53 protein-coding genes (1 of these 53 running past the window's edge) are annotated in these 56,354 nt (G+C 68.7%); 35 read left to right on the forward strand and 18 right to left on the reverse strand.

Annotated features, from left to right (window positions below):
• Positions 1 to 156: 156 nt before the first annotated feature.
• Positions 157 to 1,617, reverse strand: coding sequence for an IS1380 family transposase (locus tag ACOJUJ_RS25835; protein WP_420129812.1), 1,461 nt, complete (start codon positions 1,615 to 1,617; stop codon positions 157 to 159).
• A 293-nt stretch (positions 1,618 to 1,910) separates the two neighbouring features.
• On the opposite strand from ACOJUJ_RS25835, the gene ACOJUJ_RS25840 reads away from it, so the two are divergent.
• The 4 genes from ACOJUJ_RS25840 to ACOJUJ_RS25855 all read left to right on the forward strand — a co-directional run bounded on the left by ACOJUJ_RS25840 (position 1,911) and on the right by ACOJUJ_RS25855 (position 6,680).
• Positions 1,911 to 4,271, forward strand: a complete 2,361-nt coding sequence (locus ACOJUJ_RS25840) for an FdhF/YdeP family oxidoreductase (protein WP_420129813.1) — start codon at positions 1,911 to 1,913, stop codon at positions 4,269 to 4,271.
• Between the two features lie 3 nt (positions 4,272 to 4,274).
• A complete protein-coding gene (gene fdhD / locus ACOJUJ_RS25845) occupies positions 4,275 to 5,159 on the forward strand; it encodes a formate dehydrogenase accessory sulfurtransferase FdhD (protein WP_420129814.1) in 885 nt (294 codons plus the stop codon).
• Entirely contained in the window at positions 5,156 to 5,884 is a 729-nt protein-coding gene (locus tag ACOJUJ_RS25850; protein WP_420129815.1) for an AMIN-like domain-containing (lipo)protein, read from the forward strand. Before fdhD ends, ACOJUJ_RS25850 begins: the two co-directional genes overlap by 4 nt.
• Before the next feature lie 418 nt (positions 5,885 to 6,302).
• Positions 6,303 to 6,680, forward strand: coding sequence for a hypothetical protein (locus tag ACOJUJ_RS25855; RefSeq protein WP_420129816.1), 378 nt, complete (start codon positions 6,303 to 6,305; stop codon positions 6,678 to 6,680).
• 204 nt (positions 6,681 to 6,884) lie between these two features.
• Here the strand turns inward: ACOJUJ_RS25855 and ACOJUJ_RS25860 are convergent, their stop codons facing one another.
• From ACOJUJ_RS25860 to ACOJUJ_RS25880, 5 genes are all read right to left on the reverse strand, one after another.
• Complete coding sequence (locus tag ACOJUJ_RS25860) at positions 6,885 to 7,451, reverse strand: hypothetical protein (protein WP_420129817.1); 567 nt, start codon at positions 7,449 to 7,451, stop codon at positions 6,885 to 6,887.
• A complete protein-coding gene (locus tag ACOJUJ_RS25865) occupies positions 7,445 to 7,750 on the reverse strand; it encodes a helix-hairpin-helix domain-containing protein (protein WP_420129818.1) in 306 nt (101 codons plus the stop codon). Before ACOJUJ_RS25865 ends, ACOJUJ_RS25860 begins: the two co-directional genes overlap by 7 nt.
• Positions 7,751 to 8,084: 334 nt before the next feature.
• Positions 8,085 to 9,455 carry a Na+/H+ antiporter NhaA gene (gene nhaA / locus ACOJUJ_RS25870; protein WP_420129819.1) on the reverse strand — a complete coding sequence of 457 codons (1,371 nt, stop codon included), beginning with the start codon at positions 9,453 to 9,455 and terminating at the stop codon, positions 8,085 to 8,087.
• Positions 9,456 to 9,655: 200 nt separating this feature from the next.
• Complete coding sequence (locus tag ACOJUJ_RS25875) at positions 9,656 to 10,348, reverse strand: M23 family metallopeptidase (RefSeq protein ID WP_420129820.1); 693 nt, start codon at positions 10,346 to 10,348, stop codon at positions 9,656 to 9,658.
• Positions 10,349 to 10,976: 628 nt separating this feature from the next.
• Positions 10,977 to 11,639, reverse strand: coding sequence for a hypothetical protein (locus ACOJUJ_RS25880; RefSeq protein WP_420129821.1), 663 nt, complete (start codon positions 11,637 to 11,639; stop codon positions 10,977 to 10,979).
• Between the two features lie 200 nt (positions 11,640 to 11,839).
• On the opposite strand from ACOJUJ_RS25880, the gene ACOJUJ_RS25885 reads away from it, so the two are divergent.
• The 14 genes from ACOJUJ_RS25885 to ACOJUJ_RS25950 all read left to right on the forward strand — a co-directional run bounded on the left by ACOJUJ_RS25885 (position 11,840) and on the right by ACOJUJ_RS25950 (position 28,281).
• Positions 11,840 to 12,313, forward strand: a complete 474-nt coding sequence (locus ACOJUJ_RS25885; protein ID WP_420129822.1) for a hotdog fold domain-containing protein — start codon at positions 11,840 to 11,842, stop codon at positions 12,311 to 12,313.
• A 244-nt stretch (positions 12,314 to 12,557) separates the two neighbouring features.
• A complete protein-coding gene (locus ACOJUJ_RS25890; RefSeq protein WP_420129823.1) occupies positions 12,558 to 12,785 on the forward strand; it encodes a DUF2188 domain-containing protein in 228 nt (75 codons plus the stop codon).
• A gap of 3 nt (positions 12,786 to 12,788) precedes the next feature.
• Positions 12,789 to 13,445 carry a hypothetical protein gene (locus ACOJUJ_RS25895; protein ID WP_420129824.1) on the forward strand — a complete coding sequence of 219 codons (657 nt, stop codon included), beginning with the start codon at positions 12,789 to 12,791 and terminating at the stop codon, positions 13,443 to 13,445.
• Between the two features lie 167 nt (positions 13,446 to 13,612).
• Positions 13,613 to 16,141, forward strand: coding sequence for a ligase-associated DNA damage response DEXH box helicase (locus tag ACOJUJ_RS25900; protein ID WP_420129825.1), 2,529 nt, complete (start codon positions 13,613 to 13,615; stop codon positions 16,139 to 16,141).
• 106 nt (positions 16,142 to 16,247) lie between these two features.
• A complete protein-coding gene (locus ACOJUJ_RS25905; RefSeq protein ID WP_420129826.1) occupies positions 16,248 to 16,481 on the forward strand; it encodes a hypothetical protein in 234 nt (77 codons plus the stop codon).
• Between the two features lie 277 nt (positions 16,482 to 16,758).
• Positions 16,759 to 17,619 carry an SLATT domain-containing protein gene (locus ACOJUJ_RS25910; RefSeq protein WP_420129827.1) on the forward strand — a complete coding sequence of 287 codons (861 nt, stop codon included), beginning with the start codon at positions 16,759 to 16,761 and terminating at the stop codon, positions 17,617 to 17,619.
• Positions 17,620 to 17,732: 113 nt separating this feature from the next.
• The gene (gene pdeM, locus ACOJUJ_RS25915) at positions 17,733 to 18,416 is read left to right on the forward strand and encodes a ligase-associated DNA damage response endonuclease PdeM (protein ID WP_420129828.1); all 684 of its coding nucleotides are present in this window, start codon (positions 17,733 to 17,735) and stop codon (positions 18,414 to 18,416) included.
• Positions 18,417 to 18,482: 66 nt separating this feature from the next.
• Positions 18,483 to 19,484 carry a hypothetical protein gene (locus ACOJUJ_RS25920; protein WP_420129829.1) on the forward strand — a complete coding sequence of 334 codons (1,002 nt, stop codon included), beginning with the start codon at positions 18,483 to 18,485 and terminating at the stop codon, positions 19,482 to 19,484.
• Between the two features lie 411 nt (positions 19,485 to 19,895).
• Positions 19,896 to 21,230 (forward strand): TRAFs-binding domain-containing protein, encoded by a 1,335-nt coding sequence (locus ACOJUJ_RS25925; protein WP_420129830.1) that lies wholly within the window; start codon positions 19,896 to 19,898, stop codon positions 21,228 to 21,230.
• A gap of 38 nt (positions 21,231 to 21,268) precedes the next feature.
• Positions 21,269 to 22,921: a TIR domain-containing protein gene (locus ACOJUJ_RS25930; protein WP_420129831.1), complete on the forward strand. Its 1,653-nt coding sequence runs from the start codon at positions 21,269 to 21,271 to the stop codon at positions 22,919 to 22,921.
• Between the two features lie 100 nt (positions 22,922 to 23,021).
• Positions 23,022 to 24,263 (forward strand): acetate/propionate family kinase, encoded by a 1,242-nt coding sequence (locus ACOJUJ_RS25935; RefSeq protein WP_420129832.1) that lies wholly within the window; start codon positions 23,022 to 23,024, stop codon positions 24,261 to 24,263.
• Between the two features lie 333 nt (positions 24,264 to 24,596).
• Positions 24,597 to 25,580, forward strand: a complete 984-nt coding sequence (gluQRS, locus tag ACOJUJ_RS25940) for a tRNA glutamyl-Q(34) synthetase GluQRS (protein ID WP_420129833.1) — start codon at positions 24,597 to 24,599, stop codon at positions 25,578 to 25,580.
• Between the two features lie 155 nt (positions 25,581 to 25,735).
• A complete protein-coding gene (locus ACOJUJ_RS25945) occupies positions 25,736 to 26,503 on the forward strand; it encodes a hypothetical protein (protein WP_420129834.1) in 768 nt (255 codons plus the stop codon).
• Between the two features lie 650 nt (positions 26,504 to 27,153).
• On the forward strand, positions 27,154 to 28,281 hold the full coding sequence (locus tag ACOJUJ_RS25950; RefSeq protein WP_420129835.1) for a multicopper oxidase family protein: 1,128 nt from the start codon (positions 27,154 to 27,156) through the stop codon (positions 28,279 to 28,281).
• Positions 28,282 to 28,749: 468 nt separating this feature from the next.
• Here the strand turns inward: ACOJUJ_RS25950 and ACOJUJ_RS25955 are convergent, their stop codons facing one another.
• The 5 genes from ACOJUJ_RS25955 to ACOJUJ_RS25975 form a co-directional block, all read right to left on the reverse strand.
• Positions 28,750 to 29,211: a hypothetical protein gene (locus tag ACOJUJ_RS25955; RefSeq protein WP_420129836.1), complete on the reverse strand. Its 462-nt coding sequence runs from the start codon at positions 29,209 to 29,211 to the stop codon at positions 28,750 to 28,752.
• 691 nt (positions 29,212 to 29,902) lie between these two features.
• A complete protein-coding gene (locus ACOJUJ_RS25960) occupies positions 29,903 to 30,391 on the reverse strand; it encodes a GNAT family N-acetyltransferase (protein WP_420129837.1) in 489 nt (162 codons plus the stop codon).
• Between the two features lie 105 nt (positions 30,392 to 30,496).
• Positions 30,497 to 31,054, reverse strand: a complete 558-nt coding sequence (locus ACOJUJ_RS25965; protein ID WP_420129838.1) for an RsmD family RNA methyltransferase — start codon at positions 31,052 to 31,054, stop codon at positions 30,497 to 30,499.
• Positions 31,055 to 31,076: 22 nt separating this feature from the next.
• A complete protein-coding gene (locus tag ACOJUJ_RS25970) occupies positions 31,077 to 31,430 on the reverse strand; it encodes an arsenate reductase family protein (RefSeq protein WP_420129839.1) in 354 nt (117 codons plus the stop codon).
• A gap of 389 nt (positions 31,431 to 31,819) precedes the next feature.
• On the reverse strand, positions 31,820 to 33,121 hold the full coding sequence (locus ACOJUJ_RS25975; protein ID WP_420129840.1) for a DUF4105 domain-containing protein: 1,302 nt from the start codon (positions 33,119 to 33,121) through the stop codon (positions 31,820 to 31,822).
• Positions 33,122 to 33,279: 158 nt separating this feature from the next.
• On the opposite strand from ACOJUJ_RS25975, the gene ACOJUJ_RS25980 reads away from it, so the two are divergent.
• From ACOJUJ_RS25980 to ACOJUJ_RS26010, 7 genes are all read left to right on the forward strand, one after another.
• Positions 33,280 to 34,125, forward strand: coding sequence for an SDR family oxidoreductase (locus ACOJUJ_RS25980; RefSeq protein WP_420129841.1), 846 nt, complete (start codon positions 33,280 to 33,282; stop codon positions 34,123 to 34,125).
• Between the two features lie 265 nt (positions 34,126 to 34,390).
• Complete coding sequence (locus tag ACOJUJ_RS25985) at positions 34,391 to 35,290, forward strand: XAC2610-related protein (protein WP_420129842.1); 900 nt, start codon at positions 34,391 to 34,393, stop codon at positions 35,288 to 35,290.
• A gap of 32 nt (positions 35,291 to 35,322) precedes the next feature.
• On the forward strand, positions 35,323 to 36,150 hold the full coding sequence (locus tag ACOJUJ_RS25990) for an XAC2610-related protein (RefSeq protein WP_420129843.1): 828 nt from the start codon (positions 35,323 to 35,325) through the stop codon (positions 36,148 to 36,150).
• A 56-nt stretch (positions 36,151 to 36,206) separates the two neighbouring features.
• The gene (locus ACOJUJ_RS25995; RefSeq protein ID WP_420129844.1) at positions 36,207 to 37,460 is read left to right on the forward strand and encodes a competence/damage-inducible protein A; all 1,254 of its coding nucleotides are present in this window, start codon (positions 36,207 to 36,209) and stop codon (positions 37,458 to 37,460) included.
• A gap of 517 nt (positions 37,461 to 37,977) precedes the next feature.
• Positions 37,978 to 38,571 (forward strand): hypothetical protein, encoded by a 594-nt coding sequence (locus tag ACOJUJ_RS26000; protein ID WP_420129845.1) that lies wholly within the window; start codon positions 37,978 to 37,980, stop codon positions 38,569 to 38,571.
• 141 nt (positions 38,572 to 38,712) lie between these two features.
• A complete protein-coding gene (locus ACOJUJ_RS26005) occupies positions 38,713 to 39,480 on the forward strand; it encodes an SDR family oxidoreductase (RefSeq protein ID WP_420129846.1) in 768 nt (255 codons plus the stop codon).
• Between the two features lie 265 nt (positions 39,481 to 39,745).
• Positions 39,746 to 40,096, forward strand: coding sequence for a hypothetical protein (locus ACOJUJ_RS26010; protein ID WP_420129847.1), 351 nt, complete (start codon positions 39,746 to 39,748; stop codon positions 40,094 to 40,096).
• Positions 40,097 to 40,731: 635 nt separating this feature from the next.
• Here the strand turns inward: ACOJUJ_RS26010 and ACOJUJ_RS26015 are convergent.
• The 3 genes from ACOJUJ_RS26015 to arfB are packed head-to-tail and all read right to left on the reverse strand — an operon-like array spanning position 40,732 to position 41,767.
• Complete coding sequence (locus ACOJUJ_RS26015; protein ID WP_420129848.1) at positions 40,732 to 41,028, reverse strand: type II toxin-antitoxin system RelE/ParE family toxin; 297 nt, start codon at positions 41,026 to 41,028, stop codon at positions 40,732 to 40,734.
• Entirely contained in the window at positions 41,013 to 41,318 is a 306-nt protein-coding gene (locus ACOJUJ_RS26020; protein WP_420129849.1) for a hypothetical protein, read from the reverse strand. The genes ACOJUJ_RS26015 and ACOJUJ_RS26020 overlap by 16 nt, the downstream gene beginning before the upstream one ends.
• A gap of 11 nt (positions 41,319 to 41,329) precedes the next feature.
• Positions 41,330 to 41,767, reverse strand: a complete 438-nt coding sequence (gene arfB, locus ACOJUJ_RS26025) for an alternative ribosome rescue aminoacyl-tRNA hydrolase ArfB (RefSeq protein ID WP_420129850.1) — start codon at positions 41,765 to 41,767, stop codon at positions 41,330 to 41,332.
• Between the two features lie 157 nt (positions 41,768 to 41,924).
• On the opposite strand from arfB, the gene mpl reads away from it, so the two are divergent.
• A complete protein-coding gene (gene mpl / locus ACOJUJ_RS26030; RefSeq protein ID WP_420129851.1) occupies positions 41,925 to 43,391 on the forward strand; it encodes a UDP-N-acetylmuramate:L-alanyl-gamma-D-glutamyl-meso-diaminopimelate ligase in 1,467 nt (488 codons plus the stop codon).
• 423 nt (positions 43,392 to 43,814) lie between these two features.
• Here the strand turns inward: mpl and ACOJUJ_RS26035 are convergent, their stop codons facing one another.
• On the reverse strand, positions 43,815 to 44,876 hold the full coding sequence (locus ACOJUJ_RS26035; protein ID WP_420129852.1) for a porin: 1,062 nt from the start codon (positions 44,874 to 44,876) through the stop codon (positions 43,815 to 43,817).
• A gap of 9 nt (positions 44,877 to 44,885) precedes the next feature.
• Between ACOJUJ_RS26035 and ACOJUJ_RS26040 the strand changes: the two genes are divergently transcribed.
• Complete coding sequence (locus ACOJUJ_RS26040; RefSeq protein WP_420129853.1) at positions 44,886 to 45,308, forward strand: hypothetical protein; 423 nt, start codon at positions 44,886 to 44,888, stop codon at positions 45,306 to 45,308.
• An 84-nt stretch (positions 45,309 to 45,392) separates the two neighbouring features.
• Here the strand turns inward: ACOJUJ_RS26040 and ACOJUJ_RS26045 are convergent, their stop codons facing one another.
• Positions 45,393 to 46,370, reverse strand: a complete 978-nt coding sequence (locus tag ACOJUJ_RS26045) for a hypothetical protein (RefSeq protein WP_420129854.1) — start codon at positions 46,368 to 46,370, stop codon at positions 45,393 to 45,395.
• Between the two features lie 382 nt (positions 46,371 to 46,752).
• Here ACOJUJ_RS26045 and ACOJUJ_RS26050 point away from each other — a divergent pair, with 382 nt between their 5' ends.
• The 8 genes from ACOJUJ_RS26050 (at position 46,753) to ACOJUJ_RS26085 (ending at position 55,402) form a co-directional block, all read left to right on the forward strand.
• Positions 46,753 to 47,967, forward strand: coding sequence for an SDR family oxidoreductase (locus tag ACOJUJ_RS26050; protein WP_420129855.1), 1,215 nt, complete (start codon positions 46,753 to 46,755; stop codon positions 47,965 to 47,967).
• A 489-nt stretch (positions 47,968 to 48,456) separates the two neighbouring features.
• On the forward strand, positions 48,457 to 49,386 hold the full coding sequence (locus tag ACOJUJ_RS26055) for a sigma-70 family RNA polymerase sigma factor (protein WP_420129856.1): 930 nt from the start codon (positions 48,457 to 48,459) through the stop codon (positions 49,384 to 49,386).
• Positions 49,387 to 49,486: 100 nt separating this feature from the next.
• Positions 49,487 to 50,398, forward strand: a complete 912-nt coding sequence (gene rsgA / locus ACOJUJ_RS26060) for a ribosome small subunit-dependent GTPase A (protein ID WP_420129857.1) — start codon at positions 49,487 to 49,489, stop codon at positions 50,396 to 50,398.
• Positions 50,399 to 50,692: 294 nt separating this feature from the next.
• The gene (locus ACOJUJ_RS26065; protein WP_420129858.1) at positions 50,693 to 51,826 is read left to right on the forward strand and encodes a CgeB family protein; all 1,134 of its coding nucleotides are present in this window, start codon (positions 50,693 to 50,695) and stop codon (positions 51,824 to 51,826) included.
• Positions 51,827 to 51,830: 4 nt separating this feature from the next.
• Positions 51,831 to 52,643 (forward strand): nucleotidyltransferase family protein, encoded by an 813-nt coding sequence (locus ACOJUJ_RS26070; protein ID WP_420129859.1) that lies wholly within the window; start codon positions 51,831 to 51,833, stop codon positions 52,641 to 52,643.
• Between the two features lie 38 nt (positions 52,644 to 52,681).
• A complete protein-coding gene (locus ACOJUJ_RS26075) occupies positions 52,682 to 53,476 on the forward strand; it encodes a TIGR04290 family methyltransferase (RefSeq protein WP_420129860.1) in 795 nt (264 codons plus the stop codon).
• Entirely contained in the window at positions 53,473 to 54,360 is an 888-nt protein-coding gene (locus ACOJUJ_RS26080) for a glycosyl hydrolase (protein ID WP_420129861.1), read from the forward strand. The genes ACOJUJ_RS26075 and ACOJUJ_RS26080 overlap by 4 nt, the downstream gene beginning before the upstream one ends.
• 472 nt (positions 54,361 to 54,832) lie before the next feature.
• A complete protein-coding gene (locus tag ACOJUJ_RS26085) occupies positions 54,833 to 55,402 on the forward strand; it encodes an outer membrane beta-barrel protein (protein ID WP_420129862.1) in 570 nt (189 codons plus the stop codon).
• Positions 55,403 to 55,483: 81 nt separating this feature from the next.
• On the opposite strand, the gene ACOJUJ_RS26090 is transcribed toward ACOJUJ_RS26085, so the two are convergent.
• Together ACOJUJ_RS26090 and ACOJUJ_RS26095 are read right to left on the reverse strand one after the other, a co-directional pair.
• Entirely contained in the window at positions 55,484 to 55,849 is a 366-nt protein-coding gene (locus ACOJUJ_RS26090) for a hypothetical protein (protein WP_420129863.1), read from the reverse strand.
• 370 nt (positions 55,850 to 56,219) lie between these two features.
• Positions 56,220 to 56,354: the final stretch of a sugar nucleotide-binding protein gene (locus ACOJUJ_RS26095; RefSeq protein WP_420129864.1), read on the reverse strand. The gene runs 2,115 nt beyond the window's last position; the window shows 135 of its 2,250 coding nt (coding positions 2,116–2,250); its start codon lies off the right edge, out of view — the gene reads right to left on this strand; it ends in the stop codon at positions 56,220 to 56,222.

The following is a 56,354-nucleotide window of genomic DNA, read 5'->3' on the forward strand; positions in this document are numbered from 1 at the left end:
CCTCGGTTATTCACGTAGCTCCAGGTATGCCGTCGCGGAGCTTTGCGGCTACGCGCGGCGAGGTGCACAGCTGGTCGATGGCTCTCGCGGGCACGTGGCCCCTTTCCCCACAGGTATCCGGGAGGAATCGTGGCGTCTCGCATTCCCCACCCGGTACTACGCTGGCGTGGGCAGGGCCTGGTGAGCGGGCGAGCCGCGCGAGGGGTAGAGGCGGTTCAGCTCCCGTGCGCAACGCCGCCATAGTTCGGCGCGTGAGGATTCGATCACGAAGGTGACCCGGCGCGCACTCAGGACCACGCGTGCGGCGGTCTTCAGCACAAGCTGGCGGAAGCGCTCGCGGCTCGGGCGTGCGGCCTCTCCGCGCTCGAGCAGCCCCGAGGCGGCGTGCATCAGGTTCGCCGCGATCAGGCTCAGCAGCAGCCGCGCCTCGTTGGCGGCGAAGCTGTCCGGCTCGCTGTAGGGTGTCTGCACCTCACGGCCTCGGTAATGGTCCTTCGGCCGCGGCGAGGACGAGAGTGAGACGTCCAGCGCCTGCTTCCACTCGCCGAAGTCCTTCTCGGCGGTGCCCCGCTTCCTGTACCGCTCCAGCAGCGCGTCTGCAGCGACTTCCGAGACCGGCACGTTGGTCAGCAGGAAGAAGTAGTCGAGGAAGAGCTCCCCCTGCGCTTTCGTCCGCTCCAGCACCACGAGCACTACCCGGCGCGGGTGCGCCCACCTGGCCGCGCGGTAGATGAGCTCATGCGTTCGGACCTGCCCCTCTGGCGGTGGCTCCGTCACGTACGGGGCGGCCATGCGCTTGAGCACCGGGTTGCCGTTCAGCCGCGCCACGTAGAGGAAACCCTCCTCCTCCAGGCGGTCCAGCGTCTTTCCCTCGGGAAACCCTGCGTCGATCCGCAACCACACCTGCTCCGCCCAGGTGCGCGCCCGGCGCAGGATCGGCAGTGCGAACTGCAAGCCTCCGTCGGCGGTGTGCACGTTGCCGGGGCGGAGCTTGGCGCCCAGGTAGTCGCCGTGCTCAGAGCGCAGCAGCAACGGATGATAGCAGCGCACCCGGTAGTGGCCGTTCCGGGCGCTGCCCGGCTGATGCCCATGGACCTCGTACGGCAGCGAATCCAGGTCGAGCGTGGTCTCGGCCAGCCGCGTCTGCCCCTGCGACTCCATCCGCCGCTCTGCCCCGTCCAGCAGCATGCGACGCAGCCCGGCGCGGTTCTCACGCGTGCCGAGATCCTGATGCAGCCGGCTGAGCGTGGGTTGCGAACACAGGCCCTCCGGCTCGCGGCCCGCTGCCTCGCGCAGCGGCCTCTGCCCCCGCCGGCAGGAAATCGCCGTCTTCAGCGCGGGATCCGCCCGCAGCAGCGCCACGTCGGACTGTCCGCTCCATCCTTGCGCCAGCAGCAGGAGCGCGGTCCGGACCAGTTCGACGTGCGGGTGGATCACCTGTCCCGGCACCCGCAGGTCGGTCAAGTGCTTCCCGATCAGCTCCGAATACCCCAGCCGTTCCATGACCTCGCGCATGAGCAATGCGCCCGCATCCGACGTCAGCTTCTCGGGACGCGCCTCCACCCGGACCGCCTGGTTGTATTCCGGGGAAAAGAGTGTACCTTGTTCTTCACCCATGTCGTGTATTCGAGGGTACGCGGACGGATGGTTGCTTCGACACCACCCATCCTACCGCTGCTCAAGAACATGCGACATGGGTTCTTTCTTTGTATGACCCTGAGGTCTGGTTTCTGGTGAATAACCGAGGGTGAGACCAATCTTTTCCATGATCCGGGATCGGGTGGACAGTGAACAGCGGGATTCGGTATCAGGCAACCGATCCGCCACTGCCGGCCCGCCCCTTGCCCCGCATCCCCGGCCCGCACACCTTGCATCGCAAGCGTTTACGCATTCCCCGAGTGGTACCAAGCATGTCCAGCAAGCCCGGCCCGCAGCCGCACACCGACCCCGGCGACAAGCCAGCCGGCGGGATGGCCGCCATCCTGAACACCGCAAAGCAGCTCACCCGCGAGAAAGCCGTGGTGAGCGGCGTCAACGCGCTGCGCGTGCTCAATCAGGACCAGGGCGTCGACTGCCCCGGCTGCGCCTGGCCCGAGAGCGCGCCGGGGGAGCGGTCGCACTTCGAGTTCTGCGAGAACGGCGCAAAGGCCGTCGCGGCCGAGGCCACGGGCAAGCGTGTCACGGCGGAGTTCTTCGCGCGGCACAGCGTGGACGAGCTGGCCGCGCAGAGCGACTACTGGCTGGAGCAGCAGGGCCGCGTGGCACAGCCCGTCATCCTGCGCCAGGGCAAGCGCCACTTCGAGCCCATCGCCTGGGACGAGGCGTTCGCCAAGGCGGGCGGCTTTCTCCGCGACCTGCCCAGCCCCAACGACGCGGCGTTCTACACGTCGGGACGTACATCCAACGAGGCCGCCTTTCTGTACCAGCTGTTCGGGCGGATGTACGGCACCAACAACTTTCCGGACTGCTCCAACCTGTGCCACGAATCCAGCGGGGTGGGACTCAAGCAGACGATGGGCATCGGCAAGGGCGCGGTGCAGCTGGATGATTTCACCAAAGCCGACGCCATCTTCATCATCGGGCAGAATCCGGGCACCAATCACCCGCGGATGATGACGGTGCTGCAGGAGGCGCGGCGGCGCGGGGCGGAGATCGTCGTCATCAACCCGCTGCGCGAGCGGGCGCTGGTCAGCTTTACCCATCCCCAGGAAGTTGTCCCCACGCTGCTGAACCAGGGGACCGAGATCGCCACGGTCTACCTGCAGGCAAAGCCGGGGAGCGACGTGGCGGTGCTCAAGGGGATCATGAAGCAGCTGCTGGAGGCCGAGCGGCGCGACCGCGGACGGGTGATCGACCACGGCTTCATCCGCGCGCACTGCACGGGCTACGAGGAGCTGGTCGAAGACCTGGACGCCACACCGTGGACGCAGATCACGGAGCAGAGCGGACTTACGCAGAACGAGATCCGCGCCGCGTCGGAGGTCTACATCAAGTCCCGCGCGACCATCCTGTGCTGGGCGATGGGGCTTACGCAGCACGAGAACGCGGTGGACAACATCATCGCGTGCAGCAACCTGCTGCTGCTGCGCGGCAACGTGGGCCGCCCCGGCGCGGGCCCCTGCCCCGTGCGCGGCCACAGCAACGTGCAGGGCGACCGCACCGTGGGCATCGATTTTCGCCCGCCAGCGTGGACGGACCGGCTGGAGGCGGAGTTCGGCTTCACCGCGCCGCGCGAGGCGGGGCTGGACGTGGTGCACGCCATCGAGGCGATGGCGGAGGGGCGCGTCCGCTTCTTCATGTCCATCGGCGGCAACTTTCTAAGCGCGTCGCCCGACACGGCCATGGTGGCGGATGGATTGAAGTCGGTCGACCTGGCCGTCCACGTGACCACCAAGCTCAACCGCACGCACGTCACCAGCGGGCGCGAGGTGATGATCTGGCCCTGCCTGGGACGCACGGAGATCGACCGGCAGGCCAGCGGCCCGCAGTTCGTGACGGTGGAGGACTCCATGTCCGTGGTCCACGTCTCCGAAGGACGCAACAAGCCGGCGTCGCCGCGGCTGATGAGCGAGGTCGCCATCGTCTGCGGGCTGGCGAAGGCGACGCTGCCGGCGGGTTCCGTCGATTGGGACGCGCTGGCGGCGGACTACGGCCGCATCCGCGACCGCATCGAGCGCGTGGTGCCGGGGTTCGACGCGTACAACCAGCGCGTGCGCGAGCCGGGCGGCTTTGTGCTGCGCAACGCGGCCGCGCACCGCGAGTGGAACACACAGAACGGCCGCGCCAACTTTGTCGTGGTGCCCACGCCGGACATCCGGCTGGGCGAGGGGCAGCTGCGCCTGTTCACCATCCGCTCGCACGACCAGTTCAACACCACCATCTACGGCCTGGACGATCGCTACCGCGGCATCAAACAGGCGCGCCGCGTGGTGCTGATGCACCCGGACGACATCGCCGAGCGGGGCCTTACGCCCGGCGACTGGATCGACGTGCGCAGCCACGGGGCGGACGGCCGCGAGCGCATGGCTCCCCGCTTTCGCGCCGTGGCGTACGACGTTCCGCGCGGGTGCTGCGCCGCATACTTTCCCGAGGCCAACGTGCTGGTCCCCGTCGGCAGCCGGGCCAGGGGAAGCAACACGCCGTCGTCGAAGATGATCCCGGTGACGGTGGAGCGCGCGACCAGCCCGGTGGACGTCGTCGGCGCGGACGAGCGGCTGGTCTACCGCGACGCGCAGGCGCAGGCCGAACACCTCTCCGGCGCCGCGGTCTAGCCCGTGCGCCGGGGAAGCACGTCGCGCCGCCCGGTCGAGCGCGTTACCGTCGGCCCCGACGGCGCCGCGCGTCGCACCCGCGACGACCAGCTGGCCGTCGAGGAGCCGCGGGAAATCCGCATCATCCGCGCGGAAGATGCGGATAGGCCGGCCGACGAAGCGGCGCACCGCGTGTCGGTGACAATGCGAACGCCGGGGGCGGACTTCGAGCTGGCGGCGGGCTTTCTCTACGGCGAGGGGTTGATCGGCGGCGCGGCGGCGATCGCATCCATCCGCTACTGCACGGACGCCGAGCAGCAGTACAACGTGGTGAACGTGCGGCTGGCCCCCGGTGCGCCGTTCGATCCCGCCGCCCTGTCGCGCAACTTTTACGCGACCAGCAGCTGCGGCGTGTGCGGCAAGGCGTCCATCGAGGCGGTGATGGGCCCGGCGTGCGCCCGCATCGACAGCGCGATGGACGTGGATCCCGCCGTCCTTGTCGCCCTGCCGGAGAAACTGCGGCAGGCGCAACGCGTATTTGAGCGGACGGGTGGATTGCACGCGGCGGCGCAGTTTACCGCCGGCGGCGCGCTGGTGAGCATTCGCGAGGACGTGGGCCGCCACAACGCCATGGACAAGCTGGTGGGGGCGGCGCTGCTGGCGGGGGAGGTGCCGCTGGCGGAATCGATCGTGCTGGTGAGCGGGCGCACCAGCTTCGAACTGGTGCAAAAGGCGGCGCGGGCGGGGGTGCCGGTGCTGGCCGGCGTGTCGGCGCCCAGCAGCCTGGCCGTGGAGCTGGCGGAGCAGGCGGGGATGACGCTCGCGGGATTTGTCCGCGATCCGGGGTTCAACGTGTACGCGGGGGGCGCGCGACTCGCCCGCCGCTTGCCACAGGGAGTGGGTGGATGAAGACGCAGAGCCGCTGGTTGGGTGGGATGATGGTGCTGGCCGCGCTGGCGGCCTGCGGTGAGCAGGGCGGCGAGCTTCGCGACGCCACCGAACGCCGCCGCGCCCAGGGCGTGGAGGGCGATTCCGCCGCGGGCGACACCACCGCGTCGGGCGAGCCCGCGGGTCGAGTTCCCGCGTTCGTGCTGGCCGATTCCGCCGCGCCCGCGACACCCGCGGCGGTCACCACTCCCGCCGCGGCGGCCGACAGCGCGCAGCCAGCGACCCAGCCGGCCGCGGATCCCGCGGCGCAGCAGCAGTGGACGGCCGGCGTGCGCGACCAGGTGCGCACCGTGCCGCGCCCCGTGACCCTGCGCGACGTGCGCGTGGGGGTGAACCAGGGCTTCGACCGCGTGGTGCTGGAGTTTCTGGGAAGCGGCGTGCCCGGCTACCGCGTGGAGTACGTGGACCGCCCCGTCCACGCGTGCGGCAGCGGCGATCCCGTCCCCGTGACCGGCGACGCGTGGCTGGCCATCACCCTGCGCGGCACGCAGGCGCACAACGACCAGGGCCAGGCCACCGTGCAGCAGCGCGAGCGCCGCCTGCAGATGCCCATCATCAAGGAGCTGGAGTTCACCTGCGACTTCGAGGGCGTGGTGGAGCTGGTGCTGGGCGTCTCGCGTCCCAACCGCTACCGCATCACCGAGCTCCAGAACCCCACGCGCCTCATCATCGACATCCAGCAGTAGACCCGATCTCGCTGCGCCCGACGGGACGGCGATCTCACGCGGAGACGTGGAGGGCGCGGGAGGCGCGGAGAACTGCGGGAGAGAAAAGAGGAGGCACGGGGGAAGCGATCCGCCGTGCCTCTGTTCTTTTTCTCTTGTGATGTAATACCAGATCTGACGAAACCTGTCATTCTGAGGGAGGCGTCGCGCGGTGCCCTCCGTTCGCCCAGGAGCGTGGCGCCGACCGAAGAATCTGCATGCTGAGACGGGAAGTTCTCTCCGTCACGAGGGTGTTCCCAAGCGTCCACCCGGAACGGAGAGCGGGATCGTTGCCCAGAACGGCGTTCGTGTGCAGATTTACGCTCGACGGTGAAACCCGCGCAGCAACCTCCCCGTACGACCGCCTCGTCCGAGGAACGCCGACCGCTGGAGAAGCCTGATGCCGAGCCGAATCCCTGAAGGTACGCCCCCGCGGGTGCTGATCCGCGACTTTCTGATCTTCCAGGCCAAGACCTTCATCGATGGTCTCAAGGACGTGGTGGTGATTCCGTTCGCGACCATCCTGTTCGCCCTGGACCTGATTTTTGGCAAGGGCGACAAGCGCGGCCGGACCTTCTATGCGCTGATGGGCGCCTGCGAGTCGTTTGACCGGTGGATGAACCTGTACCGCCCCGCCAGCCAGGCCGGCGGCAGCGCCGAGGGCCTGTTTGCGGGCAGCGAGCCCGGCGATGGCACCATGATGGGCGACATCGAGGGCCTGATGCGGCGCAACGAGCCCGCCCGGTCCGCGCAGCCCAGCGTCCCCGCCGCGTTCTGAACAGCCTCACGCGGAGACGCGGAGAATCAAAAGAGCGGAGGAGCAGAGAACCGGCCGGGTTCGTCTGCTCCTCCGCTTTTTGTGCCTGAGCAAGATCGGACAAAGACCTGATCTCACACAGAGTTAACAGAGTCAACAGAGTTCGTTCTGCGCGAGAGACAAACTCTGTTGACTCTGTTAACTCTGTGTGAGGCCCCCCTCTTTTCAGTCGCCGGACGATGACTCCGCGGCGCGGCGTATGGCGCGCAGGGCTTCCATGCGGATCAGCCCGCTGAACGGCCGCACCACGCGCCAGTAGCGGCGGAACGAGCGGCGCGCCGCGTCGTCGGTGCAGCGCACGCGCGTTTCCGTGGCCACCAGCGAGCCCTCGTCCGTAGGGAGCACGGTGAAGTTCCACGCGGCCACCGCCATCCCCGGCCGGTCGAACCCCGCATACTCCGCCGGCTGCAGCCGCTCGATCCCGCCCGCCGGCGTCCAGAACCGCCCCGCCAGCCCCAGCACGAACTCGTGCGGCGCGCGCTCGTCCAGCAGCACGAAGCCGTTGTCCAGCAGCCGGTCCATCGTGGTTCCCAGGCCCCGCTGCTCCGGCCCGACGCGCTTTCCGGCGAGCAGGGCGGGGAGCGAGCGCAGGCCAAAGAGCACGCGCACCAGCGGCGATCCGCCCAAATCCAGCCGGCGCGCGGCGGCGTACGCGCGCTCGGGCGGGGCGTGCATCCGCAGCGCGTGGCGCTCCGCGAACTCCGCGTGCGGCAGGTGATTGTCGATCAGCACGGGCGCGTCCCGTCGTAGGCCGGCCCGCCATCCTTCCACGCCCACCACTGCAGCAGCCGCGGATCGTGCGGAAACTCCGACGCGTAGTATACGGCGCAGCGAAACACGTACAGCATGCAGCGGTCGACGTGCATCCCCTGGTATTCGCACAGCTGGTCGTACAGCGCCTGCGGATCGCGCCCGCGAAGCTGCTCCACCCGTTCAATCCCCAGGTTGCGCAGGTCCTGCGCGATGGTCGCCCCCACGCCGGGGATGGCGCGCAGCTCGTCCTTGGGCGCTTTCGTGCGAGGTGGACTCATGGCGTTTGCAACCTTTCGCGGGCGGCACGCATCGGATGGGGTGTACGCGCGGGGACGGTGAAACTTCTCCCCGGGCACGCGCGTAGAGTTTGGTGCGAGGCAGGGTTCATGTTCTTCTAATCCTCCGCGCGCAACACCGCCAGGGTTTCGGCGGTAGAACACACGGTACGAAACGCTGGACCGTTCGAGAAAGCCGACCTGACCCCCACCTCATGCTCCCAAGGCGTCCTCCGGGTGGGCACGGATGAGAACGAGAAGGCAGCAGTACCTGTAGCGAGTAGCCGCTTGCGACGACGAAGCCCGCCGGATCACGATCCGACGGGCTTCGTCGCGTTTAGCCCTTTGCCGGGCGCGCCGTCTCGTCCACCGGCCGCAGCCTGCGCAGCATCAGGAACCCCGCGATCCCCGCGATCAGCGACGCGGCAAAGATGCCGATCTTGGCGTCCTCGTTCAGCTGCGGCGAGCCGGGAAACGCCAGCCCCGCGATGAACAGCGACATGGTGAAGCCGATGCCGCCCAGCAGGCTTACTCCGCGGATGGAGTTCCACGTCATCCCCGGGGGCAGCGCGGCCAGCTTCGTCTTGACCGCCAGCCAGGCGAACAGGGTGATGCCGATCGGCTTGCCCACCACCAGCCCCAGGATGATGCCCAGCGCCACCGGGTTGGTGAACGCCTCTCCCAGGTTGCCCCCCAGGTGCACCCCCGCGTTGGCCAGGGCAAAGAGGGGGATGATGATGAACGCCACCGGCCCGTGCAGCTCGTGCTCGATGCGCTGCAGCGGTGCCTGCGCGGCTTCGCAGGCGTTCTCCATCTCCTGGATGGCGGCCTGCTGGTCGCGGTTGGTCAGGACGTCCGTCCCCTCGCGCCCCGCCGCGTCAAAGTAGTCCAGGATGCGGCGCCCGCGGGCCAGGAACTCCGTGGTGTCGATACGCGTCCGCGCCGGGATGGTCATCGCCAGCAGCACGCCGGCCACGGTGGCGTGTACGCCGCTCTTGAGAAACGCCACCCAGAGAACCACGCCCAGCACCACGTAGACGATGGGCGCCCGCGCCTGCAGCCGCGCCGCTACGATCAGCGCCGCCAGCACCACCATCCCCACCCCCAGCGCCATCCACGAGATCTGGTCGGTGTAGAAGATGGCGATCACCAGCACCGCACCCAGGTCGTCCACGATGGCCAGCGCGGCCAGGAACACCTTGAGCGACAGGGGAATGCGCGGCCCCAGCAGCGCCAGCACGCCCAGCGCGAACGCGATGTCCGTCGCCATGGGCGTTCCCCATCCACGCTCCCCCGGCCCGCCCGCGTTCAGCAGCGCGTACAGGATGGCGGGAACCACCATCCCCCCCAGCGCCGCGGCGATCGGCAGTGCGGCGCGGCGCACGGAAGCCAGCTCGCCCACCAGAAACTCGCGCTTGATCTCCAGCCCGACCAGAAAGAAGAACACGGCCATCAGGCCGTCGTTGATCCAGTAGTGCAGGGGATACGAGAGCGCGTACCGGCCGGCACCGATGGTGACCGTGGTCTCCCACAGATGGTGGTAGCTTTCGCTCCACGGCGAGTTGGCCCAGAGGATGGCGACCAGCGTCGCCGCGATCAGCACGATGCCGCCCGCCGATTCCGTGCGGGTGAACCGCGCGAAAGGCGAAAGGATCCGCTGAAACGGGGTGAGCGGGGGAGGGGGAATTACACCGGTATGCGTGGCCATTCGTCCTTGTCCGTCGGGCTCCGAAAACGTTGTCCGGCCCGGAAGGTAGCGAAGGCCGCCGGACAATCCAACCCTGCTGGATTCAGCAGAACAGAAGGTTTGTCCGGGTTTCCAGGGTCGATCAGCCGTGGAATGTGAACGACGACAAAGCGCCCCGCCGCCATCAGGTGGCGGCGGGGCGATAGGCTCGGTGATGCGGGTCAGCGGTCGCGGGACGCGGAGGCGGCGCGGGCGTACTCGCCGGCCAGCAGCGGATACGGGTTCACGTTCTCACTGTCCCAGTAGCGCTGCGGGTCCGGCAGCCGGCCGACCGAAAAGTGCAGGTGGTAGTTGCCGGCGCCCGCGTTGCCCGTGTCGCCCACGTAGGCGATTACCTGGCCGCGGCGCACGGGCAGACCGTCGCGAATGCCGGCGGCGTAGCGCTGCAGGTGGGCGTAGTAGTACATCGTGCGCCCGTCCGTGCCGATCTGATAGATGGTCACGCCGCCCAGTCCGCCCGTGCGCAGCCGGTGGATGGTGCCGTCGGCCGCGGCCAGCACGGGTGTTCCCCCCGGCGCCATGATGTCGATGGCGTTGTGCACCCGCCCGCCGCTGCGCGCGTCCGCGTACGAATCGCGCAGCTGGTCGGGGCGAATGCCGCGTACCGGGATCAGCAGCGACGCGCCCGGCGCCAGCACGCCCGGCTCGATCACCGCCTCGTGCGATTCCTCCGCCGCAGGACGGTTGGCGCGGATGACGATCTCGTCGCGCGGGCGCTCGCGGCGCGGCCGCTGCGACGACGCGGTGTGCTCCGGCGGCGCGCCGATGGCGATGGCGCAGCCGGAAAGCGACAGCGACAGGGCCAGCGACATCGCGCCCCAGCGACGGGCGTGGTGCATGGAAAGAGCGGTCATGGCACCGTTCCGCGAATCAGGCCTTTGCGGCAGACACCCATGGGAAGACGGGCGGCCGTACAGGGTTGGAAATGCGTATGGACGAAAATGCGTCGGTTAGCGGTGCCTATATTGCACCCATTGCGTCCCCGCCGCAAGAACTTCGTGCGATGGGGCTGGTCCGGTGATACGGGCGCGTCGTATCCACATCGCCCGTAATTCCGTATTGCGGTACTGATTCATGCCGCCGCGATGCTCGGAATGCGCCGTCCAATCCCGGACGGCGAGGCGCTGGCTCCCCCATGGATCGTCATACGCAAGACGAATCTACGTAGTGGTTTACGTGCGCGCGTACGACATTGCGTTGCCTGTCGCTCAGGGTGGATCCGAGGTGAGCCGTTGGCTTCCTGAGGGAGCGCCAGACCGAACCTGAGTCCACGCCGCCGCTTGCGCGCGACCGAAGGATCTCGGCTGCCCCACGCAGGGCTGAGATCCGGGCATGGAATCCAGCCCCACGGTTCTGCCGGCGAGATCCTTCGGTCGGGACGCTGGCTCAATCGTGAGAGCAGGATCAGCGCGGCGCCTTCCTCAGGAATCAAGGTTGAAGGCGTTGAAGTAATGTTCGAGAGAATCAACCGAATCAACCTTCTCAGAAGTAGATCTGCATGGAGAGCGCGGACGTGAAGCTGCGGAAGCCGGCCGAGCGGGTTTCGGACTCCCGGTGGTCGTCGGCCATGTCCGTTTCGGTTTCGTAGCGGCCGCTCTGCACCATGAACCCCGTCTGGCCCGACAGGCTGAACCGCCGCGTGGGAAACCACTCCACGCCCACCCCACCCAGGACGCTGCTGTTCATTCCGCGCGTGGTCTCCTCGTAGTCCTGCGGCCCGTCGCGCCGCTCGAACCGGCCGCCGATGGAGGCGCCGGCGATCAGAAACGGCGTCACGTCACGCGGCGTCATCAGGTACCGCTTTACGTTCACGCCCACGCCTACATCCGTGCTGGCCGTGGTCGCTTCACCACCGCCGCTGGCTTCCGAATCGGTGCCGTAGACGGAGACCGCCAGCACCAGACCCAGGTTGGTGCGCTCCCCCACCATCTCCCATGCGCCAAACTCCGCGCGCTCGCCGCTGCCGCCACTGTAGCCGGGAGGCGTGAAGGAAAGCGACCAGTTGCCCTTTTGCAGCGACGTGCGCGGCAGCGTGTCGGCGGCCACGGCGAGCGTCGTATTGGCGGGCACGGCGGTCTGCGCGGCGGCGGGAAGGGCAAGCGAAAGCAGCGCGGCGGCAGCCGCGGCACAGGCACGAAAAGGCATTGTGGATCAATGTCGGAAAGGAGGGCGGCGCGGCGTCCGGCGACGGTGAGAGCGCCATCTGTTTCTACGCGGGCGGGCAAGATACGCGGTCGCCGGATGCCGCGCCACATGCGGCGGCGCTGGACTTTGCGCGGGTGATCGGCTTATATCCGCGCAGCGACGTTGACGTCCGGCCCCATCCACCGCGCACAGACCGACCGATGGCGAGCAGCCCCGAGCAAGTGATCCGGCAGCAGTGGGAAAAGTGGAGCGGCCGTCCCGGCGGCAAGGCGATGTTCAGCTTTCTGCTGGGCCGGCTGGTGCCGTACTCCGGCACCATCGGCGCGCGCATCGAGGAACTGCGCCCGGGCTACGCGCGCGTGACGCTGCAGGACCGGCGCAGGGTGCGTAACCACCTGCGCAGCATTCACGCGATCGCGCTGATGAACCTGGCCGAGCTTTCCACCGGGCTGGCGCTGAACTACGCCATGCGGCCCGACGCGCGGTCCATCCTCAAGGGCCTGTCCATCGACTACACCAAGAAAGCCCGCGGCACACTGACCGCTGAGGCCGATGCGCCGGTGCTGGAGAGCAACGACGAGCGCGAGATCACCGTCACCACCGACATCCGCGACGCCGCGGGCGACGTGGTGGCCACCGCGCAGGCCCGCTGGCTGGTGGGGCCCCGCAAGTAGCCGCCGCCGCGCCTCGCGAGGGGAGCGCGGCGCTGGACGACACGACGTAGCGCGACTGTACCTGCCAGGCTGATCGCGCGGCTGCGAGAAGTTCTGGGCATGCGTTGGCGTGTGAGCGAAAGACTCTGCACCTCACAATGCCGGATGGCATCCGGCATTGAAGAGAAGCACCAGTATAACTATCATAGAAGGAAGAGAGCGTGACTGTGCCCAGGGTGGCCCAGTCGTGACAACGGGAGGTAAGATGGCCAGGAATACGCAGCACGTTATCCCAAATCCGAATGGCGGGTGGAGCGTCAAGAAGGGCGGCGCGTCGCGGGCGACGAAAGTGTTCGATACCCAGGAGCATGCCATCACCTTCGCTCGTGAGGTCAGCCGCAATCAAGGCTCGGAATTGTACGTTCACAGACGCGATGGTACCGTTCGAAGCAAGGATTCGTACGGCAACGATCCGTTTCCTCCGAAGGGGTAGCCAGTGGGGCCAGTGGACGGAGCCGGGCCGGCAGAGGGGTTTGAATCAAACGTCTTCATTAACTGTCCGTTCGACAGAGAGTACTATTCTCTCCTGCGGCCCTTGCTCTTTACGATCGTCTGTCTTGGGTTCACCCCTCGGATCGCGACCGAACGATCCGATTCGGGTGAAAACCGGCTCGACAAGATCAGGGAACTCATCCGGGATTCGAAGTACAGCCTCCACGACCTGTCGCGCCTGAAGTCGAAAAAAGCAAACGAGTTCTACCGGTTGAACATGCCGTTCGAACTCGGGCTGGAGTACGGGGCTCGCGGATTTGGTGCGGCTTACATGAACGGCAAGCGCTTCCTCATCCTCGAGCAGAACCTTCACGACTTCGGGAAAGCGCTGTCCGACCTGTCTGGCGTCGACATCAAGCCTCACCGCAACGAGCCGGACGAGGTGGTTCGGGCGGTTCGTGACTGGTTCGTCGAGACTGTGGGGTTGCGGGGGGTGGAAACCGCCACCGTGATCTGGTACAGGTTCGGTGATTTCACCACCGCGTTCTTCGAGCAGATGCTGGCCCTGGGCAGCCCAGAGAGGGACATCGAGGAGATGCCGGTCGCGGAGTACGTCGACCACATCCGCGATTGGGTAAGGGAGTATCGAGAAGCGGCGTAGAACACTGGCAGCAGCAACAACTCAGATCAGGACGCCGAGGGGACTCGCCTCTCTGCGTCCTCTTCTTTTTGGCCCGGATACTCCCACGCTCAGGCCGTTGCGCTCCTTCGGCCCATAGACTGCACAGGGTGCGCAACGTGAACCATCACGCGCACCAGAGCATCCGCATGATCCGCATCGCCGCGCCGCCCGCCGCCGATCCGCTTGCCCCCGCCGAGGCGTGGTTCGCCGCGCGCGGGTGGGAGCCGTTCGGCTTTCAGCGGGAGGTGTGGCGGGCGTACATGGCGGGGGAAAGCGGGTTGATCCACGCGGCCACGGGGACGGGCAAGACGTACGCGGCGTGGCTGGGCGCGGTGCTGGACTGGATGGCGGAGCAGCCGCACACCCCCGAGCCCGTCGTCCCGATGCGGCGCGGCAAGAAGCCGGGCGTTGTGGCGCCGCCGCTGCGGGTGCTGTGGATCACCCCGTTGCGCGCGCTGGCGGCGGACACGGAAGAGGCGCTGCGGCAGCCGCTGACCGACATGGGGATTCCCTGGACGCTGGAGTCGCGCACGGGCGACACCTCCGCGGCCACGCGCAGCCGCCAGCGCAAACAGCTTCCCACGGCGCTGGTCACCACGCCCGAGAGCCTGGCGCTGCTGCTGTCCCGCGACGACGCGCGGCAACTGTTCAGCGACCTGCAGGCGGTGGTGATCGACGAATGGCACGAGCTGATGGGGAGCAAGCGCGGCGTGCAGACGGAGTTGGCGCTCGCGCGGCTGCGCGGCTGGCGTCCGGGTCTGCGCACCTGGGGGCTTTCCGCCACCATCGGCAACCTGCAGGACGCGCTGGACGCACTGCTGGGCACGGCGCCGGACCGGCCGGCGGGGCGCACCGTCCGCGGCCACGTGCCCAAGGAAGTGGTGGTGGATGCACTCATCCCGCCCACCATTCAGCGCTTTCCCTGGGCGGGCCACCTGGGGACGCAGATGCTGCCGCAGGTGGTGGAGGCGGTGGAAGAGGGTGACAGCGCCATCGTATTTACGAACACACGTTCACAAACGGAAATCTGGTACCAGGCGCTGCTGGAGGCGCGGCCGGAGTGGGCGGGGCAGATCGCCCTCCATCACGGATCACTGGACCGCGCGCGGCGCGAATGGGTGGAGAACGGCCTGCGCACCGGGGTGCTGCGCTGCGTGGTCGCCACGTCCAGCCTGGACCTGGGCGTCGACTTTTCGCCCGTCGACCGGGTGCTGCAGATCGGCAGCCCCAAGGGGGTCGCGCGGCTGCTGCAGCGCGCGGGACGCAGCGGCCACCGCCCCGGCGCCGTGAGCCGCGTGACCTGCGTGCCGACCAACGTGCTGGAGCTGATCGAGGTGGCCGCCGCGCGCGACGGGATGCGCGCCAACGCCGTCGAGTCGCGGCTTCCCGTGGAGCGCCCGCTGGACCTGCTGGCGCAGCACGTGGTGACGGTGGCGCTGGGCGGCGGCTTCTATCCGGACGAGCTCAAGGCCGAGGTGCGGACCACGCGCGCCTACGCCGGGCTGCTGGACGACGAGTGGCAGTGGGTGCTGGATTTTGTGACCCGCGGCGGGGACGCGCTGCGTGCGTACCCCGAGTTCAGCCGCGTGCTGGTGAGCGAGGACGGCACCTACCACGTGGGCGACAAGCAGATCGCGCGGCGGCACCGCATGTCCATCGGCACCATCGTGAGCGACGCGTCGGTCACGGTAAAGTACGTGGGCGGCGGCGCGCTGGGGTCGGTGGAGGAAAGCTTTATCGCGCGGCTCAACCCCGGCGACAAGTTCATCTTCGCGGGCAAGCCGCTGGAGTTCGTGCGCGTGCGCGACATGGTGGCGTGGGTGCGCCGCGCCAAGAACTCAAAAGGCGCCATCCCCCGGTGGATGGGGGCGCGGATGCCGCTTTCCACCGAGCTGGCGGCGTCGTTGCGGGGGCGGCTGGAAGAGGCGTCGCGCGGCATCTGGCGCGACCCGGAGATGGAGGCCATCCGCCCGATCCTGGAGATCCAGGCGCGGTGGTCCCGCATCCCCGCCGCGGACGAGCTGCTGATCGAGCGGGTAAAGACGCGCGAGGGGTATCACCTGTTCTTTTTTCCCTTCGAAGGGCGTCTGGTGCACGAGGGGCTGGCGGCGCTGTTCGCGTACCGCATCTCGCGCCTCAAGCCCATCAGCTTCACCTTTTCGATGAACGACTACGGGTTCGAGCTGCTTTCGCCCGACCCCGCGCCCATCGAGGAGGCGCTGGCGGCGGGGCTTCTGGCGCCGCACAACCTGCTGGACGACGTACCCGCGTCGCTGAACGCCACCGAGATGGCGCGCCGGCAGTTCCGCGAGATCGCGCGCGTCGCCGGGCTGGTGTTCCAGGGCTTTCCGTACGCGGGCAAGAGCGCGCGGCAGCTGCAGGCCAGCAGCGGGCTTTTCTTTGACGTGTTTACGCGCTACGACCCCGGCAACCTGCTGGTGAGCCAGGCGCACCGCGAGGTGCTGGAGCGCCAGCTGGAAAGCAGCCGGTTGGGCCGCACGCTGGACCGCCTGGCCGCCGGCCGCGTGGCGCTCACCGAGCCCAGACGCACGCCGCCTCTGGCGTTTCCGCTGCTGGTGGACCGCACGCGCGAGGCCGTCAGCAGCGAGTCGATGGCCGACCGTGTGCGCCGCATGCAGGTGGCGCTGGAGAAGTACGCGGATACGGGAAAGTGAGCGGGCTTCGCGGTGGGGCAGCGTTTCAGGGATTTGCCTCACACGGAGTCAACGGAGTACAGGCTTCGATGCGCGGGTGGGGGCGTGTGCGCGAGGAGGGAACCCGATGAGCGCGGCGGCGTGGAAGATCGCGCTCACGATTGTGCTTGGAGTCGCCGTGCTGATCCTGAACGTGTGGCTATACGAGCACCGCCTGGACCCGCCCGAAACCGACCGGCGGGCGAAGTTCAATGAGATGCACCGCTACGATGCCACGGGCAGGCGCCTGCTGCCGCTGGCCTTGCTCGCCGACGTGCTGTTCATCGCGACGTTCCTCTGGATGACGTTCGAGTTCCGGTAGCCCCGCGAACGAACGGCGCTTTGATCTGGACGGCTGACCTGCTCGACGCACATTCTGCCACGTACGGCATCGCACGCCGCGCCTGCTCATTCCACGCTGCCGCCCGGTGCCGCGGGAAGACCCTTACGGACTGTCAGAAAACGATTTAGATTGGATCATCCTCGCGCATCTGCCCGCGCCTCCCCGTGCGGCGAGGGGGGAAACCCGCGAGTCCCGCCCATCCGTAAGCAGGCGCTATCCATTCCGCCGTCCTCCACCGCAGCACGAAGGACCATCCATGTCGCAGAACCTTTCCGCCATCCAGCTCGAAACGATCTCCTGGGAAGACGGCAACCGGGCCGCGTCGCTGACCAGCGTCTACACCAGGGTCACGGACGCCGCGCGCAGCGCCAGCGCCTGGTACCAGATAAACAAGAAGCCCAAGAAGGGCGGGGCCATGTTCCTGCGATGGGGCGCCGTGGTCCTGATCTCCATCTCCGGACTGCTTCCCCTGATCTCGGCGCTGCTGCCCCCTGTGGGCTCGCCGCCGTCAAGGCTGGAGATCAATCCCCTGTATACCTCGCTCGCGGTGGCGGTGGCGGCGGCGCTGTTCGGGTTGGACAAGTTCTTCAACTACTCCAGCGGGTGGATGCGCTACGTAAAGACGGACCTGGCGCTGCGCACCGCCATCGGCGAGTTCGAACTGGATTGGCAGATTGCCCGTGCCGCGTGGGGCGCGGCCGAGCCCACGCTGGCGCAGACGGCGGACATGCTGGCGCGCTGCAAGGCGTTCGCGGCCCGGGTAAACGCCATCGAGTCCGAAGAGACGAACCTGTGGATCGCCGAGTTCCAGGCCAGCCTTGCCCAGCTGGGTGAGTCGGTCAAGACGGAGAAGCCGCGCGAAGAGCCGCGCCCCGATCCCACGCCCGCGGAGACGCGCAAGCTTCCGGCGAATGCCGTAACGGGCGGCAAGGTGTTCACGGACGCCCTCCCCGAAGAAACGTCCGACTTCCCGGACGCCGTGGCCGACCGGGCGAACGAGCCGGCACCGCGGGAACCGGCCGCGCCGGTGGGCAAGGACGTGCCGCCGGCGGTCTCCGACCCCTCGAAAGAGCCCACGCGCTCCGCCGATCGCGAGGTGGAACCCGCCGCTGGCTGACGCGGCGGATCGGCCGGCGGCCGCGAGGGAGGACACTCCTTCGCCCGCCGTCTCTGCACGGGACGGCACGGAATCGGAGATCGGGGTACTCTCTGCGGAGTACCCCTTTTTCTATGAATGCGAGACGGCGGGACGTGAGTTCAGAGGGAGATCTGGAGATCGAGCTGTGCGGTGAGCGGCTGGTGCTGCTGCCGGAGCACGCGGCGTTTCGGCCGTCGGACCGGTCGCTGCTGGTGGCGGATCCACACTTTGGCAAGGCGGCGGCGTTCCGGGCGCACGGCTTTCCCGTCCCCGGCGGCACCACGACGGAAACGCTGGCGCGCCTGGCCCGCGCCACGGAACGGACGGACGCACGGTCCATCGTCTTTCTGGGCGACTTTCTGCACGCAAAGGCAGGGCGGGCGGCAAAGACGCTGGATGCACTGGCGGCGTGGCGGCGGGCGCATCCCCACCTTGCCCTTACGCTGGTGCGCGGCAACCACGACGCGCACGCCGGCGACCCGCCCGACGAGCTGGAGATCACCTGCGTGAACGGGCCGCTGCAGTCGCAGCCGTTCGCCTACGCCCACCATCCGCAGCCGGCGCCCGCGTGCTACGTGCTGGCCGGCCACATTCACCCCTCCGTCACGCTGCGCGGCGCCGGGCGGCAGCGGCAGCGGCTTCCCTGCTTTCACCTGGGGCCGCGCGTGGGTATTCTCCCGGCGTTCGGCGAGTTCACGGGAACGGCGGACGTGCCGGTGGTGCCGGGCGACCGCGTGTACGTGGTGGCGGGCGGGCAGGTGGTGTCCGCTACCTGACCGGCGGCACGTGCGGTGCATCTTGCCGCGGGCCAATACGTTGGCGTACGCTTGCAGGAGGGCTGGGTGCAGGAGATTCCACTGATGCGCGCCGGGATGGCCCTGATGGCGGCCACGGCCCTGATCGGCGGGCTGACGATGGTCGTCGTTCCGCGCGACGGTGACCGGGACGGGCGGCGGGACGATGACGGCGCGGAGCAGGTGGCGGCGGCCCCGGTGGCCGCGGCCCCCGTGCCGTCCCCGGCTGCGTCGGCGGCGGGAGCGTTCGCGTGCCGCGTGGACACGTCCGGCATCGCCCTTCCCGCCGCCGTGCATGAGTCCAGTGGTCTCGCGCTCAACGGCGGCGGCGACGCCCTGTGGACGCACAACGATTCCGGCGAGCCGCTGCTGCACCTGGTGGGGACGGACGGCACACCGCGGGGGCAGGTGCGCGTGGCCGGCGCCACCGTGACGGACTGGGAAGACGTGGCCGCCGGCCCCTGCCCCGGCGGCGGCCGCTGCCTGTACATCGCCGACATCGGCGACAACCAGGCGGCGCGCCCGCACATTACCCTGTGGCGCGTCCCCGAGCCCGCCGCCGGCGACGCGCAGACCCGCCCCGCCGAGGCGCTGATCGCCGAGTACCCCGACGGCCCGCACGACGCCGAAGCCATGTTCGTGATGCCCGACGGCGGCGTGCACGTGGTGACCAAGGGCGAGACGGGGCACGTGGCCGTCTACCGCCTGCCGCGCACCGCCCGCGCCGGCACCCCCGCGCGCCTGGAGCAGGTCGTGGAGCTGCGGCCAGGCCAGGTGCCGCGCCCCGAACGGATCACCGGCGCGGCCGCGGCGCCCGACGGGCACTGGATCGTGCTGCGGACGCTGAACGCGCTTGCCTTTTACCGCGCGGGCGACCTGTCCGCCGGCCGCATGGGCCAGCCGCTCACCTATGACCTCAAGCCGCTGAACGAAAAGCAGGGCGAGGCCGTGGAGCTGGCGCCCGACGGGACCGTGCACCTGAGCAGCGAAGGCGGCAAAAAGGAAGATCCCGCCACCCTCTCCCGCCTTACCTGCACTCTTCCCCGCTGACGGCGCGCTCGCCTTGCCCCCGATCCCAAGCCGGGTGATCCTCATCGCGCTCTGACCCGGTAACGCGTCGCCCGCCGGCAGGAGCGCGTGAACTCGCGGCTGGAAGATCACAAAGTCCGCCGCGCGAACTCTGCGGCCGGGCAGCGGAGGCGGCCCGGGCACCTTCATCCACAGGCAGGGAAACCGATCGGCAGCCGGCACCCGCCGCATCCGCCATCCTCCTTGCGCACCGCTCCCGCCCCGCCGATTCTTCGGCTGGATCCGCTTCGCGCCGGTCTGCCCGCCTGCTCCGTGGCCCCATCCGGCGCACCTCATCATCCGCACCCGCAACACGTCGAGGCGCAGCATGATCGATCGCGTTCATCGCAGCATCCATCGGTTCGCCCGCCGCATCACCGCCGGAGGTGGGCGGTGAGCGGGCCGTTGTGCTTTGTGCTGATGCCGTTCGGCAAGAAGGCGGACTCGGCGGGAGTGACGATCGACTTCGACGCCGTGTATCGCGACCTTATCGCGCCGGCCGTCCGCGACGCGGGGCTGGAGCCGCTGCGCGCGGACGAGGAGGTGGCGGGCGGCATCATCCACAAGCCCATGTTCGAGCGGCTGGTGCTGTGCGAGTACGCGGTGGCCGACCTGACCACGGCCAACGCCAACGTGTTCTACGAGCTGGGCGTGCGCCACGGCGTAAAGCCCGCCAGCACGGTGCTGATGTTCGGCGGCACCGCGCGCCTGCCGTTCGACGTGGCGCTGCTGCGGGCGCTGCCCTACTCCATTGGCGCGGACGGGCTGCCGGACCGGGTGGAGGATGCAAAGGCGGGGCTGACCAGGCTGCTGCGCGCCGCGTACGAATCCAAGGCAAAGGACAAGGACAGCCCGCTCTTTCAGCTGCTGGAGGACTATCCGGACATCGCCCACGACAAGACGGACGTGTTCCGCGACCAGGTGCGCATCGCCGAATCCATCAAGGAGCGTCTGGCGGCGGCCCGAAGCCAGGGCATCGACGCGGTGCGCGCGATGGAGCAGGAGCTGACGCCGCTGAAGGACCAGGACACCGGCGTCGTCATCGACCTTTTTCTCTCCTACCGCTCGGTCAAGGGGTGGAACGAGATGGTGGGGCTGGTGGAGCGCATGCCCGATCCCGTCTCGGAGACGGTCATGGTGCAGGAGCAGCTGGCGCTGGCGCTGAACCGCGCCGGCCGCGGCGACGAGGCGGAGCGCGTGCTGACAAAGCTGATCGAGCGAAAGGGGCCCAGCAGCGAGACGTACGGCATTCTGGGCCGCGTGTACAAGGACCGCTGGGAGGCCGCGGTCAACGCGGGCGAAACCTTTGCCGCGCGCGGGCTGCTGGACAAGGCCATCGGCGCGTACCTCAAGGGCTTCGAGGCCGACTGGCGCGACGCGTATCCCGGCGTGAACGCGGTGACGCTGATGGAGGTGCGCGAGCCGCCCGATCCGCGCCGCGAGGAAGTGCTCCCCGTGGTGCGCTACGCGGTGAAGCGGCGCGTGGCGGGCGGCAAGCCGAACTACTGGGACCACGCCACGCTGCTGGAGCTTGCCGTGCTGGCGGGTGACGAAGCGGGCGCTTCGGAAGCCCTGGGCAACGCGCTGGCGGCGGTGCGCGAGCCGTGGGAGCCCGATACCACCGCCCGCAACCTGCGCCTGATCGCGGCGGCGCGCGAGCGGCGCGGCGCGACCCTGTCGTGGACGGCGGAGCTCTTGAAGGAGCTGGAGAAGCGCGCGGCAAAATAGGCGGCTGCATACGTCCAACCACGACCAGGTTCCGTTCGATGACGACGAGCTCCAATGCCAGCGTGAACCGGCTCCTGGCCGCGCTTTCCACGGGTGACGTGCGGTCGCGGCGCGACACGGCCCGCATCCTGGCGGCCTTCGACGTGCGCGGCGGCGAGCGGGCGCTGCTGGACGCGTTCGACGACGCCACGGACGACGTGGTGAAGCTGTGGCTCGCGGTGGCGCTGGCGCGGGCGGGGAACGAGGTGGGACTCGAGGAGCTGTTCGGCCGGTGGCGCCAGGATCCCGACTACACGCCGCTCTCCGACGAGTACCCGGACGCGGAACAGCTCGCCGAGCACCTTGCCCCCCTGCTGCCGCTGCACGCCGCCGCCACGCAGCTGCTGGAAAGCTACGCCCGCGCCGAGAACACCTGGTTTGGCGAGCTCGCGCGGATGCTGCTGGGCCGCGGGTCGCCTCCGGAGCAGAGTGCCGTCCCCCGCGCCCGTCCCGGCGGGCACGGAGGACAGCGGTCGCGCCCGCACAAGAACAGCATCCATCGGCCGGGGGTGGAAGGCAGGGGGAATTTCTCCGATTTCGACGGCGAATTCGGTGTCGACAAATTCGAGGTGTCGAACGGGCTCGATGCCGCCGCGCCCGATGAGTTCGAGCCCGAGGCGGCCGCCGCATCCGACGACCATGAGCCTGAAGCGGCCGCCGCGCCCGATGGCCACGAGCCCGAAGCACCCGCCCCGCCCCCGTCGTCCCCGGTAACCTTCGAGGCTGCACCTCCGCCACAGGCATCGCCGTCCGCCGAGCCGCCGGTGACGGGTGAGCCGGTGCTGCTGGGCGGCTCGGCGCCGCGGCAGGTGCAGCCGGGCGACTTCTTTCTCGCGCAGCTCTCCGTCTACACCGCCGCGTACGAGCCCAAAGCGCGGCAGGCGCTGGCGCGCGAGGCGGAGGCGGACGAGATCCGCCTGGGGGCGGAGACGGAGTGCCGCTGGCCCGTGGGTACCCGCGTGAGCGTCCGCTGCAAGGCCAAGGGCGGGCTGATCGTGAGCACGGAGGCGCAGACCTTCACGTGGAACGGGCAGTGCCACACCTTTTCGTTCGACGTCGAGGTTCCCGAGGACGCGCGCCCGCGAGACGCGCTCCTTGTGATGGAACTCTTTGTCCACGACCGCGAAGACGCGCCCGACGCCGTGCGGGCGGCGTGGCTGTCGATGGAGGTGGAGATCACGGCCCAGCCCCCCGCCACCTCCGCGCCGCCGCAGACGGTCAAGGGCGCCGCGGCACGGACCGCCTTTGCGTCCTACGCGTCGGCGGACCGGCTGGACGTGCTGGAGCGCGCCTCGTCCATCCGCCGCAGCGCCGGGATCGACGTAAAAGTGGACGTGCTGTTCCTGGAGATGGGCGAGAAGTGGAACGATGGGCTGCTGCGGGAGATCGAGGCGTGCGACAAGCTGATGCTCTTCTGGTCGGAGCACACGCCGAAGTCCAAATGGGTGGAGTGGGAGTGGAAGCATGCGATCCAGACCAAGGGCGAGGACGTGCTGGAGCTGCACCTGCTCCGCCATACGCCCATCGACCAGGTGCCCGAGGAGCTTCGCAAGTACCACTTCAACGACGCTTACATCATGGCCCGTGACGCGGAGCTGTACCGCCTCGAGCAGGCCGCGAAGGCGGCTGCGGCCAAACCGGCGGACGCGTAGCATCCACCGGGGCCGGTCTTTCGCCGCCGCACGCTGGTACGGGTGCGGCGGCGTCGCTATTCTGTGCGCGTGGCCATCCACCCCTCGCCCCGGAGCGCGCGTGAACATCCTGGTCCTCAACGTCGGCAGCTCGTCACTCAAGTTTCAGCTGATGGACACGGACGCCGAGCGGATGAAGGAGAACACCGACCGGCGGCTGGCGCGCGGGCAGATCGAGCGCATTGGCGGCGAGGCGGTGTGGAGCTTTCGCGCGGGGGACGCGGCGCCGGTCAAGGGCTCTGCGCCCCTCAAGGACCACCGCGCGGCCGTGGAGTACCTGCTGGCATGGATCGTCGCGGATGATTCGGACGTGGAGATCCATTCGCTGGCGGAGATCGGCGCGGCCGGGCACCGGGTGGTGCACGGCGGCGAGCACTTTGTGCACTCCGTGGCCATCGACGACGCGGTGATGCGCGGCATCGAAGAGACCATCGAGCTGGCGCCGCTGCACAACCCCGCCAACCTCAAGGGCGTGCAGGCGGTCAAGGCGGTGCTGGGGCCGGCGGTGCCGCAGGTAGCGGTCTTCGACACGGCGTTCCATCACACGCTGCCGGAGCGCGCCTTTCTCTACGCCATCCCCTACTCGCTGTACCGCCGGCACCGGGTGCGCCGCTACGGCTTTCACGGCACCTCGCACCGCTACGTGGCGTACCGCTGGCGGCAGATTACCGGCACGCCGCGCGAGGCGCAGAAGATCATCACCCTGCACCTGGGCAACGGCTGCTCGGCGTGCGCCATCCGCGGCGGCGAATCCATCGACACCTCCATGGGCTTTACCCCGCTGGAGGGGCTGGTGATGGGGACGCGCTCCGGCGACCTGGACCCGGCGCTGCTGGACTACATCGCGGAGAAGGAGGGGCTGAACCTGGCGGGCGTGGAGACGCTGCTGAACAAGCAGTCCGGGCTGCTGGGGATCAGCGGGCTGACCAACGACATGCGCGAGCTGCTGGCCGAAGCGGAGGAGCACGACGACCGGCGCGCGTGGCTGGCTATCGAGATCTTCTGCTACCGGGTGCGCAAGTACATCGGATCGTACCTGGCGGCGATGGGCGGCGCGGACGCCATCTGCTTCGCGGGCGGCATTGGCGAGAACGCGCCGGCGGTGCGCGCAATGATCTGCGAGGAGATGGAGTGGGCCGGGATCAAGCTGGACCCCGCCGCCAACCACGCCTGCAACGGCGTCGAGGCGCGCATCAGCGCGGAAGGCGCGAAGCCCGAGGTATGGGTGATCCCCACGGACGAAGAGCTGCTGATCGCCCGCGACACTTTCCGCGTGATCAACGGGCTGGAGACGCGGTACTGAACCCTCACCCGCTCGCTCAGGCTCGCACCCTCTCCCGCAAGCGGGAGAAGGTATAAACGGCACGGGCTGCAGGGCGCTTCGTGTAGTTGGGCGTGGGATGGTGGGCCGCCCCCCTCCCCGGCCCTCCCCCACAAAGGGCGTGGGGGAGGGAGGTGCGACGCACCGTTCCGAAGCGGGTTCGAAGTTCTCCTCTCCCCCCTGCAGTTCGGGGGGGAGAGGCCGGGTGAGGGGGGGCGCCTGCGGACGCCAGTTCGATTCCCGTCGGCAGCGGAGAACCGTTCGGCTACGGCCTCCTCTCGCACTCACGCACTTCCGCACTTTCGCACTTCTTCCATGATCCGCGGACGATTCGCACCCAGCCCTACCGGTGCGCTGCACCTGGGCAATGCGCGCACGGCCCTCCTCGCGTGGCTGCACGCGCGGGCGCACGGCGGCGCGTTCATCATGCGCGTGGAAGACCTGGACTCCGGGCGCGTGCGGGCGGGGATCATGGAGCGGCAGCTGGACGAGCTGCGCTGGCTGGGGCTGGACTGGGACGAGGGTCCGGACGTGGGGGGGCCGCACGCGCCCTACATCCAGTCGCAGCGGCAGGAACGGTACGACGCGGCGCTGCGGCGGCTGGCGGAGCGGGGGCTTCTCTTCGAGTGCACCTGCTCGCGCAAGGACATCGCGCAGGCCGCCAGCGCGCCGCACGAGGGCGAGGAGGGGCCGCGCTACCCCGGCAGCTGCCGCGACCGGCTGGTGGATCCCTCCGTCCCCTCGCTGATGGCGCATGGACGGGCGGACTTTGCGCTGCGTGTGCGGGTGGAGCCGGGCGCCATCTGCTTCGCCGACGGTGTGATGGGCGACTGCTGCTTTGACCCCGCGGCGGAAACGGGCGACTTTGTGGTGCGGCGCAAGGACGGCGCGGCGGCATACCAGCTGGCCGTGGTGGTGGACGACGCGGCGATGGGGGTGACGCACGTGGTTCGGGGCGCGGACCTGCTGTCGTCCACGGCGCGGCAGATTCTGCTCTGCCGCGCGCTGGAGCTGCCGGTGCCGGCGTTCGTGCACGTGCCGCTGATGCTGGGCGCGGACGGCGAGCGGCTGGCCAAGCGCCACGGCGCGGTGTCGCTCGGCGAGCTGCGCGAGGCGGGTGTGCCCCCGGAGCGTGTGTCCGGCTGGCTGGCGGCCACGTGCGGACTGGCCGCACCGGGGGAGGAGATTGCCCCCGCCGGGCTGGTGGCGCGCTTTGGCGTGGCGCGCCTTTCCACCGCGCCGACGACGGTCTCGGAGGCGCATCTGGTGCGGCTTCGCGGGGACGGGGGACCAGGCTGATCTGCATCCATCCACCGTGTCAGCCGGTGTTTGCGACGGAAACTATTCCGCGACGGCGTGTTGCGCGCTATTTTCACCGCAATCACCCGAACCAGTCTCCCCACCGAAGAAGCGCCTTTCCCCTTCTTCGCGCCACGTACCCTGGAGAAACCCTGATGCGATTCGGTGTGCTCGCCCTGGCCGGGCTGCTTGCGCTGCCCGCCTCCGCCGCCGCACAGAACGACGGGGGCTTTGCCTCCGAGGCCCCGGCCGAACTGGTGCCGTACACGCGCTTTGCCGTCACGCCCTGGATCGGCTTTCGCGTGCCGTACGCCTCCGGTAACTACTTCGTCTTTACCGAAGGCGGAACCCAGTATCAGCTGGACGAGGACCGCGGCGGCGGCGCGGCCATCGGCCTGGACGCGGCGTACCGCATCACGGGCCCGCTGAACGTGGTCGCCGGCGTGGGCTACTCCGGCGCCGACCAGAACGAGCTGAACATCCTGGACGAAAACGGCAACATCGAGCGGTTTTCGTCGGGTGGGCCGGAGGTGTGGTTCGTAAAGGCGGGCCTGCAGTACCGCCTGCCGGACCCGGTCCCCGACAACCGCCGCTTTCACCCGGCGGCGTACATCACCGTAGCCCCGGCCATGGTGTTCATGGACTGGCCGAACTATGAGGGGATCGACAACGACGACGTGATCGGCAGCACGCGCAACTTCGCGGTGAACATCGGCGTGGACGCGGTGACCAACATCGGGTCGCGCGGGCTGGCGCTGGCGTTCTCAGTGGAAGACTACTTCACCTTCCTGGACGAGGACCGCATCCGCGTGCGCGACGAGGCGCTGCTGGGCGAGTTCTTCGAAGAGCCGGTGGTGATCAGCTACGACGAAAACACCAGCAACATCCTGGTGCTGCGCGCCGGACTCTCCTGGCGCCACTGATCGGATCGAGCGGTTGATGCACGGAAGGGGCGCTCTCCACAACGGAGGGCGCCCCTTCGCGCTTCGTTGATGGGAGAAAGGGGGGTGGAATCCCGCAGAAACATTGGGTGTGGACGATCGCTGTCATTCTGAGGAAGGCGCCCACCCCGCGCGTGCGGGAACGCGCGGAGCCTGGTGCGCCGACCGAAGAATCTCTTTCGGAAACGGGCGGCTCCTCGCGCCGAAGCCAGTCGTAGCCGAAAGGAGGGTGCGCCCATCCGGCAGATTCTTCGGTCGGCGCACCGGGCCTTTGTGCATCCCGACCGGACGGTGCGTGCGCCTCTCTCAGAATGACACCGATCCGCCGGATCGTGTCACCCACCATCATCCGTTCAGCCGCTTCTCGTCTTTCTCCGCGACTCCGCGCCCTCCGCGTCTCCGTGTGAGGCTTTTCCGGGGATGTCGGGGCATTCCCCACAGGCGGGTGGGGCGCAGCGTGGGCGAGGATGCGCGGAAAAGCATCCGTTCCCCCGCGCCCGTTCCGTGCGGCGCCCTACAGAGGCGGAGCCCGGACAGGACTAGGTTTCCATGTCGCCCGGAACGCCGGCGGGCGTCGCGGCGCGGGAAAGGACCGCGCGGCGAAACCTCCTGATACGGAAAGCCAGACAGCCATGAGCACTCTGATCGATACCCCCACGCAACCCGCAAAGCCCTCGCGTCGCGACTTTCTGCGCGTTTCGGCGCTGGGCCTGGCCGTGCCGGTGGTGGCGGCGGCGTGCGGCAACGGCGGCGGCGAAACGGCGGCCCCCGCTGCACCGGCGGCCGGAACCGCGGCGGCGGGAACCCACGGCGGCACCACGGCCGACAGCAACCACACCGGCGGCACCACCGCGCCGCATCCCAAGACGCCCGCCGAGATCCGCGCGGCGGCCGACGCCATGGACGCGCACCACGAGGCCGGCATCAAGGCCTTTCCCGCCAGGACGGCGGGCAAGGGCAACCAGCCGCTGCAGCCCCGTGTGGAGAATGGCGTAAAGATCTATGAGCTGACCGCCGAAAAGATCCAGTGGGAGACGGAGCCCGGAAAGCGGGTCGAGGCGTTCGCCTACAACCAGCAGGTACCCGGCCCGCAACTTCGCGTGCGCGAAGGCGACCGGGTGCGCGTGATCGTCCACAACAAGCTGGAGCAGTCCACCGCCATGCACTTTCACGGCGTGGAGCTGCCCAACGACCAGGACGGCGTGCCCTTCATCACCCAGCCGCCCATCAAGCCGGGCGAAACGTACACGTACGAGTTCACGGCCCCCGTGGGCAACTCGGGATCGCACATGTACCACTCGCACCACAACGCGGCCGAGCAGGTGGGCAAGGGCATGCTGGGCGCCTTCATCATCGAGCCGCGCAGCCCCCGCGCCATCGAGCGGGTTGATGTAGACTACGTGATGATCCTGAACGACGGCATGCACGGCTACACCATCAACGGCAAAGGCTTTCCGGCTACGGAGCCGGTCGTCGCCAGGATGGGGCAAAAGGTGCGCATCCGCTTTATGAACGAGGGGATGATGATTCACCCCATGCACCTGCACGGCATGCACATGACGGTGATCGACAAGGACGGCTGGGCGCAGCCGGCGCCGTGGAAGTGCGACACGCTGAACGTGGCGCCCGGGGAGCGGTGGGACGTGATCGTGAACTGCAACAACCCCGGCGTGTGGGCCTTCCACTGCCACATCCTTCCCCACGCGGAGGCCCCGAACGGAATGTTCGGGATGGTCACGGCGCTGATCGTCGAAAAGTAGGCGCCCCCTCCGCGGCTACGAATCGGGCCCGTCTTCCCCGGACGGGCCCGTTCGCGTTCTCCCCACACGATGCTTCCCGTTGATTTGTTGCCAAACCTCACCCGCTCCCAAGAGGCACGCGGTCATCCTGAGCGGGTGTCGAGAAACCTTGGTTGTTCCTCCAGAAGCACACTGTCATCCTGAGGGAGCGCACGCCCGTAACTTCCACAAACACAGACGTTTGTGCGCGACCGAAGGATCTTTGTCGGATCGCGTGATGCCCAGCCCTCGGGAGCTGTTCAAGTCGCTCAGTCAGGCAGACAAGGTCCTTCGGTCGCGCGCGAAGGGTTGCGTGAGTTACGGTTCCGCGCGGCGCTCCCTCAGGATGACTGGCCCGGAGGGACTCGGCGTCGCGGCTCCGATACGAGAAGCGGGGCCCGCGACAGAATCGCGGGCCCCGCTTTCAGTGGCGTGCGTGGACGATGCCGGCTACTGCACCGTCACCGTGCTGCTGTAGGCGGTCTCCGACGTGCCGTTGGTCACGTGCACCACGTTGAAGGTGTACGTCCCCGCCGCCAGGCCAGAGATGCTGCCGGTGTAGTTGTTGTTGGTGATCACCTGCGTACAGGTGCCCCCGGTCGAGGCCGCCGTCACCGTAAGCGTAATCACGCCTTTGCGGTTGGCATTCGACGCGGACACGCTGTAGCACGGCGTGGGGCTGTAGATGCTGCCGGTGAAGTTGATGGTACCCGTGCCGCCGCTGGCCGTCTGCGGGGTCTGCTCGCTGTAGCTCTGCGTAGCCGTGAAGGTCAGGGTGCCGGGCGCCGGCGGCGGCGCGGCCGAAATGCCGTCACCGGCTACGAAGCTCGAGGCTTCCGTGGGCGATCCGTCGCACGCCGCGGTGGCGGCCAGCAGCGCGATCGTCATGAGTCCCCTGGTCAGTGCCTTCATCGTATCCTCCACAGTCGGAAGTGTTTGCCTGTCCGCGCCGGCCTTCCGGCACGGTATGCTGTCGCTTGCGGCGGCGTCCCGCCGTTCATCCTTTCGGGCCCGATCTGCCTCTCAAGGCGTGGCGGCAACCGAGGCAAGCGGCGTGCCATTTCCCGGTGCGATAAGTCGATGCAAATCCGCAACTTACGATGTGAACACACCTGAGATTGGGCCTCTCACGGCCCGGCAAACCACAAAGCAAACATCGGGTCTGTAACCCAATGCAGGTGAGGAATATAGAGGCTGTTTTGCGTCAGATATCCAGAAACGTTTGATCAAAAGCAAACGCCCCGCCGAGGTGCGTCGGCAGGGCACGTAACGAGCGATTGTGAACAATGGTACAAGCTCGGACCGGCGCGTGTCCGGCGGAGCGACTCCGCCGAAATCCTCCGATTGACGTCCTGAGGGAGCGCACCACGCGCAGCGTGAAGCGGCGTAACCGCCTGCGCGCGAACGAAGGGCCTTGTCCGCCTGACGGAGGGACTTGAACGGTGACCGAGGGCTGGGCCTCGCACGACCCGACAAAGATCCTTCGGTCGCGCGCAGGCTTCTGGTTGCGGAAAGTTACGGGCGTACGCTCCCCTCAGGCTCAGGATGACACCGTGCCACCGTGGGGAGCCGGTGAGGTTTGGTAACCTCGCAGAGTGACCCTCTACGACCCTTCCCCCGCGACTTCGCGCAGCTGGTCGGCGTTCAGGCGGTAGGTGTACCATTCGGTCATGCGGCGGGCGCCCAGCTTTTCGTAGAAATCGATGGCAAGCTGGTTCCAGTCCAGCACCACCCACTCCATCCGCCCGCACCCGCGCCGGATGGCCTCCGCCGCCAGCGCGTGAAAGAACGCGCTCCCCATCCCCATCCGCCGCGCGTCGGGGACCACGAACAGGTCCTCCAGGTACAGCGTCGGCAGCGCCAGAAAGGAGGAGTACGTCTCCAGCACGATGGCGTACGCCACGGCGCGCCCGTCCACCTCGCCCAGGAACACGCTGATGCGGGGGCGCTCGCCGAACGCATCGTTCAGCAGCCGCTGGCGGGCTTCGGGGGTGGGGCGATCCAGCTTTTCGTAATCCGCCAGCGCATCCACCAGCGAAAGAAAGGTCTCGCCGTCCGCGGGGGTGGCGGGGCGGATGGTGGGAGCGGCCATGCGCGTGCGTGCGTGGTGGGCTGCGGATGCGCGCCGCGGACAAACGACGCCGGGCCGGCAGCGATGCCGGCCCGGCGAGAAGCTATCGCGCGGCGGACGGGCGGGTCAACGCTCCGCCGGCGGCGGTGGATCGGAGGGCGGGACCGGCGCGGCGGTGTAGACCGTTACCGCCGTGTCTGCGAAGACGCGCCGCTTGCCGCCGGGTGCCAGCTCGTGATCCACCGCGTGCTCCACCGCCAGCGTCGCGGCGAACGGCGTCGCCAGCCAGATGTCGATCAGCCGGTCCAGCTGCCTGGAATCGTACGGCGGGTCGGCGAAGCAGAGGTCGTAGGCACCCGCCTCCAGCGCCGCGGCAAAGGGGAGCGCGTCTTTTTTGAAGATGCGCGTCTTTTCCCGCAGGTGCAGCGCGGCCACGTTGGCCTTGAGCGCGTGCAGGCTGGCCGGCCGCGTCTCCACGAAGTCGGCGTACTTCGCTCCGCGGGAAATCGCCTCCAGCCCCAGCGCACCGGTGCCGGCAAACAGGTCCAGCACGCGCGCGCCGGCCAGGCGCGGCTGCAAGTAGCCCAGCCACGCGTCGCGCACGTGCTCGGACGTGGGCCGCACGCGCTTGTCTGCGGGCGAGGTAAGGTGCCGCCCCGCGAACTTTCCTCCTACAATCCTCATCCGCACCACCCCTGGTCGTCGGTCACGGCGCGATCCATCCCTTCCACTTTGCCTCGTCCCATCCCACGGTGAGCTGGTTGCCGGAGCGCACCAGCGGCGTCACCAGCAGCGCCGCGTCGTCCGCCAGCATGGGGAGGATGCGCGACTCGGGGACGTGGGCCACGTGCAACCCGCGCTCCTTGAAGCGCTTGCCGCCGCGGTCCAGCAGCGCCTCGGCGCCAAAGCGCTCCGCGAACCGCTTCAGCTCGCCCGGCGCCGCCGCGCGCTCCTTGAGGTCCACAAAGTGGGTCTTGATGCGGCGCTCCTTGAAGAACCGCAGCGCCTTCCTGGTCTCGTTGCAGCTCTTCGTCCCGAAGATCTGTACTTCCATCGCCATGGTATTCGACGTCGAGGACGGCGTGTAAATCGAGAACTGTGCTTGATGGTGAGCGGCGGCGAGCCCCGCTGGCTTTCAGGCTCGACGAACAGCATCGAACTGGCGTCCGCCGGCGCCCCCCCTCTCCCGGCCTCTCCCCCCCGAACTGCAGGGGGGAGAGGAGAACTTCGATCCCGCTTCGACAAGGTGCGTCGCACCTCCCTTCCCCACGTAGTTTGCGGGGGAGGGCCAGAGAGGGGGGCGGCTCACCATCCCGCATCCCCATTGTCCGCGGCATCTAGAACTCGGCCTTGCATCAACCTCCCCCGGCAGTTTCGGGGGAGGTGGGCGAGGTTTACGAGCCTGGAGGGGGCCTGCACGGAGTCATCCGAAGCGCCCCGAACCCCACCCTACGCCGCCGCCTGCGCCGGCTTCACCTTCTTCGCGGGTACCGGCTGCACCGCGGACGTCGCGCGGTCGGCCAGCTTCCGCACCGTCCACGCCAGCGCCAGGTTTACCGGCAGCGCCACCGTGATGATCTGCGCGTTGCGCTGGTCCAGCCCGGGCAGGATCTGCATCACGAACCCCAGCACCGACAGCGCCGCCACCGCCGCCGCCAGCAGCCACGCCGGCCGCGCCGCCCACCGCGCGCCGTAGGCCAGGCACGGCACCAGCACCACCAGCGGCAGCGCCAGCGGCGAAAGCTGCAGCAGGTTTTCGTTGCGGTAGGCGATCTGGTGGTTGGTGAACGCCCACAGCGCGATCAGCAGCACACCCGCCGTCCCCGCGAACAGCAGCCACAGCGTGCTCACCGCCGCGTACGCCATGCGCGCCAGCGCCGACCGGTGCGCCGCCATCCCCGTCAGCACGATGATCGACACGATCGCCACCGCCGTCACCATGAAGAACGGCGTGGCCGGCGGCGGCTCGCGGCGCTCCTCGGCGCGGCCCTGCGCCTCCAGCAGCGTCCACTCGCGCGCCACCAGCGGCACTTCCTGACCGGAGGCGTCGGGAACGCGGATGGCCCGGATCTGTTCCTGCACCTTGAAGGGAAGGAACATCTCCTCCCAAGCGTTGATCTTTCGGTCCGCCGCGGGCCCCAGCCCCGCCGCCAGCCCTACGTACGACGGCTCGTCCTCTACGATCAGCCGCTCGCTGTGCCAGCGGTAGGTCGTTTCGGTCATGCTGTCCGCCGTCGCCGCGCGCAGCCGCCCGCCGATCACCCGGTCCAGCGCGTCGCGAATGCGGGTGGAGCAGTTGTCGCGGTAGTAGTCGTACAGGTACTGGCGGTTCTGCGGCAGCGCGTTGGTTTCCAGGAACGCCTGCAGCTGGCGCTCCTGCGCCGGCGTAAGGTTCAGCTGCTGTGCCCAGATGGCGCGGTGAAAGTACTCGTAGTTGAAGATCGTCTGCCGCAGGTCGTGCACGCCCAGCTCGTACAGCCAGTTGCCCTTCATGAAGCGGCCCCAGTAGCCGGGCGAGTTGAAGTCGAACATCCCGTAGTTGTACACGCGGTCGGTCCCCGCCGCCGCGTCGTGGATCCACAGCGCGTTGTGGCCGAACTTTTCCCACACCAGGTCGCCCTGCCCCATGGTGAGCAGGGTGACGGTCAGCCCGGTGTCGGGCGCGGCGGGCGGCGTCTGGGCGCGCGCGGGCGCGGCGGCAAGGCCCAGCGCCACGGCAAGGGCGAGCAGGATGCGCGGGATGGAGGGCATGCGTCAGTCGATTTCGCGATGAAAGCGTTGGGTACCGCTAAGTTACCCCGCGAATCGCCTTCCGCGCCATGCCGTTCGCACTTTCGCGCGCCGGGGCGGGGGCGTAGTCTCAGGCCCAGGGGATGGACGCGCACGCAACGAAGCGCAGGGAGGAGCACGTGTTCCGGGACGATCTGCTGGCGGGCAAGACGGTGCTGGTGACGGGCGGCGGCTCGGGGCTGGGCCTCAGCATGTCGAAAAAGTTCGCCGCGCTGGGCGCCAACGTGGCCATCACCGGGCGTAGCGCGGAGCGGCTTGCGGGCGCGGCGCAGCAGATTGACCCCGGCGGCGAGCGCGTGTTCACGCACCCCTGCGACGTGCGCGACTTTGCCCAGGTAGAGGCCACCGCCGCCGCCGTGGCGGCGCGCTTCGGCGGCATCGACGTGCTGCTGAACAACGCCGCCGGCAACTTTCTCGCGGCCACGGAGGACCTGTCGCCCGGCGGCTTCAACGCCGTCGTGCAGACGGTGCTCTACGGCACCTTCAACGCCACCCTGGCCATCGGCAAGCGGATGATCGAGGCGGGCAAGGGCGGCAGCATCCTGAACATCGTCACCACCTACGCGTGGACGGGCTCGGCGTTCGTCGTTCCCTCCGCGGCGGCCAAGGCCGGCGTGCTGGCGATGACGCGGTCGCTGGCGGTGGAGTGGGCGGAGTACGGCATCCGCAGCAACGCCATCGCCCCCGGCCCGTTCCCCACCGAGGGCGCCTGGAACGCGCTGATGCCCACCCCCGAGCTGGAAGCCGAGGCCAGGGCGCGCATTCCCATGAAGCGCTTTGGCGAGCATGAGGAGCTGATGAACCTGGCCGCGTTCCTGATTTCCGACGGCGCGCCGTTCATCAACGGCGAATGCGTCACCATCGACGGCGGCGAGTGGATCGCCAGCGGCGGCGAGTTCAACGGCCTGACGCGGATGCCGCGCGACAGGGTGAAGGGCGCGCTGCGGGCGATGCGGGAGAAGTAGGGGCGGTACGAAGGTACGGGGTACGAGGGTGCGGGAGGTTACGGCTCGGCCCTCGTTTCCGGCTCTCTCGGGGCGATTGACGCCGATCGCGATTCCAGCGATCTCCGCTTGCGTACGCGCAGGTGCTTTGGATGCCGGGTCCGCGCAGGCGCCACGAAGGTAGACTTTGTGCGGCTGCAGCGGCGAATTTCTTCGCAGCAGCGGGCGGGCGGCCGGGTATCCGGTTGGCGGCGGAGTCAGCCGGCACTTTCCGATCAAGGCGTAGATGCGCACCTCCTTCGTCGCACGGCCATGCGTTCGCCTCCTGATCCCGGCGGTCCTGTGGATCGCGTCCGGCTGCGCCCCGGACGAGCGTGTTCCGTCGCCTCCGTCTGTCGTCGTCCCCGCGACGGACACCACGATCACCACCACCACGCTCGTCCCCGCCGATACGACGGCGACGACGCGGACGGACACGGGCCAGGCCGCGCGGGAGCGGTGGGACAGCCCCAGGGACTGCCGCTTCACGGACGGCAGGCCGCGGCCGGACGTCAACGATCCCGGATACGGAGAGCGCTATGACAGCGCGGTGATGGCCCGGGGCATCCCCTTTCGCTGCACGTTGCGGCCAGGCGGGCCCGAGGTGCGGCTGGTGCTGCGCGGTGAATGGAGCATCCCCACCATCCTGGAGGTATTCTCGCCGCCGGACGCCCCGCGTCCCCTGCAGACGCTCACCGTGGACCACGACCAGAGCGCGTACGAGGGCAACGAGCTGCTGGTGGGCGAGGACCTGAACGGCGACGGGTGGATGGACCTGCGCGTGAACACGTGGTACGGAAGCGCCGGGCAGATGTCCGAGGTGTTCCGGTACGATCCCTCCGTGCGCCGGTTCGTGCCCGACACGGCGCTCCCCGGAATGAACGTGCACCGGCTCGCGGGACGCCCGTGCGTGGCCACCAGCACCAAGTCCGGCGCGTCGGACTACTCCACCGCCGAGTACTGCTGGTCCGGCGGCACGTGGGTGCAGACGCGCGCCTTTAGCCAGGAGCTCCTGCGCGGAGGCTCCGGGCGCGGAGGCTTGGAGCTTGGCGCCGCGCCGGTCGTCCGCATCCTGAGCGAACGCCGCGGCGGACGAATGCGGCTGGTCCGCCACGACACGGTGCCCGAGAACGCGCCCCAGTGGTAAGACCGTTCGCCGTTTATGCCTCACATCCCCCCATGCGCCTCACCTGTGTTGTGACGCTCTCCTGGCTGGGCGCCGCCGCGTGCGCCGGCTGCGGCCCGCGCGAGCCCGCGGCCGGCGAGGCATCCGTCATCCCTGGCGTGGACACGGTCTTCTCGGGGACCACCACACCCGCGAACTCGGCCGCCGCGCCCGCCTCGTGGACCCCGCCGCCCGACGAGTGCCGCTACACCGACGCCCGGCCGCGCCCCGGGCAGGGCGAGCCGGAGTACTGGCAGCCATACGACCCGGTCGTGATGAAACGCGGCGTCGAGTACCGCTGCGCCCTGCGGCCGAAAGGGCCCGAGGTGCGGCTGGTGGTGCGGGGCGAGCATGGAATCCCCAGCGCCGCCGACGTCCACTCGCCGGCAGATGCCGCGCGCCCCCTGCAGCGGCTGGAGCTGGAGAACGACGAGCGCGCGCGCCAGGGCAGCGACCTGGTCACCGGCGAAGACCTGAACGGCGATGGATGGACGGACCTGCGGATGCCCACGTTCAGCGGCACCGGGGGCGTGATGTACGACGTGTACCTCTACGCCCCCGCCGGCCGCACGTTCGTGCGCGACACCGTGCTGAGCGGCGAGGGCAACATCCGCCGGCTCGCGGGCTCTCCATGCACCGAGACCAGCTGGCGGATGGGGGGCCACTGGTCCAGCCTGTCGTACTGCTGGCAGGGCGGCCGCTGGATCCCCACGCGCGGCGTTTCCCTGGAGCCGGCGGACGGCGCGGGCTACGTCCGCACCCGCCGAGAGCACCGTGGCGACAGCCTGCAGGCCGTCCGCATCGACACCGTGGATGACCCCGACGACGCTCGTTCCCCCTGAACGGCGCGTGGAACTCGGGAATCACCTGCACTTTCGCACTCACGCACTTCTTGCCCATGCGCGCTGCTTTCCTGGCCATCGGCGACGAGATCGTCGGCGGGCTGACCGTTGATACAAACTCCGGCTTCATCGCTGGCGAGCTGCGGGCGGTGGGGGTGGAGCCCATCGCCGGCTTTTCCGTGCGCGACACGGAGGACGAGATCATCCGCGCCTTTCGCCAGGCGCTGGGTGAGGCGGAGCTGGTCGTAAGCACCGGCGGGTTGGGACCCACCTCCGACGACCTGACGATGGAGTGCGTGGCCAAGCTGGCGGGGCGCCCGATGGTGCTGCACCAGCCGTCGCTGGACTGGATCGAGGAGCGGTTCCGCATGCGCGGGATGGAGATGCCGCCCAACAACGTCAAGCAGGCGATGTTTCCCGAGGGCGCCGAGATCATCCCCAACCCCAACGGCACCGCCCCCGGCTGCATCTGCCCCATCGACGTGGACGGGCAGACGCGCCACGTGGCCTGCTTTCCCGGCGTCCCGCGCGAAACGCGGCACATGGTGGCCGCCACGCTGGTGCCGTGGGTGGCCGCGCGGCAGACGGGGCGCCGCTTTCTCTCACGCACCTTCAGCACCGTGGGCGTGGCGGAGAGCAAGCTGGACGAGATGCTGGCCGGCGCCATCCGCCCCGACGAGGCGCGCGTGGCCTTTCGCGCGTCGTTTCCGCGCATGTACGTCCGCGTGACGGTGGACGGCGCGGAAGGCGACGACCTGGAGGGGCGGATGGACGAGCTGGAGGCGCGCGTCCGCGAGCGCCTGGGCGCCGCCATCTACGCCGTGGGCGACGAGGGGCTGGAGGAGACGGTGGGCCGCCTGCTTCGCGAGCGCGGCCTTACGCTGGCGCTGGCGGAATCGTGCACCGGCGGCCGCATCGGCGACCGCATTACGGACGTGCCGGGGAGCTCGGCGTACTTCCTGTTGGGCACCGCCACCTACTCCAACGAGGCCAAGGCCGGCATCCTGGGTGTGTCGGAGCAGACGCTGGCCACGTACGGCGCCGTGAGCACGCAGACGGCCGAGGAGATGGCCGCCGGCGCCCGCCGCATCGCCGGCGCCGACGTGGGGCTCTCCACCACCGGCATCGCGGGCCCCGGCGGCGGCACGGAGGAAAAGCCGGTGGGCACCGTCTGCATCGGGCTGGCGTGGGAGGGCGGCTCGTGGTCGCGCCGCTACGACCTGGGCGGCCGCGAGCGCGAGTGGATCAAGGCCACCACCGCCCAGCTTGCCCTGGACCGCCTGCGCCGCTGGCTGCTGGAACAGGAGTGATGCCAGCATCAGGATGGTAGCCCACTGTCATCCTGAGGAGCGCACGCCCGTAACCTTCCTAACCGCGAAACTTGCGCGCGACCGAAGGATCTTCGTCGGGTCGCGCGAGGCCCAGCCCATCGGGAGCCCTTCAAGTCCCTCAGCCAGGCAGACAAGGTCCTCGGTCGGCGGATGGGTTGCCGCGTGTCACCGATGGTTCTGGAGGAGCCTTTCTGAGGATGACAGATGAAGGCGGGCGGGGGGCTCTGACGAGCCTGGGAGCAAGGCAGGCTTCATTGCGCTTCGGATGGAGATCCTTCGGTCGGCGCATGGGCTGCCGCGTGTCGCCGACAGTTCAGGGCGGCGCCTCTCTCAGGATGACATGGTGGGGGCAGACTGGGCCTCTGAGCGGGTGTTGCCAAGCCTGACCTTGCGGTCCTACAAACGTTCCCACGACTCGCACGGAAGTTGCCTGCGCACCGGCCCCGCGCCCGCGCGCCGCTTGCGCGCATACGAGTTGAGAATGGGGAGGACCGAAATGGCGGACATCAACATCGAGCGGAAGCGGAAAAGCCCGCTCCCGTGGATCATCGGCCTGCTGGCGCTGGCGCTGCTCGCCTTCATGCTCATGCGCAGCTGCGGCGACGACGAGGCGGAGCCGGCCACGGTGGTGACGGACACCACCACCGCCATGACGCCCGCGCCCATGACCGACCCCATGGCCACGGCGCCCATGGACAGCGGCGCGATGGCGGCCGGGAGTGCGGCGGCGGGCGGCGCGGCGGCCGGGACCGGGTGGATCGCGGGGATCCTGGCGGGCACCGCGGCCGGCGCGGCCAACGGCGAGGGCATCGTTCCCGAAACGCCTTCGGACCGCGGCTTCTGGATCGAAGAAAACGGCCAGCGCATCTTCGCCATCCTGGCGGAGCCCATGGAGCAGATCAAGGACATCGACCCGGGCCAGCGCGTGCGCATCAGCAACGGCCGGGTGCTGCGTGGCTCCGAATCGTCGCAGATCCCGCAGGACGTGGACGCCGAGGCGCGGAGCACCGCGCAGGGGCAGCAGTACTTTCTGCTGGTTCCCGCGTCCGGCGTGCAGATCGTCGCCGGCGGCAACACCACGCCGGACTGATCACCCCGCGCGAGCGGAACGTGGAGGGGCGAGCCGCGGGGTTCGCCCCTTTTTGCTTTCGGTGGATAGATTCCGCGCGCCCGCCGGCCTATCTTGCCGCGCGATCCATCAACCCGACTTCCCCAACGTTCGTCCATCGACATGCGATTTTCTGGAACGGTCCTGATCACTGGCGCCACGGCGGGCATCGGCGAGGCGTGCGCGCGTGCGTTCGCGGCGGCGGGCGCGCGGCTGGTGCTCACCGGGCGGCGTACCGAGCGGCTGCAGGCGCTGGCCGACGAGCTTCGCCAGGCGCACGGCACCGAAAGCCGGCTGCTCGCCGTGGACGTGCGCGATCGCGAGCAGGTGTTCGCGGCGATTATCGGGCTGCCGGCGGAGTGGGCGGCCCTCGACGTACTGGTGAACAACGCCGGCCTGGGCCGCGGCGTCGACAAGGTGCAGGTGGGCGATCCCGACGGCTGGGACGAGATGGTGGACACCAACGTGAAGGGGCTGCTGTACGTTACCCGCGCCGTCACGCCGGGGATGGTGGAGCGCGGGCGCGGCCACGTCATCAACCTGGGCTCCGTGGCGGGGCACGAGGTCTATCCGGGCGGCGCCGTGTACTGCGCCACCAAGCACGCCGTGGGCGCCATTACCCGCGGGCTGCGGATGGACCTGCTGGGCACCGGCGTCCGCGTGAGCACGGTGGATCCGGGGATGGTGGAGACGGAGTTCAGCGTGGTCCGCTTTCACGGCGACCGAGAGCGTGCCGACAACGTGTACCGCGGCATGACCCCGCTTACCGCCGCCGACATCGCCGACACGGTGCTGTGGGTGGCCACGCGCCCGCCGCACGTGAACATCGACGAGGTCATCATCAAGCCCACCGACCAGGCCAGCGCCACGCTGGTGCACCGGACGGAGTAGGCAACTCGCGGTCCGGGGATCCCGCGTCGGTGTCGTGGAGGGTTCGATTTCGGCGCAGCGGCGAGGGCGTGCGGTCTTCTCGCGCTGGCTTTGCTGCTGGCCGGATGGGGGCGTCCGTCACAGCCCGGGGGAGTGCCTTTTTACAGGCTGCGGACGGGCCGCTGGATGCGGGAAGCCTTGACCGCCCCGTGCCGGGGCTTTACGCTGTGCTCCGCACAGCCGGATCGCGGCTGAGCGACTGAACGACAGGGAGACGAAAAAGGGAATGAGCAATCCTAAGGTGGACCAGCGGTTCGACGAGCTGGTGTCGCAGGTGCACGACTGGGTAGAATCGGCCGTGGCGCTGGACGAAGGGCACTTTCCAAGCGAGCTGCTGAGCGACCTTCGCGACCTGGTCGAAGAGCTCAAGGCGTTCATGGACGACGACGAAAGCTCTGATTACAGCCGCGCCGACGTGCTGGAGGTGTTCGTCACGCCCGAGATGGGTGAGGTGATGCACCGGTTCCCCAAGGTGCGCCGCCTGCTGGAGAGCGCCTGGGGCTCGCAGCTGATCGAGCAGATCGACGAAGAGTCCGCCGGCTTCGACCCCGAAGGCGACGACGACGACGACGACTGACGGCACCACCCCGCGGCCGTCCGGCGGCCCGCGAATCCACCCGCGGGAAGGCCGCGCCGTGCCCGCATCACGGGTGTGAACGCGCGCCCGTCCACGGCGTGTCCGGTTGCAGAGAGCCCTGCCCCAACGGCGGGGCTTTTTTGCGTCTACTTTGCCACCATTGTTCTTGGTCCGGGATGACGCGTTTAGTCAATCCTGCCTGATATGAGCGCTTTTCGACGCTGCCGATCTGCCCAGTTTCATCCTCATCCGGGCCATCCTCCAGCAACTCCAGCGCATCTGCCTTCGCGTGCTCATCCTGCTCCCTTTTGACGGAAGGCGAACACATGAACGCTGACAGATCTCACCAGCAACCGCCCATCGTGGCGAATAGAGCCGGGGGATCTTCTCAGGCTGAACGATGTGGTGACGTGCTGCCCACTCATACCGTTTCTGCTAATTCGCCGTGCATTCTGGCCTTTACAACTTCATCTCACGCGGAGGCGCGGAGTACGCGGAGGCGCCCTCCGCGTCTCCGCGTGAGCCCGGCAGTAGAACTCGGAGTGCACGTCGAATTATGGCAATTGGTATCAGGTGGGAGCGGCGGGTGAACTCCGCGCGCAAATCGATGGTTTGGCCGTGTAAGCGCGACCACGTCAATGCCACTTGGGAAGCACGCGACGGGTGTCCTGTACCGCCACGATCAGCACCCTTTCCGGCTCTACCTGGTAGATGAGGCGATACCGACGGCGGACAATGATTTCCCGGAACGCCACGTCTTGCCACTCAGGCACCACGCGGCCGGATAACGGAAACAGAGCAACTCTTTCGGCCTGCTCGGCAAACGTTTGAATGAGCGTTACCGAGTAGGCTCGTGAGGAGCGGTCGAGGTTGGAACCGAGTTCTGCAAGGTCATCCAGTGCGGAGTCGGTCCAGGTCAGGCTCCGAGCCACGGCGCCAGACGACGCAGAGCTTCTTCATGCGTCTGCACCCGCCCTTCTTCAGATGCCTTGATGCCACGCCGAATCGCGGCACGGATGCGCTCCGCGTACTCCTCTTCGGTTTCCGAGTACCGTACAGGCGGCGGTGGGGCTTCGATCTCCGTTGTGCTCATCCTGTTTCCTTTCGGCGACGGGGTGCGCATGAACGCTGACAGAATCTCACCAAGCAACCGCCCGATGCGCAAGCCGGTCGAATACGCCAGCAGCGGCACAAAGTGGTCAGACCGATCGCCGGTGCGCATGGCCGCTCACATCAGTCATCGTGGCGGATGGAACCGCGCATCTTCTTGACGGCGGAGCGCTTTTTCTTTTCGTCCAGCCGCGCTTCCTTGGCCGCGCGTGAGGGCCTGGTCTTGATGCGCTTCTTGGGGATCACGAGCGCCTGCGCCACCAGCTCGGCGAACCGCGCCGTCACCGACTCGCGGTTCTGGTGCTGGCTGCGCTGCTCGCTCGACGACATCAGCAGCACGCCCTCGCCGTTGATGCGGTTGGCCAGCTTGTCCTGGATGCGCGCCCGCTGCTCGTCCGTCAGGCTGGGCGACGCGCCCACGTCCCAGGCCAGCTCCACGCGGCTGGACGACGTGTTGACGTGCTGCCCGCCCGGCCCGCCCGACCGCGTGGCGCGGTAGGTGAGCTCCGCGCGCGGAATCCACAGCGAGTCGTTGATCTGCAGGACCGTATCTTCCGACATCCCTCCCCACCCCTCCGTTCGGATGATGTGCGCCGCGGCGGTTGCCACGCGTGCCGCGCACCTTCAATCTACACGCCGCGGGGTTCGCCCGCCGGGTCGCGGCACGCCTCTGGCAATCCGCCGCGCGACTGACCCACGTCGCAAGGAGAGTGCAGGAATGCCCCAGTCCCCGTCCAGTGCCCGCGGCCACGCCGTCCGTGCGGAGAATCCGCGCCACTATCACCTCATCGGCATCGGCGGAACGGCCATGGCGTCGCTGGCGGGGCTGCTTCGCGCGGCCGGACACCGCGTAACCGGCAGCGACGAGAACGTCTACGAGCCCATGGCCAGCCAGCTGCGCAACCTGGGCATCAGCTACGCCGAGGGATACGCGCCGGCCAACCTGGACGTGAACCCCGACATCGTCGTAGTGGGCAACGCCATCTCGCGCGGCAACGCCGAACTGGAGGCGGTGCTCGACCGGCGGATGCACTACACCGCCGCCGCCGTCGTCATCAAGGACGAGCTGCTGCGCGGCCGCCACGTCCTTGCGGTCGCCGGCACGCACGGCAAGACGACCACCACCTCGCTGCTGGCGTGGATCCTGGAAAGCGCGGGGCTCAATCCCTCGTTCCTCATCGGCGGCATCGCGGAGAACTTCGGCAGCAGCTTCCGGCTTACGGAGAGCGACTACTTCGTCATCGAGGCCGACGAGTACGACACGGCTTACTTCGACAAGGGGCCCAAGATGTGGCACTACCTGCCCGTCACGGCCATCGTCAACAACATCGAGTTCGACCACGCCGACATCTACCGCGACGAAGAGGCGTACCGCTTCGCCTTTGCGCGCTTCATCAACCTGGTGCCCCGCAACGGCGCGCTGGTGGCGGGATGGGATTCGCCGATCACGCGCGAGCTGGCGCCCAAAGCCTTTGCGCCCATCGAGTCCTTCGGCTACGGGGATGATTCCGTCCGGGACGGCGAGCACCCGCGCTGGACGGCCCGCGACGTCTCGTTTGGCGAGCAGGGGACGCGCTTCACCGTGCTGCACGACGGCGAGGTGTGGGGCGACGTGCAGACGCCGCTGACGGGGGCGTTCAACGTGCGCAACTGCCTGGCGGTGATCGCGGCGGCCGAGTCCATCGGCGCCGACCGCGAGGGCGTGCGAGAGGGGCTGCGCACGTTCGCCAGCGTAAAGCGGCGCATGGAGGTGCGCGGCGAAGTGCGCGGCGTCACGGTGATCGACGACTTTGCGCATCATCCCACGGCGGTGCGCGAGACCATCGAGGCCATCCGCCAGCGTTACCCCGGCCGCCCCGTGGTCGCCGTGTTCGAGCCGCGCAGCTACACGGCCCAGCGCCGCGAATTCCAGGACGCGTACCGCGACGCGTTCGCCAGCGCGGAGCAGGTGGTGCTGGCGGGCCTGTTTCACCCCGAGCGCTACACGGCGGAGACGGCGATGAACCCGCATGAGCTGGTGGATGCCTGGCGCGCCGCCGCCAAGCCCGCCGACTTCATCCCCGATCCGGACGAGATCGTCGCGCACCTTGTGCCGCAGCTCAAGGGTGGCGAGGTGGTTCTGGTGATGAGCAACGGCGGGTTCGGCGGCATCCACGGCAAGCTGCTGGATGCGCTGGGAAGGTGATGGGGTGATGGAGTGAACGGGTGACGGCAGGATGAGCGGGAGGAGATGAGCGGGTAAACCCGCTGCTGGGAAAGCGATAAGCCCCGTCCAGCGACGCTCGCGCGTCACTGGACGGGGCTTCAACTGCGCTAAAGACCGCCGCCAGTCATCCTGAGGGAGCGCCGCGCCGGCCCCTGACGCCGCACCGCACCCGGCGCGCGACCGAAGGACCCTGCCTGGGCCGCCACGGAGCCGGCCGTAGCGCTCCAACCCTCGCGGCTACAGTCCGCGCAGGCGGCGCGCAGGCGGACTTCGCGATGTTCCAGCGGCGAATTTATTCGCTCCTGCAGGCGGACGGCACGTTACCGGTTCAGATTCTCGATGGCATCATTTGCTCCGGCTGGACCGCGGCCACGACTCCCGAGGAACCGCCAAGACCTTCGATCACAGCTGGATCGACAGCGACGTCACGAGCGTGGTGTTCGTCTCCGAGAAGCCGATGTCGGCGTCGCGGGCGGGAAAGATCACGTCGTCGGCGCTGAAGAAGCGAGCTTCGGTGCGCCACATCGCGTTGCCGCGCGCCACGTCCACGCCCACCGACGCGCCCCACGTGCGCAGCTCAGGCGCGACCACGCCGTCCTTGTCGTCGAACCGCTCCACGCGGGCGTTGATGCCCAGCGTGGGCGTAATCCACTGGCGCCCCACCAGCGAAAAGGCGTGCCACGAGTCGCCCTCCTGCGTCCCCAGGTCTACCGTGGCAATCACCGTCGTCCGGTCGCTGGGGGTAAAGCGGGCGCTGATGTCGTTGAACACGCGCATCCCCTGCTCGAAGCGGCTGGCGTGCGGCTCGCGGCCGATGAAGTTGCTGTACGACAGGGTAAGCTCCGGCGCCGCCGCCCAGTCCAGCCGCACGCCCACGGCTTTGTCCTGGTTGTTCTCCGCCACCAGGTTCCACCCGTTGACCACGTTCAGCTGCGCCGTGACCGTGGGCGTGGCGTTCCACGTGGCGCGCACGCCGGCCTGGTAGTACGGCGCAAACTCCGACGGCAGCGAGCGCGTGTAGGTGGGGTTGTCGCTGGAGATCCAGCTTTCCGTGCCGATGTGCGAAAAGAAGATCCCGCCGTCCACCCACAGCGTGGGCGCCACCGCCACACCCAGCGTCGCCTCCTGGATGAGCGGCAGGTAGTTGGTCTGCCCGCCGACCTCGTCTGGCTCAAACGCGTAGTTCACCTGCACGCTGGTGCCGGCCTGCAGCGCCAGCCGCGCCCGGGTGGTGGGCGCCGTGTACTGCACCGACACATGCGCCAGGTTCACGTTGAACTCGTCATGCCGCGCCGCCTGCGTGGTCCACAGGCGGTCGTGCGACACCGGCCGCCCGAAATCGTACGCGTAGTAGCTGTCGACGAACGCGCCAAACGTAAGCCGCGGCGTCGTATCCGTCTCCTGCGCGAGCGCGGCGGCGGGAAAGGCCAGCGCCAGCGCACCCGCCGTGATGATGTTCCGCATGGGGAGTGTGTGAAGAAGGGTGGAGAAGCAGATGGTGATCAGCGATGGATCGGCAGGCTCCGGATCTCGGGCGAGATCGGGGTAGATGCGACGCTCTACAATCCTGCCAGGCAGACGCGCGCCCTGCGATCCGGGCAGCGCCGCCGCCAAAGTGGCGCCGATCCGGGTCAAAAACAAGGCATTCAAGTTGAAGATCATCCGTTCCGGGCGCCCTCCTCCACTGCTGGGGGCTGGACCGCCTTTCGGAAACGTGTGCAGCGGGAGGTTGGTATGGCACGCAACGGCAGCGGCGGCTGGAACCAGCAGGATCGCGGGGGAAGCTCGTCGGATCGTTCGCCGAATGACGATCGAAGCGATGCGAAGAATCCCACCAGCGACTCGTACGAAGCCGACCAGGAGAATCAGGCCAATCAGGCCGAGCGCGGCTGGTAGCCTGCGCCGCGGAACGATCACCGGCCTCAGCGTGTGCGCGCTGAGGCCGGCGTCGTTCGATCCACTCTGATCGAGCCTGCGGTTTCACTGCGTGACGATGGCGCCCATCCGCACCACTTCAAAGTCGGTGCTGCGGACGGTGCGCAACGTTGCGAGTTCCTCGTCGTTCCAGCGCGGATCGGGGGCGCCGCTGACGTACCAGCCGCTTCCGTTGTCGGCCAGCAGCATTCCGTGCTTCTTCATGGCGTTCAGGATCACCTGCACGCTGGGCGGATAGCCGCTCACGTCGAAGCCGGACTTCAGCCGCACGCGCATCCCCATGGGCGGCAGGTTGGCGTCGGTGCGGCTGCTGGCAAAGTGGCGCGCGGGGGCCACGTACGCGCGGCGCGTGGTGGGGCAGGTAAAGCGCAGTGCGTGGCGAATCTCCTTTTGCTCCACCACCTCGTCGTAGCGCACCAGGCCGGGAAAGATGGGCAGCCCCGCCGCGTCGGCCGACGTCCACCCCGCCGGCCGCAGCGCGTTGCTGCTCAGGTCAAAGATGGCGCCCGATCCCGCCGTCCAGCTTTGTCCGCCGTTCACCGGGTGCGCATCGTACAGCTCGTACAGCTTCCAGTTGTCGCGGTCGATGACCAGCACGTGGCGGTCTCCCGATCCGTTCGGCCCACCCTCGATCGGCGCGTCGGTGGGGATGGGATACGGCCCCGGATCGCTCTCGTCCGCGTAGTCGAAGGTAACGGGCACGCGCCCCTGCGTCCCCGCGACCACGATGTAGGGAATGCCGTTGGGCGCGCCGTTCCACACCGTCCCGAAGTCCGGGTGCAGCCCGCGGACGCCGCACGCCGCGATCAGCGCCGCCGAGTTGGGATCCACCGGCTCGCCGGAGACGTCCGCGTTCCACGGGTTGTCCGCCGGGAACGGCCGCCGCCCCTCCAGGCTGGCGCCGGGCCCCAGCCCGGGTATGCCCTCCCCGCCTCCATCATTCGGCGGCCGCGTAGGTTCGCCCCCATCGCACGCGGCAAGTGCCATAACACAGAGGATGAGCAAGCGATGGATGATCCGCACGTTCGAGTCTCCTGAAAGCGGAAGGATGCACATCTTCCCGCGATCTCAACGCCGGTGCCCGCCGCCGGTCGATCCATCCCGTGTATCCGTAACAGGATGAATCGATCAACATCAGGTTGCACACACCCGGCGACGACATCGTCCTTCACTGCAACCGTTGCAGTTGACGAAATGTTGCCGCACCTGATCCTCGCCGCAAGCTCCACGATCTCTCGATCGTCAGCATCCTCCCCTTCACCCGTTCACCCGTTCACCCGTTCACCCGTTCACCCCTTCACCCTCACACCCTCACACCCTCACACCCTCACACCACACCCGGCCCATCGCTTGCATCCCCCACTCCCCTCCGACCAAGGCGTCCAAGTGCATGGGAGACATGGGTATGCAGATTACGCTGAAGCCCGTCCGCGAGCAGGTGATGGTGGTCACCGGCGCCTCCAGCGGCATCGGGCTGGCCACCGCGCGGGCCGCCGCACGCCGCGGCGCACGGGTCGTCCTGGCGGCGCGTGACGAGCAGGCGCTGCGCCGCATTGTGGCCCAGATCCGGGCGGAGGGCGGCGAGGCGGTGTTCGCCGTGGCCGACGTGGGGAACGCCGACGAGGTGCGCGGGATCGTGGAGACGGCGCTGCGGGCGTTCGGCGGGTTCGACACCTGGGTGAACAACGCAGGCGTCTCCATCTACGGCCGCCTGGAAGACGTGCCCCCGGAAGACGCGCGCCGCCTGTTCGACACCAACTACTGGGGAATGGTGAACGGGACGATGGCCGCGCTTCCCTACCTGCGGCAGAGCGGCGGCGCGCTCATCAACATCGGCAGCATCGTCAGCGACCGCGCCATTCCGCTGCAGGGGCACTACAGCGCCAGCAAGCACGCGGTAAAGGCGTTCACCGACGCGCTGCGGATGGAGCTGGAGCACGAGGACGCGCCCGTGGTGGTGACGCTGGTGAAGCCAGGATCGATCGACACCCCGTTCACGCGGCACGCGCGCAACCTGATGGATCGCGAGCCGGACTTTCCGCCGCCGGTGTACCGTCCTGAAACCGTGGCCCGGGCCGTTCTGTACTGTGCCGAGCACCCGCGGCGCTCCGTGACCGTGGGCGGCGGGGGGCGGATGAACGCCATGATGGGGATTCTTGCCCCACGGATGACGGACCGGATGATGGAGCGCAGCATGTTCGACGGGCAGCAGAAGGACGAGCCCGTGCTCCCCGGCCGCCGCGACACGCTGTACCAGCCGCCGCTGGAAAACGGCTCCCTGCACGGGGACTACGACGGGCACGTGATGCGCACCAGCGCGTACACGCGCGCCGCGCTCAACCCCACGGGAACGCTGCTGGGGCTGGCCGCCGTGGCGGGGCTGAGCGCGCTGCTGGCCTCCCGCGTGCGCGGCCGGCACCGCGAGCCGGAGGTCGCGATGGACGCGTGGGCGCATGGGCGCACGCCGGCAGGTGGCTATGCCCCACCGCCGGCGGCGGAGCTGGAGATGCGCGGCGACGACTACGCCGAGCGCGGCTACGCCGACGGGTCGCGCGAGTCGGAGTTCGCCCTGCGCGGCGCCGACTACGGCTTTCAGGGTGGCGCCGACGAGGCGCACTGAGCCGCGATACCGGGCGCGCGCGGGCCCTCCCCTCTCCTCACCCGGCTGGCGGGGGAAAGGGGTTGGCGGAGGGGGGAACCTTGCGCGCGCCCGTGCGTACGAAGCAGAGCCCGCCTTGCGTGAGGCCCAATGAAGGTGCGCAACGAGACCGTTGACGACCGCGCACCCGCGACGTACCTTGTGCCCCCTTGTTCCGCCCCGGCGGGCGGTTGCGATCTAAACTTTCCGGCTGGTTTTACAGAGATGACGTTCGCCCTGCACCAAGGCTACACAGAGCGCCCCGGAAGCATCCGGGTGCGGCTTTGCATGCCCGTGTGGGCGGCATTCGGCGAGAGGGGCGGCACGGACCGCGCGTAGCACACCGGTGCACGCGCACCCGCCGCCGCCCGACGCCATCTGAGCGCCGGGCGGCTTTGTTTCCCCCCGGCAGACCTTTTGCAGAATCACGACGGTTCGCGCCCCCCGGCGGGCGCCCCTGGAATGACGGTGATGAGCACGAAAGACAAGGACATGGCCACGACCGCGCGAAAGGGACCTCGCAAGCGCAAGCGGCAGGCGCCAAGCCTGGACGCGGGCTTCGCCGTGGCGGCCGAAGACCAGTCCAGCCTTGACCAGTACCTCAAGGAGGTCAGCACGCACTCGCTGCTGACCGGCCCGCAGGAGATCGAGCTGGGCAAGCGCGCGCAGGCGGGTGACGAGGTGGCCGTGGCCGAGCTGGTGCGGGCCAACCTGCGCTTTGTGATCTCCGTCGCCAAAAAGTACCAGAACCGCGGTGTCTCCCTGGCCGACCTCATTCAGGAAGGCAACGTGGGCCTGGTGACGGCCGCGCGTAAGTTCGATCCGGACCAGGGGGTAAAGTTCATCTCCTACGCCGTCTGGTGGATCCGGCAGGCCATTCTGAGCGCCCTGGCCAACCAGGGTCGCAGCGTGCGCGTGCCGCTTAACCGGGCCAGCGACCTGGCCAAGATCTTCCGCGAGCGCGAGCGCCTGAAGCAGGAGCTTCGCCGCGATCCGTCGCCGCAGGAGCTGAGCGAGGCCACCGGCCTGTCGGTGGACATCGTGGAGAGCCTGCAGACGCTGAACGCCGCGGAGATCCGGCTTGACGCGCCCATCGGCGACAGCGACGACAGCCAGCTGATGGACCGCTTCGTGGCCGACAGCGCCATCGAAACGGAAGAGGAGGTGGAGGAGCGGCTGCTGTCCGAGCGCATCGACAAGGCGCTGGGCACGCTGCAGCCGCGCGACGCCAAGGTGCTCAAGCTGTACTTTGGCCTGGAGGGCGGCCGCGAGCACACGCTGGAGGAGATCGGCGACATCCTTGGCGTGACGCGCGAGCGCATTCGCCAGCTTCGCGACCGCGCGCTCAAGCGGCTGCGTGAGGGCGAGATGGGCGATGCACTGGCCTCGTTCGCCGCCTGATGCACGCTCGGGTTCGATTTTCGGCACGACGGCACCTCTCCACGCGGAGGGGTGCCGTCGCGTTTTGTGGCATCATCCTCTTTCTTGATCCGGCGATTCCATGCTGAGCGGGACGGTGCTCCAGGGGCTGGGCGGCGTGTACGAGGTGCAGACGCCGGCGGGCGTGGTCGAGGCCGTGCTGCGCGGCCGCATCAAGCGCGACGAGCGCACGGGAGCCAAGGTGGTGGTCGGCGACCGCGTGGACGTGGAGCAGGACCGCGCGGGCGAGGAGACGGTGTGGGCCATCGTCAACGTGCACGACCGGACGACGGTGCTGGCCCGCCGGGCGCCCGGCAAGGCGCCGCGCCCCAAGGCCATCGTGGCCAACGTGGACCAGGTGCTCATCGTCTTTGCCGCGGCGCACCCGGACCCGCACCTGCGCATGCTGGACCGCTTTCTGGTGATCGCGGCGGACAGCGACATCGCGCCGCTCATCATCGTCAACAAGACGGACCGGGTGGGGATGGATGCCGCCCGCGCCACCTTCGGGGCGTACGAGCGCGCCGGCTACCCCGTCCTCTACACCTCCGCCAAGCAGAACCAGGGCGTCGGTGAAGTGCGCGATGCGCTCTGCGGCCGTCTTTCCGCGCTGATGGGTCCGTCGGGCGTGGGAAAGAGCAGCCTGCTGAACGGGGTGCAGCCGGGGCTGGGGCTGCGCGTGGCGGCGGTCAGCGAGGCGGTAAACAAGGGGCGCCACACCACGGTCACGGCGCAGCTCATTCCGCTGGAGTGCGGAGGGTGGGTGGCGGATACCCCCGGGCTGCGCGAGCTGGGGCTGTGGCAGGTGGAGCCCGACCAGCTGCAGTTCTACTTCCCCGAGTTCGAGCCGCTGCTGGGCGGCTGCCGCTATCCCACCTGCACGCACACGCACGAGCCCGGCTGCGCCGTCCACGCCGCGGCCCAGGCGGGCCAGATCGACTTCAACCGCTACGACAGCTACCGCCGCATGTTCCTGGGCGAGGACGAGGAGTAGCCCCCATCCCTCGCTGCTTCCGAAGGTCAGGAAAACGGAGGATGGGGTACAGAGGAACCGAGACAGCCAGAGGAACAGAGGAAAGCCCGGCCGGCATTCCTCTGTTCCTCGTTTTGCACCCCTGTTCCTCTGTACCCCATCCTCTTTTTCAGGGCCTGAATCCGCAACGAAAGCGGGTGCAACGCGTTGCGGAGCCTTGTAGATGAAGATCGTGCACTGTATGCACTTACGGTGCGCTCCTTGCGAGAGCAGCGGGCGGAAATCGCAGTCCTCCCGCCCACTGGTTCGCACCGCATGAAGCTGGTCATCTTCGGGCTGACGGTCAGCTCGTCGTGGGGAAACGGCCACGCCACGCTCTGGCGCGGGCTGCTCAAGGCGCTCGCCGCGCGCGGGCACCACGTCGTCTTTTTTGAGCGCGACGTGCCGTATTACGCGATGAACCGCGACCTGCACGCGCTTCCCGGCGGCACGCTGGTCCTGTACCCCGACTGGGAGCTGAACCTCCCCGCCGCCCGCGCGCACCTGGCGGACGCGGACGTGGCCATGGTCACCTCGTACCAGGCGGACGGGGTGGCGGCGGCGGAGCTGGTGCTGCAGTCGCCCGCGGCGGTACGCGTGTTCTACGACCTGGACACGCCCGTTACGCTGGACGCGCTCAGCAGCGGCAGGGAGGTCGCCTACCTGCCGCCGCGCGGGCTGGCGGACTTTGACCTGGTCCTTTCCTACACCGGCGGCGAGGCGCTGCGGCAGCTGCAAACGCGGCTGGGGGCGCGGCGGGTGGCGCCGCTGTACGGGCACGTGGACCCCGACGTCCATCGCCCCGTGGCGCCGGACGAGAGCTACCGCGCGGACCTTTCGTACCTGGGCACCTACGCCGAAGACCGGCAGGCGGCGCTGGAGCGGCTGTTCATCCAGGCCGCGCACGGGCTGCCGGAGCAGCGCTTTCTGATCGGGGGCGCGCAGTATCCGCAGGCGTTTCCCTGGGCGGACAACGTGTGGTTTCGCAAGCACCTGCCGCCGGAGCAGCACCCCGCCTTCTTCAGCTCGTCGCGGTGGACGCTGAACGTCACCCGCCGCGCGATGGCGGAGATGGGATGGTGCCCCAGCGGCCGGCTGTTCGAGGCGGCGGCGTGCGGCTGCCCCGTGATCAGCGACGCGTGGGAGGGGCTGGACGCGTTCTTTGCGCCGGGTGCGGAGATCGTGATCGCGCGCGATACGGATGACGTGGTGGCGGCCATGCGGATGGGTGGCGTGGAGCGGGACGCCATGGCGCGGCGCGCGCGGGAGCGGACGCTGGACGAGCACACCTCCGCCCGGCGCGCGGCGGAGCTGGAGTCGCTGCTGGACGCGGCGTTCGGCGCGGCGGAGGGGGCGGCGGATTCGCCTGAGACGGAGTGGCGGGCGCAGGGCACCGTGGTGGAGGGCTGAGCCGATGTGGGGAATTGTACCGGCGGCGGGGGCGGGCAGCCGCATTCAGCCGCTCGCCTTCAGCAAGGAGCTGCTTCCCGTCGGCAGCCGCATGGACGATGACGGGGTAGAGCGGCCCAAGGCGGTGAGCGAGTACCTGGTGGAGCGGATGATCCGCGGCGGCGCGGACAAGATCTGCTTCGTCATCTCCCCCGGAAAGCACGACATCGTGCAGTACTACGGGGGCGGATTTGGCGCGGCCAGCGTGTGCTACGCGGTGCAGCCCAGGCCCGCGGGGCTGTGCGATTCCATTTTCCGCGTCCTCCCCCTGGTGCCGCCGGCGGAAGACGTGCTGGTGGGGCTGCCCGACACGGTCTGGTTTCCCGACGACGGGCTGCGCGCGCTGCAGGACGGCATCCTCAGCTTTCTCCTTTTTCCGGTGGAGCGTCCCGAGTTTTTTGACGCGGTGGTGACGGACGACGAGGGGCGCGTGCGCGAGATCCAGGTCAAGCAGCCGGGCGCGGCCACGCACTGGGTGTGGGGCGCCTTCAAGCTTCCCGGCTGGACGCTGGGCGAGCTGCACGACTTGTGGCTGGAGCGCGGCCGGCAGGACGAGTACATCGGCACGCTGGTGAACGCCTGGCTGGCGCGCGGCGGCGAGGCGCGGGGCGTGCGTGCGGGCGAGGCGTACGTGGACGTGGGGACGCTGCACGGCTACCGCGAGGCCATTTCCGTGCTGGCGGAGCGCCCCGCGATCGAGGGCGGGCCCAGCCCACTGGCGGCGGCCAGCGCATCGTGGGCGCCCGGTCCATCGGCAGGCGGCGTGGCGCTGACCTGACCGGCTACCATCCCGAGAACAAGATCCGGAGAACTCCATTGATCTCGCCCCAACCCGCCCAGGCGGCGGCGAACGGCTCCGCGGACGACATCGAGCGCCGCGTTCGCGAACTGGGCCCCTGGTTCCACAACCTGAACCTGCGCGGCGTGCGCACCGCGCCCGACCACTTTCTGGGCGACTATCCGTCCATCAAGTGGGTAAACTTTGCGCACGCGGTGCCCCAGGACCTTACGGGCAAGTCGGTGCTGGACATCGGCTGCAACGCCGGCTTCTACAGCATGGAGATGAAGCGGCGGGGCGCGGCGCGGGTGGTGGGCATCGACAGCGAGGACCTGTACCTCAACCAGGCCCGCTACGCGGCGGGGATCGAGGGGATGGACATCGAGTTCCGCAAGCTGTCGGTGTACGACGTGGCGCAGCTGGGCGAGACGTTCGACTTTGTGATCTTCATGGGCGTGCTGTACCACCTGCGGCACCCGCTGCTCGCGCTGGACCTGCTGTACGAGCACGTGGTGGGCGACCTGATGCTGTTCCAGTCCATGCAGCGCGGATCGGTGGAGGTAGACCCGGTGCGCGAGGACTACGACTTCTGGCAGCAGGACCACTTCGACAGCCCCGGCTACCCCAGGATGGCCTTTATCGAGCACCGCTACTGCAACGATCCCACCAACTGGTGGGTGCCCAACGCGGCCGGCACCGAGGCCATGCTGCGCAGCGCCGGCTTTGAGATCGTGCAGCACGCGGAGCAGGAGGTGTACCTGTGCCGCCGCGGCCGCATTACGGACGGCGAGCCGCGCGCGGTCTACCCGTCACGGGGAGGCGGCGGCCAGTGATCGAAGCGGTGATGGTCTGGAACGAGCCCAACAACACGTCGCACTGGGACTTTGGCATCGATCAGGGGTGGCACACCTTTGCCGCGATGGCGCGCGCCACGGGGCAGGCGGTGCGCGCGGAGAACGCATCGGTCAAGCGCGTGCTGGGCGGACTTTCCCCCATCGACCCCCGCTTTCTGGCGCACATGGCGGGTCAGGGGGTGCTGGACCAGATGGACGTGGTCGCCGTCCACGGCTTTCCGCTGGACTGGAACCTGTGGAGCATCGAGGACTGGCCCGAGAAGCTGGAATCCGTCCGCCGGGTGACGCACCTTCCCGTGTGGGTGACGGAGGTGGGGATCAGCACCTTCGCGGGCGACGCGGTGCAGGCGGAGGGGCTGCGGCGCACGGCCCAGGTGCTGCGCGGACGGGCGGAGCGCATTCACTGGTACAGCCTGTTCGACCTGCCGCAGCAGTGGGAGGCCACCACGCGCCACAAGCAGCGCGAGGGCTCGTCGTACTTTCGCCACTTTCACATGGGGCTGATCCGCGAGGACGGCACGCCCAAGCCCGCCGTGCGCGACTTCGCGGCGCTGGGCGGCGAGATGGGGATCTGCCAGTGGTTCCACTACCAGGACCACCGTCTGGACGATGCCGTGCGCTGGCTGCGCGAGCTGGGGGTAAAGAAGCTGCGGACGGGCCTTAGCTGGAGCGACGACCACCGCGACGGCTGCGAAGCGTGGTTCGACAAGCAGATGCGCGCGCTGGAGGAGTTCGAGGTGACGGTGACCTTCTGCTTTACCCCCGAGCACCGGGGCGTGGTGCCACACTACACCAGCCCCCCGCAGGACCCCGGCGAGTTCGTCGATTTCTGCGCCCGCATGGTCCGCCGCTACGCGGGGTGAGATCTTCTTCGAAGCCGATCTCCCGAGGGAGCGCTGCTCCCCCCGTCGCCCACTGTCATCCTGAGGGAGCGCACACCCGCAACGTTCATCACCACCCATGCTTGCGCGCGACCGAAGGATCTTTGTCGGGTCGCGCGAGGGCCAGCCTTGGGGAGCCGTTCACGCCGGACCGTAGGGCAGACGAGATCCTTCGGTCGGCGCCCACCCTTTACGCGAAAGCAGTTTCCGGAGCGGCGCCTCCCTCAGGCTCAGGAAGTCAACGTGGTGGCATGTCAAACACTTTCTCGGCACGTCGACGTCCCAATGAGCCCCCGGATTCATCTCCGGCGGCTCCATTTATTTGCTCCATGTTTGCGATTCGTTAAGGCCGCGTGAGCGCGCCGCGAAACGTCTGGCAGCAAACGAACGTCGCGCGTACGATGGTTGGGTCGATCACGGAAGAACCCGATCATACCTCAACTCGCGAAAACCGATGAAACGACTCGTCTGCCTGGCAATGCTCTGCACCGCCGTGCTCGCGCCGCGCGCAGCCCACGCCCAGGACGATGCGGAGGCGCGGCCCGCCTCGCTGTCGCTGCGCCCGTTTGGCGATGGCGCGATCGGGGTGTGGTATCGCTTGAGCCCCCGCACGGAGCTGGGCCTGGAAGTTGGCGGATCGCGCTCGCACACCGAGACGGACGGCGGTGGGGACGAGCAGGATGCCACGACCTTCACCATCGAACCCGCCGTCAAGCGGTTTGGCGCCTCGCGTAACAACCTTCAGCCCTACGCGTTCGGCAGCCTGTACTTCACCTCGCAAAAGGTCGACTACACGTCGAGCTTCGAGACCGCCACCACGTTGTTCGGCACCCACCTGGGGCTGGGATTGGAGTGGACGCCCGCGGCGCGGGTCCGCATCGGCGGCCATACGGGCGTGCGGGTGGCCATGCAGAACGGCGAGCGCACCCAGTTTGACGCGGGCGGCAACCCCTTCGTCGCCGACGTGGAAGGATGGGAGGTGGGCACCTTCACCAGCGGACTCACCTTCTACTACTCGTTTTGACCGGGGGTCACCAACGGAGACAGAAAGCGGCCCCGATGCGGTAAAGGCATCGGGGCCGCTCGCCATCCATCCTTCGGAACGCTACGGCGTGCGGCGGCCGGTCAGGTCGCCGCCGTCGCCACCCAACGTCCAGGTGCCGGTAAAGGTATCGCCCGTAAAGGTCATGTTGATGGTCAGCGGGCCCTGCGGCGCGCTGCCGGACACCACCATCTCCTGCCCCGTCACCACCACGCCGGTGATGGGCATGTCGGGGGTAATGCTGGTGCGGACGCGGCCACCGTACGCGCCGGCCTGGCCGGTGACCTCCACGGCGCCCGTGACCTCGCTGCCGCTCACGTTCGTGGTGAACTCAAACACGCCTACGGGGTTCACCGCGCGCGGCGTGGGGTTGGCGGGGGCGCAGGCGGCGGCAACCAGCACCAGCGCGGCGGCGAGGATTCGCTTCATGGACAGGGCTCCGGGCAGGGGGCGGAACGATGCGGATCGGCGGACGGTCTTGCGTGCACGGTGTGAAAGTCGGCGTTGCGCCGCCGCCGCGCAATCACCTCGCAAGCGAGGGTGTTGCCAAACCCTACCTGGTCCCCTCCGAGGCCCGCTGTCATCCTGAGGGAGCGCACACCCCTAACCTTCATGACCACAAATGCTTGCGCGCGACTGAAGGATCTTTGTCGGGTCGCGCAAGGCCCAGCCCCCGGGAGCCGTTCAAGTTCCTCAGTCAGGCAGACGAGATCCTTCAGTCGTGCGCAAGTATTTGTGAATATTCACGTTCCGTGTCGCGCTCCCTCAGGAAATCAATGTTCTGAGCTGGGTTTGGCAATCACCCTGCGAGCGCCGCCGTGCGCCGCCGGCCGGCGCGCCCCCGCGTTCCCGCCCCCGCCGCGCTCCCCCGCCACTCCCGCACAAAGCGGCCGAGGGCGTCGTCCAGCGGTGCCAGGGGCCAGCCGCGCTCGCT

It is taken from the genome of Longimicrobium sp., assembly GCF_048594345.1.
GTDB lineage: Bacteria > Gemmatimonadota > Gemmatimonadetes > Longimicrobiales > Longimicrobiaceae > Longimicrobium.

What these genes read in the sequence shown, in the direction of transcription:
- ACOJUJ_RS25835 (WP_420129812.1), bottom strand. Translation starts at nt 1,617, where the DNA reads ATGGGTGAAGAACAAGGTACACTCTTTTCCCCGGAATACAACCAGGCG.
- ACOJUJ_RS25840 (WP_420129813.1), top strand. Translation starts at nt 1,911, where the DNA reads ATGTCCAGCAAGCCCGGCCCGCAGCCGCACACCGACCCCGGCGACAAG.
- ACOJUJ_RS25850 (WP_420129815.1), top strand. Translation starts at nt 5,156, where the DNA reads ATGAAGACGCAGAGCCGCTGGTTGGGTGGGATGATGGTGCTGGCCGCG.
- ACOJUJ_RS25855 (WP_420129816.1), top strand. Translation starts at nt 6,303, where the DNA reads ATGCCGAGCCGAATCCCTGAAGGTACGCCCCCGCGGGTGCTGATCCGC.
- ACOJUJ_RS25865 (WP_420129818.1), bottom strand. Translation starts at nt 7,750, where the DNA reads ATGAGTCCACCTCGCACGAAAGCGCCCAAGGACGAGCTGCGCGCCATC.
- nhaA (WP_420129819.1), bottom strand. Translation starts at nt 9,455, where the DNA reads ATGGCCACGCATACCGGTGTAATTCCCCCTCCCCCGCTCACCCCGTTT.
- ACOJUJ_RS25875 (WP_420129820.1), bottom strand. Translation starts at nt 10,348, where the DNA reads ATGACCGCTCTTTCCATGCACCACGCCCGTCGCTGGGGCGCGATGTCG.
- ACOJUJ_RS25880 (WP_420129821.1), bottom strand. Translation starts at nt 11,639, where the DNA reads ATGCCTTTTCGTGCCTGTGCCGCGGCTGCCGCCGCGCTGCTTTCGCTT.
- ACOJUJ_RS25885 (WP_420129822.1), top strand. Translation starts at nt 11,840, where the DNA reads ATGGCGAGCAGCCCCGAGCAAGTGATCCGGCAGCAGTGGGAAAAGTGG.
- ACOJUJ_RS25890 (WP_420129823.1), top strand. Translation starts at nt 12,558, where the DNA reads ATGGCCAGGAATACGCAGCACGTTATCCCAAATCCGAATGGCGGGTGG.
- ACOJUJ_RS25900 (WP_420129825.1), top strand. Translation starts at nt 13,613, where the DNA reads ATGATCCGCATCGCCGCGCCGCCCGCCGCCGATCCGCTTGCCCCCGCC.
- ACOJUJ_RS25905 (WP_420129826.1), top strand. Translation starts at nt 16,248, where the DNA reads ATGAGCGCGGCGGCGTGGAAGATCGCGCTCACGATTGTGCTTGGAGTC.
- ACOJUJ_RS25910 (WP_420129827.1), top strand. Translation starts at nt 16,759, where the DNA reads ATGTCGCAGAACCTTTCCGCCATCCAGCTCGAAACGATCTCCTGGGAA.
- pdeM (WP_420129828.1), top strand. Translation starts at nt 17,733, where the DNA reads ATGAATGCGAGACGGCGGGACGTGAGTTCAGAGGGAGATCTGGAGATC.
- ACOJUJ_RS25930 (WP_420129831.1), top strand. Translation starts at nt 21,269, where the DNA reads ATGACGACGAGCTCCAATGCCAGCGTGAACCGGCTCCTGGCCGCGCTT.
- gluQRS (WP_420129833.1), top strand. Translation starts at nt 24,597, where the DNA reads ATGATCCGCGGACGATTCGCACCCAGCCCTACCGGTGCGCTGCACCTG.
- ACOJUJ_RS25945 (WP_420129834.1), top strand. Translation starts at nt 25,736, where the DNA reads ATGCGATTCGGTGTGCTCGCCCTGGCCGGGCTGCTTGCGCTGCCCGCC.
- ACOJUJ_RS25950 (WP_420129835.1), top strand. Translation starts at nt 27,154, where the DNA reads ATGAGCACTCTGATCGATACCCCCACGCAACCCGCAAAGCCCTCGCGT.
- ACOJUJ_RS25955 (WP_420129836.1), bottom strand. Translation starts at nt 29,211, where the DNA reads ATGAAGGCACTGACCAGGGGACTCATGACGATCGCGCTGCTGGCCGCC.
- ACOJUJ_RS25960 (WP_420129837.1), bottom strand. Translation starts at nt 30,391, where the DNA reads ATGGCCGCTCCCACCATCCGCCCCGCCACCCCCGCGGACGGCGAGACC.
- ACOJUJ_RS25965 (WP_420129838.1), bottom strand. Translation starts at nt 31,054, where the DNA reads ATGAGGATTGTAGGAGGAAAGTTCGCGGGGCGGCACCTTACCTCGCCC.
- ACOJUJ_RS25970 (WP_420129839.1), bottom strand. Translation starts at nt 31,430, where the DNA reads ATGGCGATGGAAGTACAGATCTTCGGGACGAAGAGCTGCAACGAGACC.
- ACOJUJ_RS25975 (WP_420129840.1), bottom strand. Translation starts at nt 33,121, where the DNA reads ATGCCCTCCATCCCGCGCATCCTGCTCGCCCTTGCCGTGGCGCTGGGC.
- ACOJUJ_RS25985 (WP_420129842.1), top strand. Translation starts at nt 34,391, where the DNA reads ATGCGCACCTCCTTCGTCGCACGGCCATGCGTTCGCCTCCTGATCCCG.
- ACOJUJ_RS25990 (WP_420129843.1), top strand. Translation starts at nt 35,323, where the DNA reads ATGCGCCTCACCTGTGTTGTGACGCTCTCCTGGCTGGGCGCCGCCGCG.
- ACOJUJ_RS25995 (WP_420129844.1), top strand. Translation starts at nt 36,207, where the DNA reads ATGCGCGCTGCTTTCCTGGCCATCGGCGACGAGATCGTCGGCGGGCTG.
- ACOJUJ_RS26000 (WP_420129845.1), top strand. Translation starts at nt 37,978, where the DNA reads ATGGCGGACATCAACATCGAGCGGAAGCGGAAAAGCCCGCTCCCGTGG.
- ACOJUJ_RS26005 (WP_420129846.1), top strand. Translation starts at nt 38,713, where the DNA reads ATGCGATTTTCTGGAACGGTCCTGATCACTGGCGCCACGGCGGGCATC.
- ACOJUJ_RS26010 (WP_420129847.1), top strand. Translation starts at nt 39,746, where the DNA reads ATGAGCAATCCTAAGGTGGACCAGCGGTTCGACGAGCTGGTGTCGCAG.
- ACOJUJ_RS26020 (WP_420129849.1), bottom strand. Translation starts at nt 41,318, where the DNA reads ATGCGCACCGGCGATCGGTCTGACCACTTTGTGCCGCTGCTGGCGTAT.
- arfB (WP_420129850.1), bottom strand. Translation starts at nt 41,767, where the DNA reads ATGTCGGAAGATACGGTCCTGCAGATCAACGACTCGCTGTGGATTCCG.
- mpl (WP_420129851.1), top strand. Translation starts at nt 41,925, where the DNA reads ATGCCCCAGTCCCCGTCCAGTGCCCGCGGCCACGCCGTCCGTGCGGAG.
- ACOJUJ_RS26035 (WP_420129852.1), bottom strand. Translation starts at nt 44,876, where the DNA reads ATGCGGAACATCATCACGGCGGGTGCGCTGGCGCTGGCCTTTCCCGCC.
- ACOJUJ_RS26050 (WP_420129855.1), top strand. Translation starts at nt 46,753, where the DNA reads ATGCAGATTACGCTGAAGCCCGTCCGCGAGCAGGTGATGGTGGTCACC.
- ACOJUJ_RS26055 (WP_420129856.1), top strand. Translation starts at nt 48,457, where the DNA reads ATGAGCACGAAAGACAAGGACATGGCCACGACCGCGCGAAAGGGACCT.
- rsgA (WP_420129857.1), top strand. Translation starts at nt 49,487, where the DNA reads ATGCTGAGCGGGACGGTGCTCCAGGGGCTGGGCGGCGTGTACGAGGTG.
- ACOJUJ_RS26065 (WP_420129858.1), top strand. Translation starts at nt 50,693, where the DNA reads ATGAAGCTGGTCATCTTCGGGCTGACGGTCAGCTCGTCGTGGGGAAAC.
- ACOJUJ_RS26070 (WP_420129859.1), top strand. Translation starts at nt 51,831, where the DNA reads ATGTGGGGAATTGTACCGGCGGCGGGGGCGGGCAGCCGCATTCAGCCG.
- ACOJUJ_RS26085 (WP_420129862.1), top strand. Translation starts at nt 54,833, where the DNA reads ATGAAACGACTCGTCTGCCTGGCAATGCTCTGCACCGCCGTGCTCGCG.
- ACOJUJ_RS26090 (WP_420129863.1), bottom strand. Translation starts at nt 55,849, where the DNA reads ATGAAGCGAATCCTCGCCGCCGCGCTGGTGCTGGTTGCCGCCGCCTGC.